Source organism: Acinetobacter minutum (assembly GCF_035916735.1).
Classification (GTDB): Bacteria; Pseudomonadota; Gammaproteobacteria; order Pseudomonadales; family Moraxellaceae; genus Acinetobacter.
The window spans coordinates 57672-115342 of the sequence record NZ_JAQIHG010000003.1 but is presented as its reverse complement, the minus strand read 5'-3'; the positions used below and the strand labels follow the sequence as shown (position 1 = coordinate 115342).

General features: G+C 45.4%; 51 protein-coding genes and 3 tRNA genes (1 of these 54 only partly in view). 26 read left to right on the top strand and 28 right to left on the bottom strand.

Annotated elements, in window-relative coordinates; translation table 11 throughout:
• Positions 1-543 carry the 3' portion of a tRNA (adenosine(37)-N6)-threonylcarbamoyltransferase complex transferase subunit TsaD gene (tsaD, locus tag PAE54_RS02475; RefSeq protein WP_326518296.1) on the top strand. Its footprint begins 474 nt before the window's first position, so only the last 543 of its 1017 coding nucleotides appear in the window; the start codon falls outside the window, past its left edge; it ends in the stop codon at positions 541-543.
• 32 nt (positions 544-575) lie between these two features.
• Here the strand turns inward: tsaD and PAE54_RS02470 are convergent, their stop codons facing one another.
• The gene (locus PAE54_RS02470) at positions 576-1445 is read right to left on the bottom strand and encodes an ATP-binding protein (RefSeq protein ID WP_326518295.1); all 870 of its coding nucleotides are present in this window, start codon (positions 1443-1445) and stop codon (positions 576-578) included.
• A 173-nt stretch (positions 1446-1618) separates the two neighbouring features.
• Here PAE54_RS02470 and PAE54_RS02465 point away from each other — a divergent pair, with 173 nt between their 5' ends.
• From PAE54_RS02465 to PAE54_RS02445, 5 genes are all read left to right on the top strand, one after another.
• A complete protein-coding gene (locus tag PAE54_RS02465) occupies positions 1619-3127 on the top strand; it encodes a DUF3336 domain-containing protein (RefSeq protein WP_326518294.1) in 1509 nt (502 codons plus the stop codon).
• Positions 3114-3941, top strand: coding sequence for a serine/threonine protein kinase (locus PAE54_RS02460; protein ID WP_326518293.1), 828 nt, complete (start codon positions 3114-3116; stop codon positions 3939-3941). The genes PAE54_RS02465 and PAE54_RS02460 overlap by 14 nt, the downstream gene beginning before the upstream one ends.
• 90 nt (positions 3942-4031) lie before the next feature.
• Positions 4032-4116: transfer RNA gene (locus PAE54_RS02455), tRNA-Leu, on the top strand.
• Positions 4117-4157: 41 nt separating this feature from the next.
• Positions 4158-4231, top strand: a tRNA-Trp gene (locus PAE54_RS02450).
• 29 nt (positions 4232-4260) lie between these two features.
• Positions 4261-4345, top strand: a tRNA-Leu gene (locus PAE54_RS02445).
• Between the two features lie 150 nt (positions 4346-4495).
• Here the strand turns inward: PAE54_RS02445 and PAE54_RS02440 are convergent.
• Positions 4496-4699 (bottom strand): hypothetical protein, encoded by a 204-nt coding sequence (locus PAE54_RS02440; RefSeq protein ID WP_000758190.1) that lies wholly within the window; start codon positions 4697-4699, stop codon positions 4496-4498.
• A gap of 668 nt (positions 4700-5367) precedes the next feature.
• Here PAE54_RS02440 and PAE54_RS02435 point away from each other — a divergent pair.
• Positions 5368-5757 (top strand): hypothetical protein, encoded by a 390-nt coding sequence (locus PAE54_RS02435; RefSeq protein ID WP_326518292.1) that lies wholly within the window; start codon positions 5368-5370, stop codon positions 5755-5757.
• 34 nt (positions 5758-5791) lie between these two features.
• Entirely contained in the window at positions 5792-6076 is a 285-nt protein-coding gene (locus tag PAE54_RS02430; RefSeq protein ID WP_273776830.1) for a hypothetical protein, read from the top strand.
• Here PAE54_RS02430 and gloB read toward each other — a convergent pair.
• From gloB to PAE54_RS02395, 7 genes are all read right to left on the bottom strand, one after another.
• Positions 6073-6804, bottom strand: a complete 732-nt coding sequence (gene gloB, locus PAE54_RS02425) for a hydroxyacylglutathione hydrolase (RefSeq protein WP_326518291.1) — start codon at positions 6802-6804, stop codon at positions 6073-6075. The genes PAE54_RS02430 and gloB overlap by 4 nt on opposite strands.
• 123 nt (positions 6805-6927) lie before the next feature.
• Positions 6928-8214, bottom strand: a complete 1287-nt coding sequence (gene purD / locus PAE54_RS02420; protein ID WP_326518290.1) for a phosphoribosylamine--glycine ligase — start codon at positions 8212-8214, stop codon at positions 6928-6930.
• A 113-nt stretch (positions 8215-8327) separates the two neighbouring features.
• The gene (gene purH / locus PAE54_RS02415; RefSeq protein WP_326518289.1) at positions 8328-9902 is read right to left on the bottom strand and encodes a bifunctional phosphoribosylaminoimidazolecarboxamide formyltransferase/IMP cyclohydrolase; all 1575 of its coding nucleotides are present in this window, start codon (positions 9900-9902) and stop codon (positions 8328-8330) included.
• Between the two features lie 73 nt (positions 9903-9975).
• Entirely contained in the window at positions 9976-10245 is a 270-nt protein-coding gene (gene fis, locus PAE54_RS02410) for a DNA-binding transcriptional regulator Fis (protein ID WP_005014868.1), read from the bottom strand.
• Positions 10246-10612: 367 nt separating this feature from the next.
• A complete protein-coding gene (locus tag PAE54_RS02405) occupies positions 10613-11464 on the bottom strand; it encodes an MJ0042-type zinc finger domain-containing protein (protein WP_326518288.1) in 852 nt (283 codons plus the stop codon).
• Positions 11465-11481: 17 nt separating this feature from the next.
• Complete coding sequence (gene prmA / locus PAE54_RS02400; RefSeq protein ID WP_326518287.1) at positions 11482-12384, bottom strand: 50S ribosomal protein L11 methyltransferase; 903 nt, start codon at positions 12382-12384, stop codon at positions 11482-11484.
• 235 nt (positions 12385-12619) lie between these two features.
• On the bottom strand, positions 12620-12964 hold the full coding sequence (locus tag PAE54_RS02395) for a hypothetical protein (RefSeq protein WP_326518286.1): 345 nt from the start codon (positions 12962-12964) through the stop codon (positions 12620-12622).
• 255 nt (positions 12965-13219) lie between these two features.
• On the opposite strand from PAE54_RS02395, the gene mnmG reads away from it, so the two are divergent.
• Both mnmG and mhpT read left to right on the top strand, forming a co-directional pair.
• Positions 13220-15100, top strand: a complete 1881-nt coding sequence (mnmG, locus tag PAE54_RS02390; protein ID WP_326518285.1) for a tRNA uridine-5-carboxymethylaminomethyl(34) synthesis enzyme MnmG — start codon at positions 13220-13222, stop codon at positions 15098-15100.
• Between the two features lie 320 nt (positions 15101-15420).
• Positions 15421-16632: a 3-(3-hydroxy-phenyl)propionate transporter MhpT gene (gene mhpT / locus PAE54_RS02385; protein ID WP_326518284.1), complete on the top strand. Its 1212-nt coding sequence runs from the start codon at positions 15421-15423 to the stop codon at positions 16630-16632.
• Between the two features lie 385 nt (positions 16633-17017).
• On the opposite strand, the gene PAE54_RS02380 is transcribed toward mhpT, so the two are convergent.
• A complete protein-coding gene (locus tag PAE54_RS02380) occupies positions 17018-18034 on the bottom strand; it encodes a helix-turn-helix transcriptional regulator (protein ID WP_326518283.1) in 1017 nt (338 codons plus the stop codon).
• 250 nt (positions 18035-18284) lie between these two features.
• Between PAE54_RS02380 and PAE54_RS02375 the strand changes: the two genes are divergently transcribed.
• The 4 genes from PAE54_RS02375 to PAE54_RS02360 are packed head-to-tail and all read left to right on the top strand — an operon-like array spanning position 18285 to position 21986.
• Positions 18285-19832 carry a circularly permuted type 2 ATP-grasp protein gene (locus PAE54_RS02375; protein ID WP_326518282.1) on the top strand — a complete coding sequence of 516 codons (1548 nt, stop codon included), beginning with the start codon at positions 18285-18287 and terminating at the stop codon, positions 19830-19832.
• Between the two features lie 24 nt (positions 19833-19856).
• Positions 19857-20459 carry an alpha-E domain-containing protein gene (locus PAE54_RS02370; RefSeq protein WP_326518281.1) on the top strand — a complete coding sequence of 201 codons (603 nt, stop codon included), beginning with the start codon at positions 19857-19859 and terminating at the stop codon, positions 20457-20459.
• Positions 20456-21235 carry a transglutaminase family protein gene (locus PAE54_RS02365; RefSeq protein WP_326518280.1) on the top strand — a complete coding sequence of 260 codons (780 nt, stop codon included), beginning with the start codon at positions 20456-20458 and terminating at the stop codon, positions 21233-21235. The genes PAE54_RS02370 and PAE54_RS02365 overlap by 4 nt, the downstream gene beginning before the upstream one ends.
• 16 nt (positions 21236-21251) lie before the next feature.
• Positions 21252-21986 carry a proteasome-type protease gene (locus PAE54_RS02360; RefSeq protein ID WP_326518279.1) on the top strand — a complete coding sequence of 245 codons (735 nt, stop codon included), beginning with the start codon at positions 21252-21254 and terminating at the stop codon, positions 21984-21986.
• Between the two features lie 60 nt (positions 21987-22046).
• Here the strand turns inward: PAE54_RS02360 and alr are convergent, their stop codons facing one another.
• From alr to ppsA, 12 genes are all read right to left on the bottom strand, one after another.
• The gene (gene alr / locus PAE54_RS02355; RefSeq protein ID WP_326518278.1) at positions 22047-23117 is read right to left on the bottom strand and encodes an alanine racemase; all 1071 of its coding nucleotides are present in this window, start codon (positions 23115-23117) and stop codon (positions 22047-22049) included.
• Between the two features lie 206 nt (positions 23118-23323).
• Positions 23324-24772, bottom strand: coding sequence for a replicative DNA helicase (gene dnaB, locus PAE54_RS02350; RefSeq protein WP_326518277.1), 1449 nt, complete (start codon positions 24770-24772; stop codon positions 23324-23326).
• Positions 24773-24982: 210 nt separating this feature from the next.
• On the bottom strand, positions 24983-25429 hold the full coding sequence (gene rplI / locus PAE54_RS02345; protein WP_273776814.1) for a 50S ribosomal protein L9: 447 nt from the start codon (positions 25427-25429) through the stop codon (positions 24983-24985).
• A gap of 8 nt (positions 25430-25437) precedes the next feature.
• Positions 25438-25665, bottom strand: coding sequence for a 30S ribosomal protein S18 (rpsR, locus tag PAE54_RS02340; RefSeq protein ID WP_004928375.1), 228 nt, complete (start codon positions 25663-25665; stop codon positions 25438-25440).
• 12 nt (positions 25666-25677) lie between these two features.
• Complete coding sequence (gene rpsF, locus PAE54_RS02335) at positions 25678-26064, bottom strand: 30S ribosomal protein S6 (protein WP_273776813.1); 387 nt, start codon at positions 26062-26064, stop codon at positions 25678-25680.
• Between the two features lie 243 nt (positions 26065-26307).
• Positions 26308-27186, bottom strand: coding sequence for a heme o synthase (gene cyoE / locus PAE54_RS02330; protein WP_326518276.1), 879 nt, complete (start codon positions 27184-27186; stop codon positions 26308-26310).
• A 10-nt stretch (positions 27187-27196) separates the two neighbouring features.
• The gene (locus PAE54_RS02325) at positions 27197-27523 is read right to left on the bottom strand and encodes a cytochrome o ubiquinol oxidase subunit IV (protein ID WP_273776811.1); all 327 of its coding nucleotides are present in this window, start codon (positions 27521-27523) and stop codon (positions 27197-27199) included.
• The gene (gene cyoC, locus PAE54_RS02320) at positions 27523-28143 is read right to left on the bottom strand and encodes a cytochrome o ubiquinol oxidase subunit III (RefSeq protein WP_326518275.1); all 621 of its coding nucleotides are present in this window, start codon (positions 28141-28143) and stop codon (positions 27523-27525) included. Before cyoC ends, PAE54_RS02325 begins: the two co-directional genes overlap by 1 nt.
• 4 nt (positions 28144-28147) lie before the next feature.
• A complete protein-coding gene (gene cyoB, locus PAE54_RS02315; protein ID WP_273776809.1) occupies positions 28148-30139 on the bottom strand; it encodes a cytochrome o ubiquinol oxidase subunit I in 1992 nt (663 codons plus the stop codon).
• Positions 30140-30142: 3 nt separating this feature from the next.
• The gene (gene cyoA / locus PAE54_RS02310; RefSeq protein ID WP_273776808.1) at positions 30143-31207 is read right to left on the bottom strand and encodes a ubiquinol oxidase subunit II; all 1065 of its coding nucleotides are present in this window, start codon (positions 31205-31207) and stop codon (positions 30143-30145) included.
• Between the two features lie 295 nt (positions 31208-31502).
• Positions 31503-32249 carry an RDD family protein gene (locus PAE54_RS02305; protein ID WP_326518274.1) on the bottom strand — a complete coding sequence of 249 codons (747 nt, stop codon included), beginning with the start codon at positions 32247-32249 and terminating at the stop codon, positions 31503-31505.
• Between the two features lie 73 nt (positions 32250-32322).
• Entirely contained in the window at positions 32323-34701 is a 2379-nt protein-coding gene (gene ppsA, locus PAE54_RS02300; protein WP_326518273.1) for a phosphoenolpyruvate synthase, read from the bottom strand.
• Between the two features lie 154 nt (positions 34702-34855).
• On the opposite strand from ppsA, the gene ppsR reads away from it, so the two are divergent.
• Positions 34856-35692: a posphoenolpyruvate synthetase regulatory kinase/phosphorylase PpsR gene (gene ppsR / locus PAE54_RS02295; protein ID WP_273776805.1), complete on the top strand. Its 837-nt coding sequence runs from the start codon at positions 34856-34858 to the stop codon at positions 35690-35692.
• Between the two features lie 105 nt (positions 35693-35797).
• Here ppsR and PAE54_RS02290 read toward each other — a convergent pair whose 3' ends face one another.
• Together PAE54_RS02290 and PAE54_RS02285 are read right to left on the bottom strand one after the other, a co-directional pair.
• Entirely contained in the window at positions 35798-36802 is a 1005-nt protein-coding gene (locus tag PAE54_RS02290) for an LLM class flavin-dependent oxidoreductase (RefSeq protein ID WP_326518272.1), read from the bottom strand.
• A 148-nt stretch (positions 36803-36950) separates the two neighbouring features.
• Positions 36951-37376: a glycine zipper domain-containing protein gene (locus PAE54_RS02285; RefSeq protein ID WP_326518271.1), complete on the bottom strand. Its 426-nt coding sequence runs from the start codon at positions 37374-37376 to the stop codon at positions 36951-36953.
• A gap of 356 nt (positions 37377-37732) precedes the next feature.
• Here PAE54_RS02285 and prfA point away from each other — a divergent pair, with 356 nt between their 5' ends.
• Together prfA and prmC are read left to right on the top strand one after the other, a co-directional pair.
• Positions 37733-38821, top strand: a complete 1089-nt coding sequence (gene prfA / locus PAE54_RS02280) for a peptide chain release factor 1 (RefSeq protein WP_326518270.1) — start codon at positions 37733-37735, stop codon at positions 38819-38821.
• A complete protein-coding gene (gene prmC, locus PAE54_RS02275) occupies positions 38821-39636 on the top strand; it encodes a peptide chain release factor N(5)-glutamine methyltransferase (RefSeq protein WP_326518269.1) in 816 nt (271 codons plus the stop codon). Before prfA ends, prmC begins: the two co-directional genes overlap by 1 nt.
• Before the next feature lie 12 nt (positions 39637-39648).
• On the opposite strand, the gene PAE54_RS02270 is transcribed toward prmC, so the two are convergent.
• Positions 39649-40683 carry an AraC family transcriptional regulator gene (locus tag PAE54_RS02270; protein WP_326518268.1) on the bottom strand — a complete coding sequence of 345 codons (1035 nt, stop codon included), beginning with the start codon at positions 40681-40683 and terminating at the stop codon, positions 39649-39651.
• 169 nt (positions 40684-40852) lie between these two features.
• On the opposite strand from PAE54_RS02270, the gene PAE54_RS02265 reads away from it, so the two are divergent.
• From PAE54_RS02265 to PAE54_RS02235, 7 genes are all read left to right on the top strand, one after another.
• Positions 40853-41623, top strand: coding sequence for a 3-hydroxyacyl-CoA dehydrogenase (locus PAE54_RS02265; RefSeq protein WP_326518267.1), 771 nt, complete (start codon positions 40853-40855; stop codon positions 41621-41623).
• Positions 41624-41655: 32 nt separating this feature from the next.
• Positions 41656-42792: an acyl-CoA dehydrogenase family protein gene (locus tag PAE54_RS02260; protein ID WP_326518266.1), complete on the top strand. Its 1137-nt coding sequence runs from the start codon at positions 41656-41658 to the stop codon at positions 42790-42792.
• A gap of 185 nt (positions 42793-42977) precedes the next feature.
• On the top strand, positions 42978-44630 hold the full coding sequence (locus PAE54_RS02255) for an AMP-binding protein (RefSeq protein WP_326518265.1): 1653 nt from the start codon (positions 42978-42980) through the stop codon (positions 44628-44630).
• 351 nt (positions 44631-44981) lie between these two features.
• Complete coding sequence (locus PAE54_RS02250; RefSeq protein ID WP_326518335.1) at positions 44982-45722, top strand: HesA/MoeB/ThiF family protein; 741 nt, start codon at positions 44982-44984, stop codon at positions 45720-45722.
• A 47-nt stretch (positions 45723-45769) separates the two neighbouring features.
• The gene (locus PAE54_RS02245; RefSeq protein ID WP_326518334.1) at positions 45770-47059 is read left to right on the top strand and encodes an ABC1 kinase family protein; all 1290 of its coding nucleotides are present in this window, start codon (positions 45770-45772) and stop codon (positions 47057-47059) included.
• Between the two features lie 32 nt (positions 47060-47091).
• On the top strand, positions 47092-47472 hold the full coding sequence (gene folB, locus PAE54_RS02240) for a dihydroneopterin aldolase (RefSeq protein ID WP_326518333.1): 381 nt from the start codon (positions 47092-47094) through the stop codon (positions 47470-47472).
• On the top strand, positions 47429-47860 hold the full coding sequence (locus tag PAE54_RS02235) for a 2-amino-4-hydroxy-6-hydroxymethyldihydropteridine diphosphokinase (RefSeq protein WP_326518264.1): 432 nt from the start codon (positions 47429-47431) through the stop codon (positions 47858-47860). Before folB ends, PAE54_RS02235 begins: the two co-directional genes overlap by 44 nt.
• A gap of 62 nt (positions 47861-47922) precedes the next feature.
• Here the strand turns inward: PAE54_RS02235 and coq7 are convergent, their stop codons facing one another.
• Positions 47923-48558 carry a 2-polyprenyl-3-methyl-6-methoxy-1,4-benzoquinone monooxygenase gene (coq7, locus tag PAE54_RS02230; RefSeq protein WP_326518263.1) on the bottom strand — a complete coding sequence of 212 codons (636 nt, stop codon included), beginning with the start codon at positions 48556-48558 and terminating at the stop codon, positions 47923-47925.
• 4 nt (positions 48559-48562) lie between these two features.
• A complete protein-coding gene (locus PAE54_RS02225; RefSeq protein WP_326518262.1) occupies positions 48563-49882 on the bottom strand; it encodes an MFS transporter in 1320 nt (439 codons plus the stop codon).
• A 177-nt stretch (positions 49883-50059) separates the two neighbouring features.
• Between PAE54_RS02225 and PAE54_RS02220 the strand changes: the two genes are divergently transcribed.
• Both PAE54_RS02220 and PAE54_RS02215 read left to right on the top strand, forming a co-directional pair.
• On the top strand, positions 50060-52738 hold the full coding sequence (locus tag PAE54_RS02220) for an autotransporter assembly complex protein TamA (RefSeq protein ID WP_326518261.1): 2679 nt from the start codon (positions 50060-50062) through the stop codon (positions 52736-52738).
• A gap of 24 nt (positions 52739-52762) precedes the next feature.
• Complete coding sequence (locus tag PAE54_RS02215; RefSeq protein ID WP_326518260.1) at positions 52763-57268, top strand: translocation/assembly module TamB domain-containing protein; 4506 nt, start codon at positions 52763-52765, stop codon at positions 57266-57268.
• A 57-nt stretch (positions 57269-57325) separates the two neighbouring features.
• Here PAE54_RS02215 and PAE54_RS02210 read toward each other — a convergent pair whose 3' ends face one another.
• The gene (locus PAE54_RS02210; RefSeq protein ID WP_326518259.1) at positions 57326-57652 is read right to left on the bottom strand and encodes a metalloregulator ArsR/SmtB family transcription factor; all 327 of its coding nucleotides are present in this window, start codon (positions 57650-57652) and stop codon (positions 57326-57328) included.
• Positions 57653-57671 lie beyond the last annotated feature (19 nt).

Sequence of the window (57671 nt, the reverse complement as noted above, 5' to 3'; positions counted from 1 at the left end):
GATGATGCGGCAGGTGAGGCGTTTGATAAGGTTGCCAAAATGATGGGCTTGCCGTATCCAGGTGGGCCAAACATTGCCAAACTGGCAGAGCAGGGCGATCCAACGGCGTTTGATTTTCCACGTCCGATGTTGCGTCAAGGTTTAGAGTTTTCTTTCAGTGGCTTGAAGACGGCTGTTTCAGTACAAATGAAAAAACTGGGCGATGAAAACCGAGATGCGGATATTGCCGCCAGTTTCCAGGAAGCCATTGTGGATACCTTGGTGAAGAAATCAGTCAAAGCCTTAAAACAAACCGGTCTGAAACGTTTAGTGATTGCGGGTGGGGTGAGTGCCAATCAACGCTTGCGTCAGCGTCTTGAAACAGATTTAGCCAAAATCAAAGCCAGTGTCTACTATGCTGAGCCTGCGCTATGTACCGACAATGGGGCCATGATTGCGTTTGCAGGTTATCAACGATTACAAGCAGGGCAATGCGATGGATTGTCGGTCACTACAACACCGCGTTGGCCGATGACTGAACTGCAGCGCCCAGGTGAAGTTTAAAAAAGAGGCGAAAGCCTCTTTTTTATGCAAACTTAGCGCTTGAGCTGCTGCGACCCTACCCAATGCTTGGAAAATTGATAGGCGGAACGCCCCGAACGTTGTCCGCGTGACTGACACCAGCGTAAGCTTTCTGCACGGGCTTCTGTGCTAAAGGGCATCTGTGCTTTTGCTAAATAGTGCTCGACAATTTCCAGATACAGATTTTGATCCATAGGATAAAAAGACAACCATAGGCCAAAACGGTCGGATAGAGAAATCTTCTCTTCGATAGCTTCCTGTGGATGTAATTCAACATATTGCGGAACATCGACCTTGGTGACCGGAGTATTTTCATGCATAAATTCAGGTAACAGGTGACGTCGGTTACTGGTCGCATAAATAATAAAATTGCTAGAGCCGGACTGTAGCGAACCATCAAGTACACTTTTCAGGCTACGGTAGTTTTCATCTTCCGCGTTAAATGCTAAATCGTCGCAATACACAATAAATTTCTCAGGACGCTCTGCAATCAGTTTTTGAATTTCGGGTAAATCCTTGAGATCGTCACGTTCAATTTCAATCAGACGCAAGCCTTGATCCTGAAAGGCAGTCAATAGTGCACGAACAATCGAAGATTTTCCGGTACCGCGTGAACCTGTCAATAAAACATCATTGGCTGGCAAACCCTGCAAAAACTGCAAGGTATTTTGGATGACTTTTTCTTTTTGTTTTTCGATGCCTTTTAAATCGTCAAGATAAACGGCTTTGGGTTGCTGAATCGCTTTGAGCTGGTGGTCTTGCCATTTAAAGGCGGGTGCAGAAAAATCGGTGGCCTGTTTGGGCTCAGGTAGTACCTGTTGTAATTGTTGCAATACCGTCGCCAACGCACCGAGAATGTTTTCAGGTAAATCAAGAGTAGCCATAATTGATGTATATTGTTGAACCCTGCACGGATAGTAGCATTGCCGTAAAAAATGTAACAGCATACCGTGTAACTTGGCGTAAATTTAAAAGTTTTTGCACTTGATTGAGGGAATATTACTGCGCATAGTGGACACAGTACCGGACGTGTGATCGCAAAACATAGAGGCAGGTCATGTTTAAAAACTTTACCAGTGAGCTTAACCCGCATCAGGCCTATCGAATGAAAAAATTAAAACGGCAATTAGAACGGGCGGAAAGCTATGAAGAATGGAAAAGTATTGCTTTAAAACTCGATGAAGAAAGTGGCGCGCAAGAATGGAAATATGACAATACCTCCGAGTACTTTGATGCCGAGCTGATTTCTCATCGTCTGAATCTACTGAAAAAATACCGCACTCAAGACCGCATCGTCGATCTGATCTATATCCTGCGTGAAGGTCTGACTTATGATATTGCCAATATCGGTCATCCCATGCTGTTTACCGCGAGTTACGTCGGGACAAAAAAAATTATTGAAGACTACGTTGAAGAAGTGAGCCATAGTCTGTATTACCTGGTTTCATCTAACTGCAATGGCATGTCTGTGCAGGAAAGAATCGAATTTTTTGAAAACTGCCAACGTGCTTATGGACAGCCTGCTTTGATGTTTTCAGGCGGAGCCACATTAGGCCTGTTCCATAGCGGTGTTTGTAAGGCACTGATGGAACAAGATCTTATGCCTAAAGTACTGTCAGGTTCTAGTGCCGGTGCCATTATGGCTGCGATGATGGGCACTGCAGCGCACGGTGAAGCCATGAATATTTTACAAGGCGATCACTTTTTTAGTGATGCTTTCCATTTCCGTACCCTGAGTGAGATGCTCAAAGGCAATGGAGGCATTGCGGATGTCAAATACCTAAAAAAATTTCTGGTAGAAAATCTGGGCGATCTGAGTTTTGAGGAAGCCTATAAACGTTCCGGTTTGCATGTGAATATTGCCGTTGCTCCTTATGATTCTGTTCATGATGCACGGATCCTGAATAAATTTACTTCTCCGAATCTGCTGGTGTGGAGTGCTGTATTGGCCTCCTGTGCGGTGCCGATTCTATTTCCACCGGTACGTTTAACCAGTAAACGCTATGATGGGGTGCATACGCCTTATATGGCGAATACACGTTGGGTGGATGGCAGTGTGCGCAGTGATTTTCCGCAGGAAAAAATGGCTCGTCTGTACAATATCAATTACACCATTGCCAGTCAGGTGAATCCGCACGTCGTCCCGTTTATGCAAACGGATGAAGAGCGTTATCGTAAGGATGTCTTGAGTATGCCTGAACGAATCGTTCGTCATCAAAGCAAAGTCATGGCGATGGAACTGATGGATTTCACCCGTGAACGTATGGGCCGAATTCCACCGATTCGCCGCTTGCTTGATCACGGCTATGGCATTATTGACCAGCGTTACTATGGGGATGTGAATATCGTGGGGAAATATAGCTGGAGACACTACAGCTATATGCTGCAAAACCCGCGCCCGCATTTATTCCGATTGTTGCAGCGTGAAGGTGAACGCGCCACCTGGCCAAAAATCTCCACTATTGAAACGCATGCTCGTATTGGTAAGACAATTCAGCACTGTTTAGATTTATTACGTTTTCACCAGAAATATGCGGTAAAAGAAACCCCTGATGTTACGATTTGATCCGAGTCAGCCGGTTCGCCAAGTCAACTTACTGACCAAGGAAAACAGCAGGGCACTAGGACGCCGACTTTATTGTTTGCAGCAGGGTGACAAAAGTTATTGGCTGAAACTCCATGTGCCGGATGGCAATGCTGAGTGCGCACAATCTTTTCAGCAGGAATTGGCGTTCTATCAGAGATTTGGCGCATTGCTTGCTGATTTTCTGATGCCTTTTCAGCTGTTAAGTCCTGCAGATTTAGCATGGCTATCCGATAGGACTTCAAGTCCGCTGTTGCTACTGCCTCATGCTCAATCTTACTGGTTAAACCCTGCAGAATTAAGTGTACAACAAATTGCAGCGATGATCCGTGAATGTCTTGATAGTCTTGAAGCATTACATCAAGTAGGCTGGATTCATGGGGATCTTAAAGCTGAGCATTTTGTGGATTATCAGGGACAGCTGAAACTACTGGATTTTGAGCAAGCTCACTCTCTGGATGGTCGTCCTATCTATGCTGCGTTGAGTGCAACACCGCGGTATATGGCACCGGAGCTTTTCCATGCACAGCCAAAATCACAACAATCGGATTTGTATGCGCTCGGCATCATTCTTTATGAATGGCTCACCCAGCAACGTTTTGCTGCACGTTCTTATCAGCAATGGGCGGTATTGCACTGCCAGCGTTTAAAAGTTGAACTGCCATTGGCATTCAGAGCTTTTGAACCTGTTTTACAAGGATTGGTGGCAAAGTCTTTGCAGCAACGTTTTACTCATGTAGGGCAGGTAAAACAGGTACTTACAGGTATAAATTTGCTAAAAAATGATCATAACTGATTGTTTTGATTGTTATTTAATCATCTGTATGGTTTTTTGATAAAAAGTTCTTGTCATGTTGGAGTGATCTCTATAATATACACAGCCATCGGGGGCGTGGCGAAATTGGTAGACGCACTGGATTTAGGTTCCAGCGCCGCAAGGTGTAAGAGTTCGAGTCTCTTCGCCCCCACCACTTTAAACTAAGTAGCACACTAAAGCTTGGTGTAAAGTCGTAGAGGATTGGTGTAATGGTAGCATGACGGTCTCCAAAACCGTTCGTCAAGGTTCGAATCCTTGATCCTCTGCCAAATATCCTACCGAAGGATATAAAAAAATCGGGGGCGTGGCGAAATTGGTAGACGCACTGGATTTAGGTTCCAGCGCCGCAAGGTGTAAGAGTTCGAGTCTCTTCGCCCCCACCATATTAAAAAAAACCAGATGTGAAATATCTGGTTTTTTTATGTCTAAATTTTTATATGATGATAAAAACAATAAAAAGCATCTATTTCCGTATAGATGCCTTTTGAGTTTCTTGTGCTTTCAGTGAGATAAGCTAGAAGCTGTTATGATCATTAAGCTTTTAAATGGTCTTCGAATTCTTCCCCGAGTTGCATCGCGAGTGCATTACCGGCTAAATCACAGGTAACCAAACCATATTCTTTTTTAAAGCTAAAGGTGAAACCTTTACCGTCAGCCAAATTTTTAACTGAGTAACCCAACTTTTCTAACCAAATTCTAAAGGCGATCAAGTTCTTTGCTTTAACCACTTTTTTCACGAGCAAACTCCTTATTAATCTCTAGATTCTTTAATAGGGATATCGATTGATTTTTTAAAGGGCAAAATTGTGGAGATTTAAGTTATAGATGAGTTTTTGATGAATTTCTAGCCAATATTCGCATTTTAGGTGATGGCTTGAGAGTGCACTCTTTGAGTTTGCTTTGGGATTTTGATTTATTTGTTTTGATTGATTTAGTTAGAAACTGAATATAAATAAAGAGCTTATTTAAGATCTAGGGTGATTTATATGGGAAATTTTAAAAATCTACAAGAATATTTAATCGCATATTTTGGAAACGATTTGTCATAAATTTGACTTGAGAGTATGTTAATTGACATGTAACAATTTGTAATAAATATAAAATTTATTGTGATATATTTGGCAAAAATTCATAAAAGTATAATCCAGTACATTTTTAAAGTTAATTCTGTGGTTTTATTGTATTTTTTTGTAATGATAAAATAATATCACTATAAGGAAATAATGCGTGAAAAATGTTTAATAAGTTTTTAGGGGCTGGGGTAACCATACTATCTCTGATTTTATCTCATTCAGTTTTTGCTGCTAATAAATCTTACTACTCTGATGATCGTCTTGCTGATTTGATTCGGGTAGTTGAATACTCAAAAAATCATGAAGAAATTAGTCAGTTGGAAAATCGAATAGTGGCACGTTCAAGCTGGAACGTTCGCTGTTGGGTTAAGGTGTTTGATCAGGCGAAGATTTGTACTTTGCAAAAAGACAATATTACTGTAATCCGTTTGAACCATGACTATAGTGTGGTCATTGGTAATCAACCGAGTAAAAGTCCTAAAACAGCTTTGCGTGTAGATCAACATCCTGTGATATATACTCAAGATGGCTCATTTCGTAATGCTTTGCAGTTAATTGAGCAGTTTAAGCGCGGTTATTATGTCTATACGCGTTTCCAGCAAACCCATCAATTTGAAGATATTGATCAGCAAGTTTCTCTGATGGGTTTTCAAGATGCTTTTCGGCAGATGGAAAAGCAATTTGCGCAATTAGAGCAACAGAAAACCAAAAATAGTCTGTAAAATGACAAAAAGGGCTATCTAGTAGGGTGAGATCATGCAGCAACTGGCGATTGCAACTTTAGTACAGCAACAGCTTCAGCAACTTCAGCAGCAAGGGTTGGAAGCGGTTGCTGTGTTGATGGGGCATGAAGATTGGCTTGAGTTTTCCAGTCAAAGTGAGGTGTGTTACACCCCATTTGGTAGTGCGCGTTTGCATCAACCTGCTTTAAACCATTTACAATTGGTTCGGGTTGACCAGACGCGCTATTTACAGGTGGTGACAGCTGAGCAACTCGAAGAATATCAACGTCAATGTCAAGATCAGGGTGATTCGCTTTAAAAGTTATCTTTCAAGAGACGGATTCTAGCAAACTCAGCTGCATTTTCTGCACGTAGAAAAGGGTTTGTTGCTAATTCTAATTCAATACTGGAAGGTAGGGTGATCTGGTCTTTGGCACGTAATTGTTTTACCTGCTGCATACGCTGTTGCAGCTCAATATTGTCTGGCTCAATCGTGAGCGCAAACTCCGCGTTTGCTAGCGTGTATTCGTGTGTGCAATACACACGGGTGCGTGGTGGGAGTGCTGCAAGTCGGTTGAGAGAGTGATACATTTGTTCTGCTGTGCCTTCAAACAAGCGACCACAACCCATAGCAAACAAAGTATCCCCACAAAATAAGGCATCTACGGCATCAATAAAATAACAAATATGGCCTAAGGTATGTCCTGGTGTGGCAATCACATCAATTTCAAGTTGGTTAAAATGGAATTGGTCCTCATGCTGTAAGGCATGACTAATAAATGGGATTTTACTGAGTTCTTCACGTGGACCATATACCGGAATGTTTTGTTCTACAATTAAAGCTGGAATACCGCCAACATGATCCTTATGCCAGTGAGTGATCCAGATCTGTTTTAATTGTAAATGATGTTGTTGGCAGAAATCGGTGACCAGTGCTGCTTCTGTGGGGTCAATCACCACAGCTTCTTGGGTGTGTGTATCTTCAATCAGCCAGATGTAGTTTTGTTGGTTATTTTTGACATCAATCACATGCACTTGATAGGTCATACGAATTCCTTATTCAGTTCATTTCGTCTTTATCTTAACAGTAATTTAAAGTATCGAGTGGTGGGATGTGAAATGGTGGTAACCATAAAAAACCCTCCGAAGAGGGTTCTTTATTCAGCTTGATTAGGCTTGCTGTTCGCGTGCAATCGCACGGTAACCGATGTCTTTGCGGTATTGCATGCCATCAAACGTCACTTTTTGACATAACTCCAAAGCTTTGGCTTGTGCTTCACCAATGCTATTGCCAAGTGCAGTCACACAGAGTACGCGACCACCCGCAGTGATGACTTCACCATTTGCGTTGGTTGTTGTGCCTGCATGAAACACTTTTGCATCGGTCATTGCTGTGTCTAAACCAGAGATCACATCACCTTTGCGTGCCGTTTCTGGGTAGCCTTCAGAGGCAAGTACAATGCCCACAGTTTTGCGCTCATCCCATTCAGCTTGTGCTGGTAGATTGCCTGCAATACCGGCTTCAACCAGATCGACTAGTGATGATTTGAGACGCATCATGATTGGCTGGGTTTCCGGATCACCAAAACGGCAGTTGAATTCGATGACGCGTGGTTGACCTTTTTCATCAATCATCAGGCCTGCATAAAGGAAGCCGGTGTAAACGTGGCCATCAGCTGCCATACCGTCTACAGTTGGACGCATCACTTCAGCCATCACGCGTTCAAATACGTCAGGTGTTACCACAGGTGCAGGGGAGTAGGCACCCATACCACCGGTATTCGGACCTTGGTCGCCTTCAAAAATACGTTTGTGATCTTGAGAAGTTGCCATTGGCAGGATATTTTTGCCATCAATCATACAAATGAAAGAGGCTTCTTCACCTGCCAAGAATTGCTCGATCACCACACGTGAACCTGCATCACCAAACTTGTTGCCAGCGAGCATGTCATCAATCGCATCGAAGGCTTCCTGATTGGTCATCGCCACGATCACGCCTTTACCCGCTGCAAGGCCATCTGCCTTGATCACAATCGGTGCGCCATTTTGTTCAACATAGGCTTTTGCTGCATCAACTTCAGTAAACACGTCATAAAATGCAGTTGGAATGTTGTGGCGCTTCAAGAAGTGCTTAGCAAACGCTTTCGAGCCTTCAAGCTGTGCGGCATACTGAGTTGGGCCCCAAATTTTTAAGCCTGCAGCACGTCCTGCATCAACTACACCATTAACCAGTGGAGCTTCTGGGCCGACCACAACCAAATCCACGTTATTGGCTTTGGCAAAAGCAATAATCGCTGGGTTATCCAGAATATCAAGATCAACATTTTCACATTTGGCTTCAGTTGCTGTACCGGCATTGCCTGGTGCAACGAAAACCTTGCTCACTTTGTCATCTTGCGCGATTTTCCATGCCAAAGCATGTTCACGGCCGCCACTACCCAAAACTAAAATATTCATCGGTTCATACTCCATGAATCGAAAATGACATAAAGTCCTCAAGCTTTGGGCAGAGGACTTTATGCAAGATTTAGAAATCTATATTGAATAAAGCAGGATGCTTCATATCAGTCTTAGTGACGGAAATGACGCATACCCGTGAACACCATTGCGATACCATGTTCATCGGCTGCCGCGATCACTTCTTCATCACGCATCGAGCCACCTGGCTGGATAATGCATTTGATACCTGCTTTGGCTGCGTTATCAATACCATCACGGAATGGGAAGAATGCATCCGATGCCATTACTGCACCTTCAACGACCAAACCTGCATGTTCGGCTTTAATCGCAGCAATACGTGCAGAGTTCACGCGGCTCATTTGGCCTGCGCCGACACCAATGGTTTGACGGTTTTTCGCATACACAATCGCGTTTGACTTCACATATTTTGCCACTTTCCAGGCAAAGATCAGGTCGTCAATTTCCTGTTCAGTTGGTGTAATTTTAGTCACCACTTTGAGGTCATCTTTGCTGATCATGCCCAAGTCTTGGTCTTGTACCAATAGGCCGCCGTTCACGCGTTTGTAGTCAAGTTGTGCAGCACGTGCATCAATCGCTGGAAGTTCACCACAAACCAGTACGCGTACGTTTTTCTTCGCACCAGTCACTTCTAGAACGCCTTCAGCAATGCTTGGTGCAATGATCACTTCAACGAATTGACGATCAACAATCGCTTGTGCAGTCGCAACGTCAAGTTCACGGTTGAATGCAATGATGCCACCGAATGCAGATTCAGGATCTGTTGCATACGCCAAGTCATAAGCGGCTTGGATGCCCTCAAGAGAAACTGCAACACCACATGGGTTGGCATGTTTAACAATCACACAAGCCGGTTTTGCGAATGATTTGACACATTCAAGTGCTGCATCGGTGTCTGCGATGTTGTTATAAGACAATTCTTTGCCTTGTAACTGTTTTGCTGTTGAAACAGAAGCTTCTTTTGCTGCTGGATCAACATAGAAAGCGGCTGCTTGGTGTGGGTTTTCACCGTAACGCAAGTCTTGTGCTTTATTCAGTTGGGTGTTGAAAGTACGCGCGAATTTGTCGGCTTCACCTTCAGCTTTGCCTACACGTGCACCGAGGTAAGAAGCAATCATACCGTCGTATTGTGCCGTGTGTTCAAATGCTTTTACTGCCAAGTCAAAACGGGTTTCATACGACAAACCACCATTCGCTTTCAGTTCAGCAATCACGGTGTCGTAATCCGATGCATTCACCACGATACCTACAGACGCGTGGTTTTTCGCAGCAGCACGTACCATGGTTGGACCGCCGATGTCGATATTTTCAATCGCATCTGCAAGGGAGCAGTTTGGCTTGGCAACTGTGGCTGCAAATGGGTAAAGGTTTACAACTACGAGATCAATCGGATCAATGTTGTGTTCTTGCATGACCGCTTCGTCTAGACCGCGACGAGCCAGGATGCCACCATGAATTTTCGGATGAAGTGTTTTTACACGGCCGTCCATCATTTCTGGAAAGCCAGTATGTTCAGAAACTTCTACTACGGCGATATTGTTGTCTTTGAGCAACTTGTAAGTACCACCAGTAGAAAGAAGTTCTACCCCCAAATTCGCCAGATTTTGAGCAAATTCAACGATTCCAGTTTTGTCTGAAACAGAGATCAGAGCGCGCTTAATAGTCATGATTTTGAAGTCTACAGATTAAAAAACAAATAGGCATAAAAAATGCCCACGAAGACGTGAGCATTTTAGCATCTTACTCACTCATTAAACCGTGAGCTTTTAACTTTTTACGCAAAGTACCACGGTTGAGTCCAAGGATTTCAGCTGCGCGAGTCTGGTTGCCGCGAGTGTATTCTAAGACCACAGATAAAAGAGGTTTCTCCATTTCTGCTAGCACCATGTCATAAACCTGAGATGGTTGTTCACCTTGCAATGACGCAAAATAATGGCGAACCGCGCGATCCACGTGGATACGAAGCGCAACATCAGATTGTGCAGTAAAAATAGGAGATTTGCTATTCATGCGAGTTAATCCGAAAATCAAATATCACTTGAGTAAAATGATATGTACATATGGTCTAAAAGGGTCGAGCTCCGTTTTAGATCCTAAAACGGCGGGCTCTAAAACTAGAACAATTAGCTTGCCACAACTCTTCAATTTGAGCGAAAAATAAGCGTAACAATAATTTAACTTTTGTTACAGCCTAAACTTCAAAAACAAAGATTAGCCTGATGCGCATTACGTGAATAAAGCACATGATCAAGGACTATATTTGTTTTGGATGAATGTGAGGAGTTTGCAGCACTAAGCTTTTCGTGGCGCGTATGATACCATTGTCTAAGAAAAAGTGAGCAATTAAACTGCATTTTTTTTCACTTTTTTTTAGACGTTACGGAGCTACAATTTCTAGGCTGTAATTGTCAAAGCTTTTTCGTTCAACCGGCAAGGTAAATTCAAATTTGAACGGGCGATCATGTGGAATACGCTGGATGCCTTGCAAACTCTTGATGAGATATTCACGTGAGTTCAATGTATAGATGGCAACTTCTTCGCCATCGGCATGCAGGGTGATTTTTACGTTCGGGAGTAATAGACTTGACTCGTGCTGATTGAGTAGCACACCACTAAATTGGGTTTTATCCTTGCCGGTACGTTTGACTTTTAGCTTATTAATAGCGATTAGGTTGTATTCCTGCTGCAAGGTATTACATTTTAGTGCCTGACAGACAGGGCTAAACAACGAACTGAGCATCGGACTGTTGTTGAGTAATTTAGGATTAAACCACAGCACCTGAAACATCAGGACAAAAAGCAGCACGATATTGACGCTGCCCCAAAGAACATAATATCCCCAGCCACGCGGTTTGTCCTGTTCATGACTAATGACACGTTCCGTATTGGAGAGGTTCAAGCCAGAGAATGTGCTTAGTGGTTCACTGGTGAAATAGTTCAGGTTGTTTAAATAGGTTTGTAAATCGATATTCGAGTTTTCGATTTTGCGGTTAAAAATATCGAGCAGGCGAGACTGTGAGGGATTGGTATTGAAACCGGCAAGTGCTGCTGCCACGGGCGTGTTACTTGCCAAAATTTCAGCTGTATCATGCTGAACCAGATGGGTTAGGGCATTAAAATTTTGTGAGCATTTGGGACAACAAACCATACCCTGCGCAGCAGTGAGCTGGGTCAACGTGACGTTATAGACGGTTGAACACTTCGGGCAGCGGGTTTGTTTGTCACTCATAGGATCTTTTTACTCGTTTAATTCGACTGGCGCTTTCCTGAAATGCGGCACCAGTTTTCTTCACGTTTTTCGATCTCTAATATATCAAAAAATTCTGAATAAACACGAGAAACTTCAGTAACTTGCTCTTCAATTACACCGGCAAGTGCGAACTCTCCGGCAGATTTAATTAAAGTTGAGAACTCTGGCGCAAGTGCCATTAGTGGGCCTGCCAAAATGTTGGCAACCAGAATGTCTGCTTGCTGACCTTGGAAAGCGGTATTGAATTCTTCAGGTAGCCCAACAAACAAGCGATCGTTGACTCCGTTCAGTTCGGCATTTTGTTGAGTCGCGAGAACGGCTTGTGGATCGATGTCGGTGGCATAGACTTTTTTAGCACCTAATAAAAGTGCCGCTACGCCCAAAATTCCCGAACCACAGCCATAATCGATGACGATTTTATCTTTCAGGTCTGTTTTACCTAGCCATTGTAGACAAAGGAAGGTGCTGGCATGGTTGCCGGTACCAAAAGCCAAACCTGGATCCAGTTTGATATTGATGGCATCGGCTTCAGGTGGTTCGAGCCATTCCGGCACAATCCAGAATTTTTCTGAAATCTGGATGGGTTCATAATAATCCATCCATGCACGTTCCCAAGCCTGATCTTCGAGTTCTTCAGAGCGAATCGGTGCATCTGGCATTTGTGCGCGAATAAACGCCTCAAGCTTGGTGGCATCAATCGGATCGTTTTCATCATCCTGGTAGATGCCAGTCACAATCACTTTATTCCATAATGGAGTTTCACCTGGAAGTGGTTCGAGCAAGGCCTGATCTTCTGCGTCATCAAGCGTCACACTGACGGCACCTAAAGACAGCAGTAAGGTTTCAGTAAAATCGACTTGTTCTTGATCAACAGTAATATGAATTTGTAACCACTTCACGGCATTAACCTAATTCGTTTTCGTAAAGACAGTATTGTAACGGATTCCGTTTAGCTGCCTACCAGAAAATGAGTTTTTATCTGGAATGTTTTCTGGCCGATGGAATTTGTAGGTCAATCTAAGAGTGAACACCATTTTGAGATGAGGTGATCATTCTGAATAAAATAACCTACGCCAAATGAAAAGAGCCACATACGTGGCTCTTTGGTGGAGATAAAGTTAAGTCAATCAGAGATTACTTGGGGTGTGGGGGAGTAAAACCTAAAGCACATTTTCCTCGTACTTCAGCACCGTTGATATTGGCACTCATCGCGCTATGTGTACCCGCACAGGTGGTAAAGAGCTCAGGCTCATTGCCCATAATGTTTTGGCTTTGTTTAGGAAAAAACTGCGGTTCACAGGTGCCATTCCAGATGATGCCACGATGAGCAAAGCTAACTTCAGTGCCTTGAGACTTGCCTTTACATACCTTTTGATAGAGCTGAGCATCATAGATTTTTTCAACTTTATCATTCGCTTGTACTAAAGGACTGAGACAAAAACCGCAGAAAAGCACTGAGAGGAGGAGTTTCTTATTCATCGTTGTTTCCTTATTTTGTTATTTACATCAATCTCAGCATAAAAAATAATCAGAATAAGACAGTGTTAATCACGTAAGTTATGCGGCGGTTTGGTGTCTTTTTGCTGTTGATCTGCAAAAAATAGTTATTTTTATCTCTAACGCACAGGCGCGCGTAGCGCTAGGCTATAACAAGAAAATCGACTCAATTTGTCAACTTAAAGGCAAATTTTGCTATAATACTCAGTCATCCTTTTTTATCTCTCAATTACCACTATGCATTATCCTAAAGTTTACGATGTCATTGTGATCGGTGGCGGTCACGCGGGTACGGAAGCAGCGCTCGCTGCGGCGCGTATGGGGCGACAGACGTTACTTCTTACGCACAATATTGAGACTTTAGGGCAGATGAGCTGTAACCCGGCGATTGGTGGTATTGGTAAGTCGCATCTGGTTCGTGAAATTGATGCCTTGGGTGGTGCGATGGCACTGGCAGCCGATAAAGGCGGGATTCAGTTCCGTATTCTCAACTCGCGTAAAGGTGCGGCAGTTCGTGCAACACGTGCCCAAGCCGACCGCGTTCGTTATAAAGCAGCGATTCGATATACGCTAGAGAATCAGGCCAATCTGGATATTTTCCAGCAAGCGGCCGATGACCTGATTGTAGAAGGGGATACCGTTAAAGGCGTTGTGACCCAGATGGGCATCCGTTTTGATGCCAAGACCGTGGTTTTAACTGCGGGAACCTTCTTGGGTGGCGTGATTCATATTGGTTTGCAAAATGCTTCCGGTGGTCGTGCGGGTGATCCACCGTCGATTGCTTTGGCGCACCGCTTACGCGAATTGCAATTACCCGTCGGTCGTTTAAAAACCGGTACACCACCACGTATCGATGCACGCAGCGTTGATTTTTCGGTGATGACCGCACAACCGGGAGATTTTCCTTCTCCAGTAATGTCATTTATGGGCGATGTGTCGATGCATCCTGAGCAGGTCAACTGCTACATCACCCATACCAATGAAAAAACGCATGACATCATTCGTGCGGGGCTGGATCGTTCCCCAATGTATACTGGTGTGATTGAAGGTGTAGGGCCTCGCTATTGTCCTTCGATTGAAGACAAAATTCACCGTTTTGCCGATAAAGACTCACATCAGGTGTTTTTGGAACCGGAAGGTCTGGATACCCATGAGCTGTATCCGAACGGGATTTCAACCTCGTTACCTTTTGATGTGCAATTTGAACTGGTTCGTTCGATTCGCGGAATGGAAAATGCGCACATTTTGCGTCCGGGTTATGCTATTGAATATGACTACTTTAACCCACAGTCCTTGAAATATACCCTGGAAACGAAAGCCATTAATAACCTGTATTTTGCCGGACAGATTAATGGGACAACCGGTTATGAAGAAGCCGGTGCACAAGGCCTGCTTGCAGGTTTGAATGCTGCACGTCGTGCCTGGGATCAGTCAGAATGGACACCAAAACGCGATGAAGCTTACATCGGGGTGCTGGTGGATGACCTGATCACGTTGGGTACTAAAGAACCGTATCGTATGTTTACCTCACGTGCAGAATATCGTTTGATGTTGCGTGAAGACAATGCGGACCAACGTTTGACGCCAATTGGCCGTGAACTAGGTCTGGTGGATGATGTGCGTTGGGCAGCGTATTGTGAAAAAATGGAAGCAGTAGAGCGTGAAACGGCGCGTTTGAAAGATCTATGGGCAGCACCGAACAACCCAATGGGCAAAAAGTTTGTGGAAATGACCGGCGCAGATTTATCGAAAGAGTGCTCTGCAATTGATCTATTAAAGCGTCCAAATATCAACTTCCAGCAAATTGCTGAGCTAACCGGTTCAGAGGTTTCTGCACAGGTGGGTGACCAGATCGAGATAGCTGTGAAATATGAAGGTTATATTAACCGTCAGCATGAAGATGTAGCCCAAATGAAACGACTGGAAGAGACCAAAATTCCTGTCGATTTTGATTATGATGCGGTTTCCGGTTTATCACGTGAAATTACTCAAAAGCTGAAAACGGTACGTCCCGATACGCTGGCACAAGCGGGCCGTATCCCGGGTGTGACACCGGCAGCAGTGCAGTTGGTGTTAATCACCATTCGTAAAAATGCTGGCACACGCAAATCAGCTTGATACTTTCAGCTAATGAAATAACAAAGCCCGCTTCAGCGGGCTTTTTTATTGAATTTTTTCAAGGGCATAGTTTATATCTATGGTTTGATCATAAAAATATTGTCAAAATTTTTATCTTGAAAATTGACCTAAGTAAATGAATTAAGAATAAAAAACGATTTATGATTTAACTTTTAGGTATTAATTGGAGGCTGCTGGATACATCCGCTGCAAATAAACCCGACCATTGTAGTGCTATTTCATCTGCATGATCCATCACAGAATAATTCGCTCAATAGGCGATGGAACGACGCTTTGCATCGTATGGATGGAGATTAGAGATGTTACAGACACAAACAGGTGGCTTACAAAAGAAGCTCACCATCTTTTTATGCTTTCTTGTGGCCTTTTTTGAAGGTTTTGATTTACAGGCACCGGGGATTGCCGCGAAAGGAATTGCTGCCACTTTTGGCTTGGATCAGCTGCAAATGGGCTACGTCTTTAGCCTGGGAGTATTTGGTATGCTCTTCGGTGCCTTCTTTGGGGGGCGTGTCGCCGACTACCTGGGACAGAAAAAAGTCCTGATGCTGGCCGTGGCAATTTTTGGTGTTTTTTTTAGTATTTCCGCGCTTGCCCCTAATCTTGAAGTTTTATATGTTGCACGCTTTTTAACGGGTGTGGGTTTGGGGGCTGCCATGCCGACGATGATTTCGGTCGTGGGGGATGAAGCAACCGAAGCTAATCGTGGCAAGTTAAACAGTCTGATGTACTGTGGTCTTCCGGTTGGTGCGATTTGTGTGGCAGGTTTAGGGATGTTTTTCCCGCAGATTTCTTGGCACACCCTGTTTCTGATTGGTGGTTTGGCGCCGTTACTGTTGTTACCCTTCATGGCTTTGATCTTAAAAGACAAGAAAAAGCAGCAACAGGCTCAGGTGCAGCCAGAAGCTGTGCCTGCGATGAGTGAAATTCTGTTTAAGAATAAAAAATATGCCCATACTCTGCCGCTGTGGGTGAGCTTTTTCTTTACCTTGATGGTGAACTATATCCTGATCAGCTGGTTACCGAATCTGCTTATGGAACAAGGTTTGGAAAAGAAACAAGCATTTCTGGTGATGCTGGTGTTCCAGGTGGGTGCAGTGATTGGCACCTTGGCCTTGGGTTACCTGCTTGATCGTCTTAAATTGTGGCAAATGTCCGTGATCATTTATTCTGGTTTGTTGATCGCGGTATTTATTTTGTTCACTACAACTTCGGTTCCTTTGTTGATTTTTGCCGGAGTAATCGGTGGTATTTTCTCAACTGGCGGCCAATCGATCTTATATGGGATTTCTCCGATTTTTTACTCACCTGCAGGGAAAGTCACCGGCGTGGGTAGTGCCATCTCCTTGGGACGTTTGGGTGCGATGACCGGTCCATTGTTAACCGGTAAAATTTTGGCACTGGGGTTGGGAACGACAGGCATTTTGATTGCAAGTGCACCTGGGATCGTGCTTTCTGCGGTTGCAGTTACGGCCTTATCCCGTTACAAAGATGCCCAGAAAAAACAAGTGTAATCCACTTTAAATCAGACTGCAGTTCAGGGTTACCTGGACTGCTTTGTGCTTTTCAATATAAATAATTCACAATAAATCTTTAATAGAAATAGCGTATTAAGTCGAAGATCTTCTGATTTCTCATGTCGAAATCATCACGTTATAGTGATTGCATGTTCAACGAATGAAGGAGAAGCGATGACAAAGAAAATGATTCGCTATAATCGCAATGATCTGGCTTGCTAAAGCTTGCGCGATGATGCACTCAAACGTGTGCAAATTCACAAGAGGCGTGGGGCTGAAAGGTGAATTTGTGCTGTCGTCCACACAACAATAATAACAAGTTTATTTTTACAAAAATGATAATAATAAATCTAAGAGAGCTTTCGACCAGAAGCTCTCTTTTTTATTCAGGTTTTGCAGATGCCTCTTCTGATTCATAGACAGCATGTGCGACTTCATCTGGTCGAATAGAGATTATTTTCTTACCAAAGCTGCGCAACCACCAGACCAGTTGTGAGGTAAAAGGCACGGTCGCGATCACTTCGACCTGATTCTCATGGTAAGGCTGAATGATCTGATCTTTGCTCAACTGACTTTCATAAAAATAGCTGGCATCATTTTCATGCATCACTAAATGCAGTTGAACCTGGTGAGTGGGGATATTGAAATCTACACGGAAACCTAAAGCGCCAGACTCAATGTATTCGTCAATGTTGAAATCAACAGGATGTAAAGCGCGTGAATTGAGCACAGTGGCTGACTTAAAACGGTGCAGAGCAAAGGTTTGCACATCACTTTTATCATGTCGGGTGCAGACCAGATAAATAATAGCGCCTTTTTGCACTAACCCTAAAGGGTTTAGCGTATAACGACGGTCTTCACCTTGGGCGGCACGGCTGCGGTAAAGACACTCGATCTGTTTATCCTGCAGCAGTCCTTCATAAATGGCTTGCTGTGCTTGTCGTTCAACCACAGGAGGAATCAAGGGTTGAGTCGCTGGGACAATCCTGACCCGGTTCACCCATTGCCTTACGTTATTTTGTGTGGAAAGACTGCGCCGAGCCAGGTCAAACCAAGGATTCATTTCTTCGATCAGGCTCGGTGGCAGTAAATGCTTGAGATGCTCCTCAACCATCATAAAGGTTACTGCCTGTGAGCTGGTCATATGCGGCAAACTTTGGATTGGGGCATCTGAACGCCAGCGCCAGCCCTGAGGCACGGTTTTATTACTTTCAATGGGAAAACGTTGCGAAATCTGGTTCAAATCACGTTGGATGGTGCGCAAGCTGATGTCGATGCCTTCACGTTGTAAAATTTCCTGCAGTTCACGTGTTCCCATCCATTTTCCGGTTGAAAGGCGGGACAGGATTTGCCATTGGCGATACAGGCTGTTTGATGTTTCTTTTTCTTGTGAAGACATAATAGAAGAATAAATCAGGTTAAGAAGAGAAAAATACCGCGCGATTCAACGCACGTTGGCAAACACAATAAAAAAACTTATCTATTTTGGCAAGTATTGCTGAAGCTGCTGTTTATATTCAGTCACAGATTATCGCAAAACTCTGCTTGAACTCAGTAGTTCATTCGAGAATAAATAGAAAGAACAGGGATAGTGGCATCAAATTTGCATTTTTTTGGCAAATAGAAGAGAAAAACACAGAGGAACCATAATGTTAAAAGAAAATAATGAGTTTGCCGGATTACCTACAGAAAATTATAGTGGTGAGTCGAACTTGCCGCCGGTTCTTGCTCGTGTTGAGGAGATGGCACCGACCACAGCACATATCTTTGATCAGTTAAAGTCGAGATTTTTTAATGAAATGCTCGATGATGCTTCGATGCATGGCGAAGCCTCGAAAAAAATCGAGCAGTGGTTGTGCCAACATACATTGGAGCAATTGGATGAGCTGAACCAGCAAGCCAAACAGCATCTCTTATATCAGGATATAACCTTTGCGCTGTATGGTGATCAGGCAGATTTACAACGCACGATTCCTTTTGATCTGATTCCGCGCGTGATTGCAAAAAAGCAATGGGACAAAATTGCTGAAGGTTGTACCCAACGTGTTCGTGCACTGAACCATTTTTTACAGGATATTTACCATCAGCAAGACATCTTGCAGGCAGGACTGATTCCTGAACAGCAGATCTTTACCCATGAAGCATTTCAACCACATATGCTCAAGCATCAGTTGAAAGGCAATATTTATGCGCATATTAGCGGGATTGATATTGTCCGTGACGGTAAAGGTGAGTTTTATGTGCTCGAAGATAACCTGCGGACGCCTTCTGGGGTCTCCTATATGCTGGAAAGTCGCAAGATTAGCCAGCAATTGATGCCAGATTTATGCCAGTCCAATCCACTCTATGCCATTGAACAGTATCCGGCCTTACTTCGGGAGATCTTGAGCGAAAATGCCGAGGTGGATCAGCCTTTTATCGTCGTGTTGACTCCTGGACGTTTTAACAGCGCCTATTATGAACATGCCTTCCTTGCACGAGAAATGGATGTGCCATTAGTCACTGGGCAGGACCTTTTTGTGGAGCAAGATAAAGTCTATGTGAAAACGATTCGTGGTCGGCAACGTGTTGATGTCATTTATCGCCGTGTGGATGATGCATTTCTCGATCCGTTGATGTTCCGTCCAGACAGTTGTCTGGGGGTGCCGGGTTTGATGTCAGCCTACTTGCAGCATAATGTGGTGATTGCCAATGCACCGGGCACCGGGATTGCAGATGACAAGTCGATTTATCCCTATGTGGATCAGATGATCGAGTTCTATCTGGGGGAGAAACCCATTCTCAACAATGTTCCGACCTATCAGTGCCGTAATGCGCAAGACTTAGACTATGTCATGCAGCATATCGATCAACTGGTTGTAAAAGAAGCGCAAGGTTCAGGCGGTTATGGCATGTTGGTGGGGCCACAGGCTTCGGCTGCTGAGATTGCTCAGTTTAAGGATAAATTACGGCTTCAGCCTCATCTGTATATCGCGCAACCAACACTGGATTTGTCCGTAGCACCAACCCTGACCGAAAAAGGACTGGCTGAGAGACATATTGATTTGCGTCCTTTCATTTTAAGTTCACCTTACCGCACTGAAATTGTGCCGGGCGGCTTAACTCGGGTTGCGATGCAAGAAGGATCTTTGGTGGTGAACTCCTCGCAGGGAGGAGGCATCAAAGATACTTGGGTAATTGATCAGCTACATTCCTGAAGCCGGAAGAGGGAAATAATTATCATGATTTTATTAAAGTCGAACGCCCATAGTATTTATTGGTTAGCGCGTTATTTGACCCGCATTCAACAGTTATGTGGGCATCTGCCATTTGAACAGGATCAACACGCACATGCCTTTGCTCAAGGCTTTGGTCTGGATATTGATGGTGCAGCCTCGCTGAATGCACTGATACAGAATTCTGTACAGTCCTTATCATTGACGCAGCAGTTACAGCAGGTTCAGGCCAATCTTCAGGATTTACGTGGTGTGTTGTCAGCCAAAGTCTATGCTGAACTCAATCAACTGGTGCGTGCTGCAAGCCAGCAACCCGTTACAATCTGTCGTGTAATCAGTCATTGTATTTCGTTACTTGAGGCCGAGTTGCCAGAAGTATGGACATTTTTTGCGTTGGGCCAGCAGCTGGAATTACTGGACTGGCAGATCCGCTTACAGCAACCGACAGCGCAACATATTCATAAATTAGCACAGTGGCTGGATGCCTTGGATGTGATGGGGTGGCATACGATCAATGCAGCTTGGCATGATTTTAAAAAGCAGCCCGAGTTAATCCAACTGTATGCGTTAACGCAACAGTTACAGATTGAATTCGAGGCGGCAGCATGAAGTTGATGGTGAATCACCAGACTCATTATCACTATAGTGAATGGTCATTAAACAGTGTGCAGTACATCAAAATGACACCGCAAAGCAGTGCACATCAGCAGGTGCTGGACTGGAATATTCAGGTTCCTGGTGTATCGGTAACGAAACGCGATGCTTTTGATAATATTTGGATCAGCAGTCAACAGCGCTATACTTACCAGCGGTTGAGTATTATGGCACAAGGGATCATTGTCATTAATCCTGATGCAGAAATAGGAGTAGCCAGCCGGATTCAGCCTCAGATTTTTTTACAGCCTACCATGCTCACACAATGTAATGCAGCGATGCTGGAGTTTGCACGGCATTACGTGACCCAGCCGAGTCGCAATTGTCTGATCGAACTCGCACAAGCACTTTTGGCTCATATCCCCTATGTGCCAAATATCACCACCGTACATACCTCTGCAATTGATGCTTTTATGCATCGACAAGGGGTATGTCAGGATCATAGTCATGTCTTTATCGCCATGTGCCGTGCCTTGGGTTTGCCGGCGCGTTATGTCTCCGGCTATCTGTATGTACCGGAAACGCTGCATCTTGCCAGTCACGCATGGGCAGAAGTGTTTTTAGACCATTCATGGTATTGTTTTGATGTCAGTAATCAGTTGTTCACCCCAGGTTCGCATATTTATGTGGCCTTAGGCCGGGATTATTTTGATGTTGCCCCCATTCGCGGGGTGCGTGAGAAAGGTGGAATCGAGCAGATGGATTCCACAGTACAGGTTTTACGTTGTTAGAAAAGGGATATTGAAAATGACATACTGTTGCGCGATGCGGTTAAAAGATGGTTTGGTCTTTGTCAGTGATACCCGTACCAATGCTGGCGTCGATCATATCTCGGTTTTCCGAAAACTGTTTACCTTCGGCATTAAGGGAGATCGTTTTATCACGATCCAAACGTCTGGCAATTTGGCCACCACTCAGGCCGTGATTGGCCATCTGGAAAATCATCTGACCTTAAAACAGGAACCCCATCTCTATAGTGTCAATACCATGTTCGAAGTGGCGGAACTGGTCGGACACACCTTAAAAAAAGTGATTGAGGAAGTCACCACCGATAAGCATGAACAGAGCAATTACTACTGTAATATTATTGTCGGTGGACAGATTCGGGGTGGTGAGATGCAACTGTATCACATTTATCCGCAGGGGAATTTTATCTGTGCGACCAGTGATACGCCGTATTTCCAGATTGGAGAAAGTAAATATGGCAAACCGATTTTGGATCGTGCGCTGCACTATACCATGCCCCTCGATGAGGCTTTTCGCTGCTGTTTGATTTCTTTTGACTCAACCTTGCGTTCCAATGTTTCGGTGGGGATGCCCTTGGATGCGGTGATTTATCAAAAAGATAGTCTCAATGTGCCCTGTAGCAAGCGTATTTATGAACAAGATCCGTATTTTGAGAGTATCAGCCGGCAGTGGTCTGAAACCTTGCGAAAAGGGCTGCAGGCGATGCCGAAACCTGATCCTGATTATTGCAAATAGGATCAGATTATTCTGGCTATAAATGAACGTATGATCAGCTTGATCCAAGCCAGCTAAATTTTACAATAAATGACGACGCGGACGTGTGGTCATTCGGCACAGCAGTTCATAGCCAATCGTACCATTTGCTGTTGCCACATCATCCACTAAACGATGTTTGCCCCAGAGTTCAACTTCACTGTCTAACGTTGCGTCTAATCCTGTGACATCAATTGCGATCATATCCATGCTGACTCGTCCAATCACGGGCGTAAGCTGACCTTGAACAGCGACAAAATTTGGCTGTAGATAGGCACGTGGATAGCCATCACCGTAACCAATCGAGACAATCGCAATCGTCATGGTCTGTTCAGCGGTAAACGTTGAACCATAACCGACCTGTTCACCGGCCTGAATGGTATTCAGGGCAATAATCTGTGCGGTGAAAGACATTACGGGTTTTAAATCTAAAGCATGCACATTTTGATCGGCAAATGGACTTGCACCGTACAACATAATACCAGGACGAACATAGTCAAAATGCAGTTCTGGCCATTTAAAAATAGCAGCTGAATTACAGCAAGAGGCGAGAATGGGATCACATGCTGCTTTTACTTGTAAAAACTGGCTTTTTTGCTGTTCATTTAAGGGATGATCCGCATCTGCGTTGGCAAAATGCATGGCCAATACACAAGTAAAACCTTCATTTTTAAGGAGTTGAATGACATCAATAATTTCAGGTAGCTTAAATCCTAAACGGTTCATGCCACTATTGAGCTTGACCCAAACTTTCAGACCCTGTGCAATATAGGCTGTTTTATGTGCACGTAACCAGTCCAGTTGCTGCTGATGATGGATGATGCACTCAATACTATGCTCAATGACACTCGGCATTTCATCGGCACTAAATACCCCTTCAATCAGGGTAATGTCATTTTGATAGCCCAATGTACGAATTTCCAGTGCTTCTTCGAGACAGGCTACACCAAACGCGTCAGACTCAGCCAAGGCCGCTAAACAGTGCTCCACTCCATGTCCATAGGCATTCGCTTTGACCATACTGACAATCTTGGCGGTTGGAGCAAGTTGTTTGACACGGTTAAAATTATATTGCAGTGCTGTACTGTCAATACAAATGGTAGCTTGACGCACCCTGGAACTCCTTGGGGGAAGTAAAAGGCTGTTTAACAATGAAAACAGACAGCCTGAATCAAAAGAAAAGGCAAAAGTTGCAAATGGTATAGGGCTTTTGCGCTGCTTGAGCCGTATTGTAGACCTGTCAGTTAAAAAAACTAGGCTGTATCTATTATTCTCATTAAATCCTCTGTTTTATAGAAGATTTAAAACAGTTTAGCTTTTTATTCGTCATCATCAAACTGGTTGTAATATTCCGGAGATAAATTACTAAAGCGGGTATATTGGCCTTCAAAAGCCAAACGCACTGTACCAATCGGGCCGTTACGCTGCTTGCCAATGATAATTTCCGCAGTACCGGCTTCTTTTGATTCCTTGTTATAGACTTCATCACGGTAAATAAACATGATCAAGTCAGCATCCTGCTCGATTGCACCGGATTCACGTAGATCCGACATGACTGGACGTTTATTCGGGCGGTTTTCCAGAGAACGATTCAGCTGAGACAAGGCAATCACCGGACATTGCATTTCTTTGGCCAGTGCTTTCAAACTACGCGAAATTTCAGAAATCTCGCCGACACGGTTATCACCCATACCTGGAACTTTCATCAATTGCAGGTAATCGACCATAATACAACCCAGTTTTCCTCCGTGCTGTTTGGCAATCCGGCGTGCACGGGCACGTAACTCAGTCGGTGGCAGGGCAGAAGAGTCATCAATATACAGATGCTTTTCCTGTAATTGCAAAATGGTACCAGTGACTTTGGACCATTCTTCACCATCGAGTTTACCAGAACGTAAATGCCCCTGATGCACTTTGCCATAAGAAGAAATCAAACGCATGGCAATCGAGTCTGCAGGCATTTCCATCGAGTAGACCAGCGCAGGTAAATTACAGTTAAACAAAACACTTTCAACCAGATTCATGGCAAAAGTGGTTTTACCCATCGATGGACGTGCCGCGACAATAATCAGATCGCCGGCCTGCATGCCAGAGGTTTTATTGTCGAGTTCCATAAAGCCGGTGGATAAACCGGTGATATTGCCATCGAGTTGGGAAAGTTCGTTTAATTTATCAAATACGTCGGCAACGACTGATGTAATCGGTTTTGGACCGCTATCTTTCTTATTGTTGTTATGCTGTTCCGCTAGCGAGAAAATATTGGTTTCTGCCAAGTCCAGAATTTCACTCACGCTGCGACCCTTCGTGTCATAAGCATTCTGCAAAATTTCGCTACTTACTTTGATCATATTTCTTAAGGTGGCGAATTCGCGAATCTTGTTGGCGTAGGTTTCCAAGTTATAAAAACTTGAAGGGGAGTCCGCCATCAGTTGCATTAGATATTCTTCACCACCTGCAGCTTCGAGCAGGTTTTGTTTGATCAGCCAGTCATTGACCAGTACGGCATCATAAGGTGAGTTTTCCTGTGCCAATTTTTCGATCGCACGGAAAATATATTTGTGTCGGGTGGCGTAAAAATCACTTTCCTTGAGAATATCACTGACTTGTTCAAACGATTCAGCCACTGTCATCAATGCGGCTAACACGGCCTGTTCAATGGACAGGTTGTGTGGAGGGGTACGGAACTCTTTGAGCTGGCCTGAATCTGCAGATTTTTTATTGTCAGCATTGACCGTAGGAAATGGCGTAGTGACGCTTGCCTGAGACATAAAGAGCCCTGTAGATATTCAGCAAAAAATGGAGAGTAAAGACGGAAAATTTGTACTCTATCTTAAAACAATTTTTTCTAAAGTTAAGCTATTAGTTGATTGATAATTTCATGCAATCCGGATGGGTTAATGCATAAAAAGAGGCCAGTTCCTCCAATTTTTTAGAAAAAAAAAGAGCATGCAAAAGCATGCCCTTTTTTAACTGCGAAATTATTCAGCAACGATAGTTACTAGAACTTCTGCAGTTACATCGTGATGCAATTGAATCGCGATGTTGAATTCACCAGTGTTGCGAAGCGCACCATTTGGCAAACGAACTTCTGCACGGTCAACTTCAAGACCAGCATTTGTCAACGCGTCAGCGATGTCACGAGTACCGATTGAACCGAAAAGTTTACCTTCGTCACCAGCTTTCGCAGTGATCACGATGTTTACTTCGTTCAATTGGTCAGCACGTGCTTGAGCAGCAGCCAAGATATCAGCTTCTTGCTTCTCAAGTTCTGCACGACGAGCTTCAAAAGCAGCAGTGTTTGCTTCAGTTGCAGCAACTGCTTTACCTTGAGGGATAAGGAAGTTACGGCCGTAACCAGCTTTCACTGAAACTTTATCACCTAGTTTGCCAAGGTTTTTAATGCGTTGTAATAAGATAACGTCCACAGATCACCTCACTTATGGTTGTCAGTGTAAGGGATCAAAGCCAAGTAACGAGCTTGTTTGATAGCAAGCGCTAATTGACGTTGATAACGAGCCTTAGTACCAGTGATACGGCTAGGAACGATCTTGCCGTTTTCAGTGATGTACTGTTTTAAAGTGTCGATATCTTTGTAGTCGATGTACGCAACATTCTCAGCTGTAAAGCGGCAGAACTTGCGACGACGGTAGAAACGTGCCATTGATAGTTCTCCTTAAGCTTCAGCAGAATCTTGAGCTTGTTGTGCTTCTTCACGTTGAGCTTTACGCGCACGTTTTTCTTCAGCACTCTTAGCCAATAAAGATTCTTCAGTAATTGCGTTTTCACGACGGATGATCAAGTTACGAATGATTGCATCGTTATAACGGAACAATTCTTCTAACTCATCAAGAGTCGTTTGACCACATTCAACGTTCATCAAAATGTAGTGCGCTTTGTGAATCTTGTTGATTGGGTAAGCCAATTGACGGCGGCCCCAGTCTTCTAAACGGTGAATTTGACCGTTTGCTTCTTTGATGTGAGAGATATAGCGTTCAACCATACCTACCACTTGATCGCTTTGGTCTGGATGTACCAAAAGTACGATTTCGTAGTGACGCATTGTCAGCTCCTTACGGTTTATACAGCCCCTAAATTAAAATCTAGAAGCAAGGAGTCACAACCAGGATAGGTTGTGTCGCGAATAGCGAAGGCTGAATTATAGAGAAGATCACATCCGAAAACAAATACTTTTCCGGTTTAGCAGTAAAAATAGCCAAATCAGGACAGTATCAAAGAATAAAATGTGGCGAAGAGAATTCGATAAGAAAAAGAGTGGTTATAGAGGTGATAACCACTCAATGCATTAAAAAAGTGGAATGTGGGGTGCCGGGGAGAGGGTTGTGAAACTAAAGCTTAAACTGATCACGGTAATTAGAATGACCGAGAACAAGAAAAAGCGTTTGGCCCAAAGCTGATCATTTTCTGCTTTAAAACCAATAATGCCCAAATAGATCCAGTAAAAGCTGAGCACATTCAGAAGGATAAAATAGACCCAGTTGGTATAGCCATAAAAAAACAGGCCGTTCATGGCAATCACAAACAAAACCACATAAATCAATGATTCTATCTTTGTGCGCAACACAGAGCGTGCTACAGGCAGAATTGGAATCCCTGCATTTTTATAGTCATCAAAACGGTAGATTGCAATAGCCCAAGAGTGTGGCATTTGCCATAGTGCATAACCCAAAAAAATCAGTAGCGCGGCCAGATCAAATTCATGGCTGACAGCGGTATAGCCGATTACAGGTGGGCTAGCGCCTGAGATACTGCCAATTACGGTTTGATGAATGGTTGTGCGTTTGCTCCACAAGCTGTAGAAACCGACATAAACCACAAAACCAATGACTGCAAACAAGAAGGCATAGGCATTAATGGCAAACCAAATAATGCTAAAACCGATCAAACCGAGCACCAGCGCATAGCTCAGCGCGACAGTCGGGGAAACCGTTTTTTTTACTAACGCACGGTTTTGGGTGCGCTGCATTTTTTGGTCAATGTCCTGGTCAATAACATTATTGACAACACAGCCTGAGGCAACAACAAGCGTTGTACCTAGAAGAGTGAGAAGGAGTAAAAGGAAATCTACAGAACCTTGGGCGGCTAAGAGGTAGCCGCCCAAAGTGGTAACGAAGTTACCGAAGAGAATTCCTGGCTTGGTCAGGAATAAATACTTTTTCAGCATGACAACCAGTTTAGATCATCATGTTGGAGTGAAGGTAGTTCATGATCCATACAGAACCAACCAAAAGGATGGCAATCGTTAAGATTGTATAGACGAATGCAATCACGTTCCAACGTTGCTCTGAAGAGGTATTCATGTGCAAGAAGAAAACTAATTGTACAAGTACCTGAGCAACAGCAGTAATTGCAATTGCAGTGATCAGTACGCCACGGTCAAATCCACCGCCCATCACCATCCCGAAAGGGATGATGGTGAGAACTACAGAAAGGATGAAACCAATGGTGTACTGTTTAAAGTTACCGTGCGATGCACCAGCAGCGTTATGATCGTGACCCATTAGAGAACTCCCATTAAGTAAACTACGCTGAATACACAGATCCAAACGATGTCAAGGAAGTGCCAGAACAAGCTTAGGCAAGCAAGACGACGAGTGTTCGCAAGCGTCAAACCATATTTCTTGATTTGAACCATTAACACGATCATCCATACCAAACCTGAAGTTACGTGAATACCGTGCGTACCTACAAGGGTAAAGAACGCAGATAAGAACGCACTTGTGCTTGGACCATGACCGGCATGAACTAAATGATTGAACTCATAAAGTTCCATACCGATGAACGCTGCACCGAATAACCAAGTAATTGCGAGCCAAGTGATGACCTGACCAACATTTTTCTTGTATGAAGCAAGTACGGCAAAACCAAATGTTACTGAAGAAATCAAAAGAGCAAATGTTTCAGTAAGTACGAAACTTAAAGATTCACCAAAAAGTTCTTTTGCACTTGGCGTGCCAACAGGAACATGACTGCTTAATACAGCGAACGCGATGAAAAGCGTACCGAAAAGAATCAAGTCGCTCATCAAGTAGGACCAGAAACCAAAGACAGTGATGTCAGTATCATCGTGGTGATGATGTTCATCGTGTCCGTGGTTGTCGTGATGAAGTACTTCAGCCATATCCTTAGTCCTTCTTCAAGTGTTTTTCAAGTAGGGCATAGCGTTCATTTTCAATGCGCTCAACTTCAGCAGCAGGAACATAGTAGTCCACTTTCTTGGTGAAAGAGCTGTTGATGAAGGAAATGATTGCGCCAATGAAAGTAACAACTACTAACCACCAGATGTGCCAGATTAATGCAAAGCCCATAACAGTGATGAACATCGCAATAACAAAACCTGCAGCACGGTTGGTTGGCATGTGAACGTCTTCATACTTCGCTGGACGTGCATACGCTACACCATTTTCTTTGTCATTCCAGAAGCGGTCGATACCGTCAGCTTGTGGCAAGTGAGCAAAGTTATAGAATGGAGCAGGAGAAGAAGTAGACCATTCAAGTGTACGAGCATCCCATGGGTCGCCAGTAAGGTCGAGGTTTTGGTTGCGTTGCAAGAAACCAACAACGATTTGCAATACAAAGCAGATCAAACCGATCATTACAAGCACAGAACCGAAGAACGCAATTGTTACGTATGGATCCCATTCTGGGTTGTCATATGTATTCAAACGACGAGTCATACCCATGAAACCAAGGATATAAAGTGGCATGAATGCAAAGTAGAAACCGAAGAACCAGAACCAGAACGCCGCTTTACCCCAAGTTTCGTTGAGTTTCCAACCAAACATTTTTGGCCAGTAGTAGATGATACCCGCGAACATTGCGAATACAACACCACCGATAATCACGTTATGGAAGTGAGCGATCAAGAACAATGAGTTGTGTACTAGGAAGTCCGCTGGTGGAACCGCCATCAATACACCTGTTAAACCACCGATACCGAAAGTCACAAGGAAGCCAAGTGTCCATAGCATTGGGGTAGTGTAAGTGATGCGACCTTTGTACATGGTGAACAACCAAGAGAAGATTTTCACACCAGTAGGGATCGCAATAATCATGGTCATGATACCGAAGAACGCATTCACGTTACCGCCGGCACCCATGGTAAAGAAGTGGTGAACCCAAACAACCAGTGACAAGACACCAATTGCTACGGTTGCGTACACCATTGATTTGTAACCGAACAATGTTTTGCGGCAGAAGGTTGCCACAACTTCTGAGTAAATACCAAAAGCTGGTAATACCAAGATGTATACTTCTGGGTGACCCCATGTCCAAATCAAGTTCACGTACAACATTGGACTACCGCCCAACTCGTTAGTGAAGAAGTGGAAGCCGAAGTAACGGTCAAGAGAAAGCATCGCGATAGTTGCAGTCAACACTGGGAAGGTTGCAACGATCAATACAGAAGTAACTAATGCAGTCCAAGTGAAAATTGGCATGTCCATCAGTTTCATGCCAGGCGCACGCATTTTAATGATGGTAACAAAGAAGTTAACACCGGTTAAGAGCGTACCTAGACCAGACACCTGTAGCGCCCAGATATAGTAATCCACACCTACGCCAGGAGAGTATTCGATACCTGATAGAGGAGGATAAGCCATCCAACCTGTAGCAGCGAACTCACCAAGAGCAAGAGATGCCATCATCAAGCCTGCAGCGCCAGTGAAGAGCCAGAAGCTGAGAGAGTTTAATAGTGGGAATGCAACGTCACGAGCACCAATCTGTAAAGGTACAGAGATGTTCATTAAGCCAACCACTAGACCCATTGCTACGAAGAAGATCATGATTACACCGTGTGCGGTGAAGATCTGGTCGTAGTGTTCAGGGTGCAGGTAACCTTCGCCGCCACCGCGTGCAAGGAACTGCTGAAGACGCATCATGATTGCATCGGCAAAGCCACGCACCAGCATGACGATCGACACAAAGATATACATGATACCAATTTTTTTATGGTCTACCGATGTGAACCATTCGTTCCACAGGTAGCCCCATTTTTTGAAGTAGGTAATACCAACAACAGCTGCAATACCACCCAAGATCATCAATCCAACTGTGACGAGTACAATTGGATCATACGGAATAGCATCCGGACCTAACTTGCCTAATAAGAAGCTCATGTCTTATTCCCCTACAACTGAAGAAGCGGGTTCAACAGCGGCATGTGCATCAGAAGCAGCAGCCTCATGAGCGCCAGCAGTAGCTGCATGACTACCACCATGGTAGTTGCTCATGTATTTGTTGATCACTGATTCAAACAAGCCTTGCTCTACAGAAGAGTAATAAGTCACAGGATGTGGCTTAGTTGGGTAAGGCTTCATTGCTTCAGCAGCAGCCTTCTCTTCAGGAGTTTGTGCTTTAGAAATCAAAGCTTCAATTTGGTGTTTACCACGGTTACCGTCACGCAAGGTTGCAAATTCAGCTTGGTCTAAAACACCTTTTTGAATTGCTGCAGGGTTAATTGTATTACCCTTACCTGCTTTCACCGCTGCAACCCACTCGGCAAACTGAGCTTCAGTCACAGAATGAGCTTTGAAACGCATTTGTGAGAAACCATAACCTGAGTAGTTAGAAGAGAAACCACGGTATACACCAGTTTCATTTGCTAATACATTCAGGTGAGTCTGCATGCCGGCCATCGCATAGATCTGACCCGCTAACTGTGGAATGAAGAATGAGTTCATTGTGAAGTTAGAGGTGATGCGGAAGCTTACCGGTGTTTGCTCTGGGAAGCGTACTTCATTCACTGTCGCAATTTGTTGCTCAGGATAGATGAAGATCCATTTAAATTGTTCAGCAATAACTTGAACAGTTAATGGTGCTTTATCAGATTCTAACGGACGGTATGGGTCATACTTGTGTGAACCCACCCAAGTTAACCAAGCTAAAATACCAATAATAATGACTGGAATACCCCAAACTACAATTTCAATTGCAGTTGAGTGTGCCCAGGTAGGCTTATAGTCTGCATCTTTATTTGACGCGCGATATTTCCAACCAAACCATAGTGCCATGATGATCGATGGGATCACCACAAGCAACATTAAATAGATCGCAGTCATCATGAGGCCGCTTAGACCTTCCGCAACTGGACCTTTAGAGTTTAGAAGTACCATATCACCACCACACCCAGTGAGGAGTGCAGCAAGCGTTGATAAAGACAATACAGCTAAAATTGTTTGTCTCATTTTACAACCTCGGTGAAGAGTCCCATTCCCTAATAAATATGGGATAGCGATTCAAGTGTCGCATGATTGAGCGTTATTAATTTCTTACAAAAAAATAGCGCTCAATAGTACGGCACCGCTACGTTGTAGGGCATTATGCCTGATATCGTTCAACTAAGCTATACATAAAATTGGTTAAAATACCTTTAAAAAATAACCAATTTCTTTGCTCGGATTTTATTTTTAATGTGTGAAAAGTGAACAAATAACAGGCATTTGCGGGAAAGGAATAGGGGGATAATTTCCCCCTATTTTACTAGGATTTTGCGCGGCGGATGACTTTTGTTTTGGCGAGTTTGTCGTGTAGAGTTTGACGGCTTTTACTGAACGCAAAACCATAGTCCAAAATAGTAATAAAAGGCATAAACAGGAAGTTCAATATAATAAACAGGAAACTGCGCAGCCAGAAACCACGAATCATATTGACCTGTGCACCACTGTCCTGATCAACAATCTGAATATTGGTGAGTCGTTTGCCGATACTTTGCCCAGTTTTAGCGATTAATATCGACTGGATAATCAGCATGACCGCAATATAAAGCCCCATCATTTGCCAGCTTTCTGGGGAAATAAGTGCCAAAATCTGGCTTTGTGTATCTGGTGTAATCGACTTCTGCTGTAATTGCATCAGTTTATTGGCCGACTCTTCCGTCATGGTTAAAGAGGGAATCGCAAAGGCCGGTAGCCAGAGTAATAAATCAATAATCTTTGCCAATGCACGTGAATTGTAAGACGCGAGTGTCTCTAAATTTTGCTTTGGACTGCGAACACTTTGTGTGAAGCTATCCTGAAAGGGTGTAGCTTGAGGTCTAGGAGGGACATAACCCGCAGGTTCATATACAAGTTTACCCTGAGTCAGTTCACCTAGTGCTTTCCATTCCGTCATGCCTTCATGCCAGGCAAGATCAGTAAGAAGCACTTGCTGGCTGGCAAGCATTTCGTTGACTTGTTCTAGGCTGTAAGGGCCCGCTTGCTGGTTATTTCTGGCCAAGTAAATTTGCATAAATACCAAATCCCAAAATAATGAAGATTAAAGGACAAAAAGACCCACGAGGGGCCTTTTTGTAAGTCAAGCATTATGCTTGCTTGATTTTTTCTTCAGCAAGGAAGAACCACGTATCCAATACTGAGTCTGGGTTAAGTGAAACAGACTCAATGCCTTGTTCCATCAACCATTTTGCCAAATCAGGGTGATCTGATGGGCCTTGACCACAGATACCGACATATTTACCTGCTTTGCGACATGCATGAATAGCCATAGAAAGCAGGGCTTTTACTGCAGGATCACGTTCGTCAAACAATTGTGAAACGATGCCTGAGTCACGATCAAGACCAAGGGTTAGCTGAGTCAAGTCGTTTGAACCGATTGAGAAACCATCGAAGTTTTCAAGGAACTGTTCAGCCAAGAGCGCATTGGTTGGCAATTCACACATCATGATGACTTTCAGGCCGTTCTCACCACGTTTCAAACCGTTTTGCGCCAAAAGTTCAATGACACGTTTTGCTTCATTCACGGTACGTACAAATGGAATCATGATTTGAATGTTAGTCAGACCCATTTCGTCACGTACTTTCTTCAACGCACGGCATTCAAGTTCGAAACAGTCGCGGAAGTTTTCAGAAACGTAGCGGCTCGCACCACGGAAGCCCAACATTGGGTTTTCTTCTTCTGGCTCGTATAACTTACCACCGATCAAGTTAGCGTATTCGTTTGACTTGAAGTCAGACATACGTACGATCACTGGTTTGTCAGCGAAAGCCGCAGCAAGCGTAGAAATGCCTTCAACCAGTTTTTCAACGTAGAACTCGATTGGTGAAGAATAGCCCGCAGTACGTGCCATCACTGCAGCACGAGTTTCGCGTGGCAGACTGTCAATGTTTAACAGGGCTTTAGGGTGTACGCCAATCATACGGTTGATGATGAATTCAAGACGCGCCAAGCCAATACCTTCGTTTGGAATTTGCGCGAAGTCAAATGCACGATCCGGGTTGCCGACGTTCATCATGATTTTGAACGGAAGTTGAGGCATAGATTCAATCGAGTTGCGTTGAACTTCAAAATCAAGCGCACCTTCGTAAATAAAGCCCGTATCACCTTCGGCACAAGAAACAGTGACCTCTTGACCATCCACTAACACTTCTGTGGCGTTACCACAACCAACAATTGCAGGAACACCAAGCTCACGCGCGATAATCGCTGCGTGGCAAGTACGGCCACCACGGTTGGTGACAATTGCCGCCGCACGTTTCATGACTGGTTCCCAGTCTGGATCGGTCATGTCAGAAACAAGCACGTCACCGTCTTGGACTTTATCCATTTCTTTAATTGAAGTGACGATGCGGACTTTACCCGAACCGATACGTTGACCAATTGAACGACCTTCGCACAATACCGTACCTTTTTGTTTGAGTAGGTAGCGTTCCATGGTGCCGACATTCTGACGGCTTTTTACGGTTTCAGGACGAGCTTGAACGATATAGATCTGGCCATCATCGCCATCTTTTGCCCACTCGATGTCCATCGGTGCACCGTAGTGTTGTTCAATGATCAAGGCTTGTTTCGCAAGCTCATGCAATTCATGATCATTCAACGCAAACTGTTGACGCTCTTGTTTGTCAACATCAACAACAACAACTGATTTACCTGCAGTACCTTCATCACCGTAAATCATTTTCTGGTGTTTAGAACCGAGATTACGGCGAAGTACAGCGTGTTTGCCGTTGTTCAATAATGGCTTGGAAAGATAGAACTCGTCCGGGTTAACGGCACCTTGTACCACCATTTCACCCAAGCCATAAGAAGCAGTGATGAATACAACGTCACGGAAACCAGATTCGGTATCCAGGGTAAACATGACACCTGAAGCACCCGTTTCAGAGCGAACCATACGTTGAACACCAGCGGAAAGCGCGACTAAGCTGTGTTCAAAACCTTGGTGTACACGGTAAGCAATGGCGCGGTCATTAAATAGGGAAGCAAAAACTTCTTTGATCGCGATTAGAACATTATCGATACCGCGAATGTTCAGGAAGGTTTCTTGCTGACCCGCAAAAGATGCATCTGGCAAGTCTTCAGCAGTCGCAGATGAACGAACGGCAACCGCGATGTCTGGGTTGCCGTTAGAGAGTTCAGCAAAGGCCGCACGAACTTCTTTTTCTAGCTCAGCTGTAAGAGGAGTCTCAACAATCCATTGACGGATTTTAGCACCGGTCGCAGCGAGGGCGTTGACATCATCGACATTCAGTTGAGCAAGTTCAGCCTGAATTTTGGCATTAAGACCGCTTTGCTCGAGAAATTCACGATATGCATCAGCAGTAGTTGCAAAACCGCCCGGAACAGATACACCTGCATTGGATAAGTGGCTGATCATCTCGCCCAGTGATGAGTTTTTCCCACCAACGAGTTCGACGTCATGCTTTCCTAATTTTTCGAGACCGATTACGCGCGCTTCCAAAGTTTTTACTCCACTGTTGCAGTATTAATCACTATATTGGCATGAAATATAGAAAAGCCGCTTAGCTTTTTGATTTTACTAAGCGACAGTTTTTAAAGTTCGGTTTACTATAAAGATTATAAGGCACTAAGACAAATGTTTAAGGAGAATTTTAATGTCAGATGGTAAACAAATTAAGCGGAGTGTATTTTTTATATCTGATGGCACCGCAATTACCGCCGAAACGCTTGGACACTCGTTACTCGCACAGTTTCCAAACGTCGATTTTGACATTCATATTATTCCTTATATCACCACTGAAGAAGCAGCGATGAATGTGGTGACTGAAATCAACAATTGTCAGACCCGTGACGGTAATTTACCGTTGGTGTTCGATACGCTGGTAGATCAGCATGTGCGTGACATTATTAATACCGCCAATGCCGTGAACCTGGATGTCTTTGAAGGCTTGATCAGCAAACTCTCTGAAGAGTTGGGTACCCCACCGACCACGCTGGTGGGGCAGACGCATGCAGTAACCGATTCGGAATCTTATAAGGCACGTATTGATGCAGTGCACTTTGCACTCGACAATGATGATGGTGCCCGTACCCGCCATTATGATAAGGCGGAGTTGATTTTAATTGGTGTCTCACGTTCAGGTAAAACACCGACTTCAATTTACCTATCGTTACAATTCGGTATTCGTGTAGCGAACTATCCATTAACCGAAGAAGATCTTGATGACAACCGTTTACCGGCGGTGCTTCGTCCACATAAACATAAATTGTTTGGTTTGATGATTGATGCCGAGCGTCTGGTGGCGATTCGTACTGAACGCAAAGCGAATAGCCGTTATGCCAGCTTTAACCAATGTCAAATGGAACTGCGCGCGATAGAGGGAATTTATATTTCTGAAGGCATTAAATACTTGAATGTGTCTGAAATGTCGATTGAAGAAATTTCAACCCGTATCTTGCAAATGACCGGTTTAAAACGTCGCATTGGCTAAGAGTCACCATTGATATCCTTAAGTTAAAACTCTTTTCAATATACGAGTGCCTGCCTGTAAAGCATGCAATTAAAAAACCGACCACATAGGGTCGGTTTTTTGTCTTTAACCCGATTGCTTGATGTCCATCAGTAAACTGAAATTTTCGAGACGTTTCGCGGTGTCATAAATGTCACAGGTGAAAATAAACTCATCGACTTGTGTTTTGTCCAGAAGATCCTGTAAACCTCGTTTAACCGTTTCCGGTGACCCAATCTGCGCCATGGCATAAAAATTCTGCACGGAAAGTTGCTCCATCGGTGACCATAAACCTTGCATAGTTTCAACCGGTGGTTTCAGCTTCAGGCTCTGGCCACTCATCAGACCCAGCACCCGTTGATAACCACTGGTTGCAAGATATTGGGCTTCTGCATCAGTTGCCGCAACAATCGTTGGTACACCCATCGAGACATACGGTTGAGACAAATACTCAGAAGGCTGGAAGTTTTCACGATAGAGCGTAATGGCTTGATGCAGCATGCGCGGTGCAAAATGTGAAGCAAATGAGTAGGGTAGGCCAAGCTTCGCTGCAAGCTGGGCACTAAACAGGCTAGAACCAAGTAACCAGACCGGAATGTGGGTGCTTTGCCCCGGGGTGGCAACGATGCGTTGTTGTGGTTGTGGATCTTTAAAATATTGCAAGATTTCCAACACATCCTGCGGGAATTGATCTTCAGTTTCCTGACGACCACGACGCAAGGCACGCATGGTCATTTGGTCGGTGCCCGGTGCACGGCCTAGTCCCAATTCAATCCGGTTCGGGTACAGTGTAGCGAGTGTACCGAACTGTTCGGCAACCACCAACGGTGCATGGTTGGGTAGCATAATGCCGCCAGAACCCAGGCGTAAGGTACGCGTATTTGCTGCAATAAAACCAAGTAACACCGCGGTTGCCGAACTGGCAATCCCATCCATATTATGATGTTCTGCCAGCCAGAGACGGTCATAGCCAAGCATTTCGGCGTGTTGTGCAAGCTCCAGCGCATGCCGTAAAGAAAATTCGATGCTGTGATTTTCGCGTACAGGTGCCAATTCTAAAATGGAAAATTTGGTTTCTGATAAAGTTGCCATCCACAACACTCACAATTTTGCCTATGAGCCGATCATACGTCGGTTCTTTGCATTTGTATATCGATTATTATCGATATAAACCAAATGAACACAAAACGATCCGAAATAAAAAAAGCACCTGAAGGTGCTTAATTAAGATTAGGTCAGATCAACGATAGTAACCGTATTTGCTCCAGCGGCGTTCCTGGTATTTGTCATATTCACGGTCTTTAGAGATTTTATTACCGAGTGCGGCACCGCCTGCAGCACCTAAAGCCGCACCGATATAACCGCCATTGGTTCCACTCATATTTTTACCAACGGTATAGCCGGCACCAGCACCCAAAGCGCCTCCCACGGCAGATTCGGTACGATGACGTTTATTGCTGGCAACTGCCGCACCACCAGCTCCACCTAAAGCTGCACCAATCGTTGCTCCTGTATTTCCTCCCATATTCTTGCCGACCGCTGTGCCGACGACACTGCCTAAAGCACTTGCGGCGGCAACATGGGTTGCGCTGTCAGCATGTGTATTCATGGCAATCATTGAACTGGTGGCCAGCGTGGCGGATAACAATACGGCATTTAATTTCATGGTTCACTCCAGTGTTTCGCAGTATTACAGTGTCATTGTTGCGATGGACACAAATTAGCAAACCCATGAAGTTGAAATGTGGAGAGGAACTTCGAGATTGCTGTGCTTTGGTTATCCGTTTGTAGGATTTGTATTAAATTTGCTGAATAAAAGATCATTTAATTATGGAAAGAGGATTTTAGTACGCTTAGAGACAGGTAGGGATTGAGAGCCGGCAAAAATAGAAAGTCCTAAAATCTACCCGCAGCAATAGATATGTCATTTAAAGGCCAGAATCGTTACACTATGCGCAATTTGATGATTTTGCTTGGCCTGCACATACTTGTGTAAGCTGTTGATTTGAGATATTTCCAATTATGAAAGAATCACTACGTTTACGATTAGATCAGTTGTCTGACCGTCATGAAGAGCTGAATGCGTTATTGGCAGATGCCGAAGTGATTTCAGACAACAAACGTTTTCGCCAATTGTCGCGTGAGCATAGTGATTTAAGCGAAATTACCGAAGTCTGGACGAAATACCGTCAGGCAGAAGAAGATATTGAAACCGCGGAGATGATGAAAACTGATCCCGATTTCAAGGATATGGCCGAAGAAGAAATTAAAGCAAACAAAGCCTTGATTGAGGAACTCGAAGGTCAATTAAATATTCTGATGATTCCGAAAGACCCGAATGATTCGAATGCAGCCTATCTGGAAGTGCGTGCCGGGACGGGCGGGGATGAAGCGGCAATTTTCTCGGGTGACCTGTTCCGCATGTACAGCAAATATGCGGAATCTCAAGGCTGGCGGATTGAAATCCTTTCTGAAAATGAAGGTGAGCATGGGGGCTATAAAGAGATCATTTGCCGTGTCGATGGTGAGGGCGTGTATGGCCGCCTGAAATTCGAAAGTGGTGCACACCGCGTACAACGTGTGCCAGCCACAGAATCACAGGGACGCGTGCACACCTCGGCCTGTACTGTCGCGATTTTGCCGGAAGTTGATGTGGATACCACGGTCGAGATTAACCCGGCGGATTTGCGGATTGATACCTACCGAGCTTCGGGTGCCGGTGGTCAGCACATCAACAAAACTGACTCCGCTGTGCGGATCACGCATATTCCAACTGGAACCGTGGTGGAATGTCAGGACGAACGTTCACAGCATAAAAACAAGGCCAAGGCGATGGCATTGCTGGTGTCACGTCTGGAAAATGCCAAACGTGCCGCACAGGAAACAGCAACCTCGGAAATGCGCCGTGACCTCGTTGGTTCGGGTGACCGTTCAGAACGGATCCGGACCTACAACTATCCGCAAGGCCGCATGACCGATCACCGTATCAATTTAACCTTGTACAAACTTGATGCCATCATGGAAGGTGATTTGACTGAATTGCTGGACAGTCTGCACCGTGAATATCAGGCCGATCAGTTGGCGATGCTGGCACAGGAAAATGGTGGCTAATGAACATTGGCCAAGCACTTGCCATTCGTGGTGAGCCGGAAAGCTATGAACGGCAAGAAAATAGCTGGCTGCTGGAACATTTTTTAAATCTGTCCGGGCTGGAGCTGAAATTCCGTCAGGCACAGGAACTGACAGTCGAACAGGAACAGCAGTATCTAATTGCACTGGCACGGATCGCAGCGGGTGAGCCTTTGGCCTATGTGCTGGGTTCTCAGCCGTTCTGGACACTGGATTTAAAAGTCACGTCAGACACCTTGGTGCCGCGTCCGGATACCGAAATTCTGGTGGAAACGGTACTGGCTTTGGACTTGCCGCAAGCAGCAAATGTGGTGGATTTAGGGACGGGAACCGGGGCAATTGCGCTGTCACTCGCCTCTGAACGGCCAGACTGGTCAGTCACGGCGACCGATATTTACGCCCCTACCTTGGCTGTGGCTCAGGAAAATGCAGTCAAACACGGGTTGCATCAGGTCAAGTTTGCTTGTGGTGTGTGGTATGCAGCTTTAGAGCCACAGAAATTTGATCTGATCGTATCCAATCCGCCGTATATCGATGCTGATGATGAGCATATGACCAAACTGGCTGCCGAGCCGGAACGAGCTTTAGTAGCGGCCAAGCAGGGACTGGCAGATATTGAAATCATCATTCAGCAGGGCAGAGACTGGCTGAACCCGCAGGGATGGGTTGCACTGGAGCATGGCTATGATCAGGCAATGGCAGTGCAACAGATTTTCCAGCAGGCCGGTTTTCAGCAGATTCGTACCGTTAAGGATTACGGTGGCAATGATCGTGTGACTCTGGCCCAATATGTCTAAAGGGCTGATTAATTAATCTGGGGTTTGCTGTAACTGGCGGTAAGCACCCGGACTGACGCCCGTCCATTTTTTAAAGGCACGATGAAAGGCGCTCGGGTCATGGAAACTCAAGGCATCACTGATGTCCTGAATGGAATCCTGGCTTTTGCTCAGCCGTTCAATGGCGATATCGCGCCGGATGTCATTTTTAAGCTGCTGATAACTGGTATTTTCATGCTTGAGACGCCGTTGTAGCGTGGCTTCCGACATATGCTGCTGTTCGGCAATTTCACCCAATTCGGGCCATTCAGCCGGTGAACACTCTAGCAGCTGGCGGCGGAGTTGCAAACTCAGTGAATTCGGGTTTTTGTAGCGTACCAATAGGTTATGGGGTGTTTGCTGCAAAAACTCATACAGCGATTTTTTATCTTTTTTGATTTTTAGCTGCAGATACTGGGCATCAAAGGTAATCCGGTTCTCTGCCGCATTAAACTGGATGTTCTGACAAAAACGCACACGGTAATCTTCAATATCTTTCGGCTGTTCACAGCGCACGCTCATCTGATTGAGCACGACCCGTTGTTCCGTCAGCCAGCACATCAAGCCGTGAACCAGCATGACATAGGTGGCATAACTGAACATGCGCTTTGGGCCTTGCCGATCATGCAGAATCAGATAGGCCTGTTCATCGGCGATACTTAATTCTGCCTGTATATCATCCAGAATCAGGTTCATAAAACGGCAGCAATCCTGCAGGGCTTTTTGCAGGTTTTCACTTTGTGTTAATAATTTGGCGAGTAACTTGTAGCTGCCGCGTCGCATGGGATGACTGTCCATGCCAAAAAATTCATCATTTATGGCATCGGCCAGTGCAATCCAGAGTTCCGCATACATGGAAACGGGCAAACGGGCTTTAGCCGATTGCAACAGTTCACTGGAAATGCCGGCCTGCTGCAAAATGGCAGTGGTGTTTAAGCCCTGACTATAGGCGGCCATCAGTGCCTCATGTACCAGATCAATTGAAATGGTGCCTTTGGGATAAATTTGTTCGGCTTCGTGGCGATCCATGTCCATTCCATTTTTTTAATCATGCCGCAGCATTTTGCTAGAACTGGCCAGATGCTGCAAGTGAACTGCAGGGTTTGGAAATTGTATTCAGCTACAAGTGCTTTTACTCTGCCAGCAGCAGAGGGAAGAATCTGGCAAAGATTCAACAGTGTTTGAGGAAGATAGAATAGTGAAAATTGAAGGGAAAGTTTTTCTGGTGACGGGAGCCGCTTCGGGGCTAGGAGCGGTGACAGCCAGTCACTTAGTCGCACACGGCGCCCGGATGATTTTGGTCGATATGAACCAACAACTCGGGGAAGAATCTGCTGCGTCATTAGGAGAAAATGCACGTTTTGTCCAGTTGGATGTCACTGATGAGCAGGCAGCACAACAATGCTTTGCCCAGATCCAAGCGCAAGAAGGCTGTTTGCATGGTTTGGTAAACTGTGCGGGCATTGCCCCTTCAGCCAAAGTGCTCGGACGTGAAGGGCCACATGATCTGGCATCATTTTCCCGGACTTTAAATATCAATGTGGTGGGTACGTTCAATATGCTGCGTCTGGCCAGCGAACTGATGGCACAAAATTCGCTGGACAATACTGAAGAAGAGCGAGGAATCATTATTAATACGGCTTCGGTGGCTGCCTTCGATGGCCAAATTGGTCAGGCAGCCTATTCGGCTTCTAAAGGTGCGGTTGCTGCAATGACCTTGCCGATTGCCCGTGAACTGGCACAACATGCCATCCGCGTAATGACGATAGCCCCTGGCATTATGGCAACGCCAATGTTGCAGGCCATGCCGGAAAAAGTACAGCAGGCGTTGGGCGAGATGGTGCCTTTTCCAAAACGTATGGGTAAACCTGAAGAGTTTGCAGCCTTGGTCAGACATATTGTGGAAAATCCTTATTTGAATGGCGAAGTGATCCGCTTTGATGGCGCCATCCGTATGGCAGCAAAGTAAAGACAGAATAAAAAGGCAGGCAGGAGGCCCCGATGATTTTAACAGCTGAACAGATGATGGTTCGCGACATGATGCGTGCCTACGCCGATGAAAAACTCAAACCGAGTGCAGGCATGCGGGATAAAACCCACCAGTTTCCGGCACAAGAATTAAAAGAACTGGCGCAATTGGGCGCTTTTGGTATCGCGATTCCCACTGAATGGGGCGGTGCCGGGCTGGATTATGTATCGCTGGTTTTGGCCCTCGAAGAAATTGCCGCCGGAGATGGAGCCATTTCTACCATTATCAGCGTACAGAACTCATTACCGTGTGGCATCACGCTGGCCTATGGCACTGAAGCACAAAAACAGCAGTATCTGACCCGTTTTGCTTCGGGGGAGTGGTTGGGCTGTTTCTGTCTGACCGAACCGCATGTCGGTTCAGATGCCAGTGCCATCAGTTGCCGTGCCGAACGGGATGGTGATGAATGGATTTTGAATGGAACCAAACAGTTTATTACCTCGGGTAAACATGCCCAGGTGGCGTTGGTCTTTGCTGTGACCGATAAAGCGGCTGGCAAAAAAGGCATTTCCTGTTTTCTGGTGCCTACCGATACGCCGGGATATATCGTGGCCAGTCTGGAAGACAAAATGGGCCAACATGCATCCGATACGGCCACCATCATTTTTGAAAACTGCCGGATTCCAGCGGATCATATTTTAGGTCAGGAAGGAGAGGGTTACAAAATTGCCCTGTCTAATCTGGAAGCGGGCCGTATTGGCATTGCTGCCCAGTCGGTGGGGATGGCACGTGCGGCTTTGGATGCTGCGGTGCAATATGCCAATCAGCGTAAAGCTTTTGGTGTGGAAATTGTACAGCATCAGGCTGTGGCGTTTCGCTTGGCGGATATGGCTACCCAAATCGAAGCGGCACGTCAGCTAGTCTTCCATGCGGCAAGCCTGAAGGATGCAGGACAGCCGTGTTTAAAAGAAGCCTCCATGGCCAAGCTGTTTGCATCAACCATGGCGGAGCGGGTCTGTTCCGATGCGATCCAGATTCATGGTGGCTATGGTTATGTCAGTGATTTTCCGGTGGAGCGCATTTATCGGGATGTCCGTGTCAGCCAGATTTATGAGGGCGCTTCAGATATCCAGCGTTTAGTGATTGCACGTGAAGTTTGCAAAGTTTAACTGTTGCTGAACCATTCAGCATGAGGATGCTGCCGTTTAATTTAAATAGGTAGTTGATTGAAATAACAAGAATGATGTCATCCAGAGGATTGGATCAGCGATGACATAGATGGATGAATAAATAAAACAATTACCCAGTCAGGCCATAGCAGGACCTGACCTCAAGGAATATAGAGGTTGTCGCGATGAAGACATTAGAACAAGCGTATCAGGAATTTGATTTAAACCGGTTGATTGAACAGCAGTTGGTCGGTACGCCAGAAGCGCTGAATGCGTATGAGGAGTGCTGCGGCCGTTATGTTGGCCAGCAAAAAATTGCGCTGTACTGGCATGGAAAAAATGGAGAAACGGCGAGTTATACCTTTGAGCAGCTGGATCAAGCCGCAGCACAACTGGCCAATTATCTGACTGCACTTGGATTGCAGGCGGGCGATCGTATCGCCGGATTATTACCGCGTACACCCGAGCTGGTCATCACCATTTTGGCCACCTGGCGGATCGGTGCCGTGTATCAGCCGTTATTTACTGCATTTGAATCGAAAGCGATTGAGCACCGGATTGCAACTGCACAAACCCAACTGGTGGTCACCAATGATGAACAACGTCCCAAGCTCAATGGCTTGGCAATTCCGCACATTATCACGGTGCACCATAAGGGAAGTTTGGCGGATGGAGATGTGGATTTCTGGCAGGCACTGTCTGAACAGTCGGATGAATGTCCCGCTGTGATGCGCTGTTTTGATGATGATTTTTTGATGATGTTTACCTCTGGAACCACCGGTTTGGCCAAATCGGTTCCTGTACCTTTAAAAGCTTTGCTGGCCTTTAAAGGCTATATGCAACACGCGCTGGATTTGCAGCAACAGGATGTATTCTGGAATCTGGCCGATCCTGGCTGGGCCTATGGGTTGTATTATGGGATTACCGCACCGCTGAGTCTGGGCCACAGCACCATTATGGATGAGCGACCTTTTGCAGTAGAGCATGCGCTGGAAACCATTCAACGCTATCGCGTGACCAATCTGGCGGGTTCACCCACTGCTTTTCGTATGCTGTTTGGCTTTAAGGAGAGGGTCGATCCATCCATTCGGGAGCATTTGCGTGTGGTCAGCAGTGCCGGGGAACCTTTAACGCCAGAAGTCATTCACTGGTTTAAACAGGATTTGGGGGTTAATATTTTTGATCAGTATGGCCAGACCGAACTGGGTATGGTGATTGCCAATCATCATGCCTTACAGCATGAGAAAAAAGTGGGTTCAGCGGGCTACGCGATTCCGGGACATCGTTTTGCCGTATTGAATGCACAACATCAGGAAGTGGCTACAGGTGAGGTCGGAACCTTGGCACTCGACTGTGAACAGTCACCAATGATGTGGTTTAAAGGCTATGATGGACATAACCGTAAATCATTTGTCGGGCCTTATTACCTGACAGGTGATACGGTGCGGCTCAATGAAAATCAGGGAATTGATTTTATTGGTCGTGCTGATGATGTCATCACAACGTCAGGCTATCGGGTGGGACCATTTGATGTAGAGAGTACCTTGCTGGAATGTGAAGAAGTGCTGGAATCGGCTGTGGTGGGTAAACCGGATGCGGAGCGTACAGAAATCGTTAAAGCCTTTGTGGTACTCAAACCTCAGTATGCTGCTTCAGAAGAACTGATGGGCAAGCTGCAGAATTATGTACGTTCACGCTTATCCAAACATGCCTATCCACGAGAAATCGAGTTTATTGTTCAGTTGCCGAAAACTTCAAGCGGCAAAATTCAGCGTAATTTACTCAAACAACAGGAAATCGAGAAAGAACAGCAACATATTATGCAAAAAGTAGGTTGAGTGCTTTCTTCGTCTATTGATTACAGTTCCATGCTCTTGCACCCGAAAGGGTGCTTTTTTCTTGAGTGAACTGAGGTGCTATGGATCAATCTTACTTTATCATCTTGATCGTATCGGTCTCAAAATATGGCTGATAAAGTGCAATCTCATCTGAAAAAATAGATACCGTATTTTAATGTTAGCCATTAAAAAATGATTACATGCTCATAAAAAACTGCTTAGCTTAGTATCAGCTGCTGAACAGCAGAATTTGCTCTATAATCCAGTCAGGTTTTTAATTTTTTAAAATATCAACAGGATCAGCACGTGGCCAGCCAGCTCGAGAATGACTTCACACTCAGCGATGAAGAAATGCATTTATACAGTCGTCAGATCTTGCTGGATGGCTGGGATATCGATGCCCAGGAAAAGCTCAAGTTGGCCAATGTGTTGATCGTCGGTGCGGGTGGCATCGGCTGTAGCTCGGCCGAGCTGTTGGCGCGCGCAGGTGTCGGTAAGTTAACCATCATTGATGCCGACAGCATCGAAATGAGCAATTTGCAGCGACAGATTGCCTTTACTCAGGCAGACTTTGGCTTTTTTAAAGCCGAAACACTGGCTAAACGTCTGCAAAGTATTAATCCCCATATTGAGGTGGATTATCTCAACCAGAAACTGGATCTTCACAACGCCAAAGACCTGATTTCTGCTCAGGATTTGGTTCTCGATGGCTGTGATAACTTTAGTACGCGCTATTTGGTGAATCAGGTCTGTGTAGAGCAGAATGTTCCTCTGCTCAGTGCCTCAGCCATTGGCTTGCAAGGTCAACTGTTTATGGTGGAAGGGGATTCCGCTTGTTATGAATGCCTGTTCCCCAAAGCGCAGCACAGTAATGAAAGTTTGCGCTGCGCTGACTCTGGCGTATTGGCCACCACGCCTGTGGTGATGGCTGCTTTACAGGCCCATCACGCTTTGTTGTATTTAGGTTTAAATCGTACACCATTACGCAATAAATTGTTGCTGTGGGACGGCTTAACCATGAAACAGCGGCTACTTGGTTTTGAAAAAGATACAAATTGTCCCATCTGTCAGGCAAGATTTTCCTTAAGCTAAGGGAACTTTGCTAGAATCTGCCACAATCAAGAAGTGTTTATAACATGATGAAAAAAAATATCTGGTGGGATGGATTACGTTCCGTGGGCCGTATGGGTGAAACAGCCGTGGTGGTTGCCAAAGCCGGCATTAAATACGCAACAGAAAAACCAAGCAATGCCAAACTGATGCGAGAGACCTTTGAATCTCTCGGTTCGACCTATATTAAACTCGGACAATTTATTGCCAGTACCCCATCGCTCTTTCCGCGTGAATACGTTGAAGAATTTCAGGGCTGTCTGGATCAGACGCCAACTTTGCCATTTAGCTATATTCAACAGGTACTGGCTTCGGAATTTGCAGACCGTAACCTGGATGAAATTTTTTCCTGGATTGATGAGCAGCCTTTGGCTTCGGCCTCGATTGCTCAAGTGCATGCTGCACGTCTGGTCAGTGGTGAAGATGTGGTGATCAAGGTGCAAAAGCCGGGTGTCGAAACCATTCTCTATACCGATCTGAATGTCTTGCACTGGGCGACCAAATTGCTGGAAAAAGCGGTGCCTAAAGTCAAATTCGCGTCGTTGGCGGATATTGTGGAAGAAATTAAAGACCGTATGGTGCGTGAAGTCGACTTTATTGAAGAGGCACGTAACCTGGATGACTTTATCCAATATCTGAACCAGACGCACAATCAGGCGGCGACTGCACCGAAAGTCTATCATCAGTTTTCCACACGCCGTGTCCTGACCATGCAGCGTTTATATGGTGTACCACTGACTGATTTTGAAGTAGTGAAAAAATACGCCAAAGACCCATCGCAAGTGTTGATTACTGCCATGAATACCTGGTTTGGCAGTCTGATGATGTGTAACAGTTTCCATGCTGACTTGCATGCAGGTAACCTGATGTTGCTAGAAGATGGCCGTATCGGGTTTATCGATTTTGGCATTGTCGGACAGCTGAAACCGGAAGTTTGGACGGCTTGTATCAGCTTTATGGATGCGCTACAAAAAACCGATTATCCTGCCATGGCCGAAAATATGCTGAAAATGGGCATGACCGACAGCCAAATTGATCCGCAGGTGTTAGCACAGGATCTGGAGCGTTTATTTAGTGGCGTGATGCTGGCTGATCCGCAGGAATTGCTGCATACCAATCCGGCAGATCTGAATGACATTATGATGGATATGGTGGCGGTGGGTGAGCGACATGGTATCCGTTTCCCACGCGATTTTGCCTTGCTGTTCAAGCAAATGCTGTATTTCGACCGTTTTATGCGCGTGCTGGCACCGTATACGGACATCTATGCCGACCAGCGTTTGCAAATGATCCAGAATCTGCATCCGCAGCACAGTTAATTTGACACCCCAACCCAGCCAAGAGAATCATGATGGATGCAATTGTTATTGAAGGTTTAAAGGTCGAGACCGTGGTCGGTTGTTTTGACTGGGAACGGCAAATCCTACAACCTTTATTGCTGGATTTAACCATTCATCATGATTTATCACAGGCGGCACAGTCCGATGAACTGCAAGATACCGTCAATTATGCGCAAATCTGTGAAATTGCCACGCAGGTGATCCAGCAGGCACAGCCGAAACTGATTGAACATGCCGCAAAACTGGTGCTTGATGCGCTTTTCACTACCTTTCCGGGTATTGAATCGATTATGATTATGATCCGGAAGCCTGCCATTATCGCGCAAGCCAATTCTGTAGGAATTCGTCTTGAACGCCACCGTAAAGATTTTTGCTCTCGCCCTGGCGAGTAACTTTCAGCCTCAACAACAGCTTGCAACAGCCTTTGCAAAAATCGCCCAGTGGGGAGATGTTGAATTCTCCCCGATTTATGAAATTCCCTGTCGTGATGGTGTCGGTGCTGATTACTGGAACTGCGCCTGTCTGTTAAGAAGCACCATCAATGCTGAACAGCTGATGGAACAGCTGAAACAGCTTGAGCAGGAAGCAGGGCGGATCCGTCCTTCGCATCAGATTTCACTGGATGTGGATTTGATTGCTTGGGGAGAGGATTTGCAGGACATGCAATTTAATCCAAAAAAATTGCCGTTAGCCTTAGATGTCAAAATCCCATTATATGAACTCTGGCCACATCCAGATTTTTTGACCTTTTCACAACATTTTCCAGTGATTCAGGTTTAGGCAATATTCTAAATAAAAAGGCGATGATCTTAGCAGATCATCGCCTTTTTCTGATTTGTAATTTAAATATAGTAACTGGTTTTGGTCATCAGTTTGGAAATCGCGGTCATGGTAATGCGTACTGGATAGGGTAAATCTACACCGCCGGCTTTTAAGGCTGTATCGCGATGATGCAGTTCATCTTCATTCATCTGTTGCAGAATCTTGCGTGAACGTTGATCTTCAGCAGGCAACTGGTTGATATGATCCTGTAAATGCAGACTGACTTGACGCTCAGTTTCCGCCACAAAACCCAAGCTGTATTGATCACCGGCAATCCCGGCAATCGCACCCATACCAAAAGATAATCCGTACCAGACCGGATTGAGCAGGCTTGGATAACTCTCGAGTTCTTTCAGTCGGTCTTCACACCAGGCCAGGTGGTCCTGTTCTTCAAGTGCAGCCTGTTCCATTTCCCGACGTACATTGGGTAAACGCGCGGTGAGTGCCTGACCATGATACAGGGCTTGTGCACAGACTTCACCCGTGTGGTTCACCCGCATCAGACCGGCGACATGTCGAGCATCACTGACGCTGAGCGGTGCTTCACTCTGTTGTGCCGGATTGGTACGCTGCGCAGCTGTCGCGCCTGGAACCAGACTTCTTAGGGCTTGGTCAAAGGAATGGATGAGTCGATCAAGACCGGTATAGTGACGCATGTAGTTAATCCTCCAAACAGCCTGGTGTATTTTTTAGCATAGGCTTGATTTTGAACAGCAACCATAGGGTAAAGATGGCGCTGAGCACTGCGGTAATCACGAACAATATTTTAATATCAATTTGCAGGATGCTTAAAATGAAAATTGAAAAAATCGCCGATGAAACCATAAAAATAGCATTCAGTATGTTATTCGCTGCCACGACACGGGCACGGTGTGAGCGCGGCGAATAGGCCTGCATCAGGGTATATAACGGAACGATATAAAAACCGCCACTAATGCCCAAGAATGTGACAGCTAACATCACGTGATAATAGACCCAGCCTCGGGTGAACATATCATGCACACCGAGCAAAGTTCCGCTTGGTTCAGGAACAAACATCAGGCTGGCAGCGAGATATAAGGCGAAAACCGTCAGGCCCACAGCACCGAATGGCACCATTTTGATACTTACCGAGGCACCGCCCCATTTACGGCAAAGCATTGAACCCACCCCAATGCCGACAGAAAACAAGGTTAATAAAAGGCTCACCACATTTTCTGACGCATGCAGGTTCTGTTGGGTGAGCTGAGGAATCTGGGTCAAATAGGTGGCCCCATAAAACCAGTACCAGGAATTTCCGAGCAAGACACAGAAAATGATCGGTAAACTTTTCGCATATTTTAAGGTCTGCCAGCTGGTGCGGAAAAAATTCCAATCCACCTTAATATGTGGCGCGGCGATATTTTGTTTGGAAATAAACCGGCTTGAAAAATAGCCTAAGCATGCAATTCCTACAACGGTAAAACTGATCCAGAACATATTGCCTTGTGAGGCAGAGATGACCGATCCCCCTAAAATCATCCCAAATAAAATGGCAAGTGAGGTACCCGACTGGAACAGGGCATTTCCGGAGACCAGTTCATTGGGTTTGAGAATCTCTGGTAAAATCGCATACTTGATTGGGCCAAAAAAGGTGGAATGCGTCCCCATTAAGAACAGTGCAATAAACAGCAGCCCTAAATTACCGAGCAGGAAACCGGCTGAACCCAGTAGCATGATTACGATTTCAAGCAGTTTAATTCCACGGATGAGCCGGGCACGTTCATATTTGTCAGCTAGCTGACCTGCCGTCGCCGAAAAAATAAAATACGGCAGAATAAATAATAAGCCAGCCAGATTATTCAGGGTGCTGACAGCCATATTCTGTTGACTGATCCATCCATAGGTAATGACCAATAACAGCGCTTGTTTATAAATATTGTCATTCAGCGCGCCAAAGAACTGGGTGAGGAACATCGGCAGAAAACGGCGTGTTTGTAACAGATGGGGATGTTTTTGCATAAGCACACTGCTTTTTAAACTTTTATAGAGAAATGTGATGAATTGGTAAATGAGCAAACAAAATCATGTATGATATTTTCAGCTTTTTATCCGGTAAAATTCAAATAGATTTGAGTTGTTAAAAGTTGCTCATTACACCATACCCATTACTAAAAATAATTTACTTTTGAGTCATGTATGCCTGCAAAAATGAATTTTAAGAAATCAATGCTTGCACAGTCACTGCATCCGATGTCGAACATGCATGATATCAATAAACGCTTAGGTGTAAGTATTTTCTTTGCAGTGCTGGCAACCCACACTATGGCGCAAGAGCCGGAAACGACTGCAGAACCGCTCAGCAATACGGCTACGCCAGAAGTCATACTGGATACGGGTCATAGCAGTACAGTCAGTAGCCCTCCAGAAATACAACCGGATAGCCTGATTTTGTTACAGCAGCAAGAACAGGCACCTGAACAGATCGCTGAATTTCAACCCATCGAATTTGATGATCTGGACGATTTGCCAGTTGCCACGATTGATCCCAATCTGGCAGAAGAAATTTTTCGTGTTGCTGAACAGGCGAAAACGGAAGCACAAAATTATCGTGCGGGTCTGACCACCTTGCCCGAAGTAGTGGTTGCAGAAGCGACACAGCAGGAACTGGCAGAAATTAATCAAGCGCCTATCAATATTGACCAGTTGATGCAAAGCATTCAGGCAGACAGCCAGATTATTGTGGAAGCCAATGATGGCGGACGCAGTCTGGCTGAACTAGGACTCAGTGCAGCTGAAACCCGGCCTGAAAATGATCAGCCTCCTGGATTACTCAAACGTCTATGGTACAAAGTCCGTCCGCCGCGTGAATTGAATACTGCCAATGTGCCACGCATTAGTGCTGAAGTGCAGGGTGCGCCTGCTGAACTGGCTGCCAATATCCGGGGCAAGCTTTCCACAGTAACTCAGGAAGCGTTTGAAGATTTTAATCTGGTGGTGCCGCAATTACGTAGTATTTCCAATCAGGCCGCTCAAGCTGTGGGCTATTACAATGCCAGTTTCAAATTTGAACGTATCAGTGCAAACCGTGTGCGGGTCTTGGTCACGCCGAATGAGCCTGTTCGAATTGAGCAGCAGAATGTTGAGTTTACCGGTCCAGGTCAGAATCATCCGCAATTCCAGGTGATTCGCGTACTTCCGGATCAGGATGTCGGGGATATTTTTCACCACGGTTTATATGAGCAGACCAAAACTCGGATTAATGATGCGGCATCCGATAACGGCTTTTTCGATGCCTATTGGCGTCTACATGATGTCAAGGTGGCCCAACCGCAAAATACCGCTGAAATCAATTTACGTTATGAGACGGGTGAGCGTTATGCGGTGGGTCCTGCCGAGTTCCGTATGAGTGATCCTTCAAAACCTTTGCCGCTGGATATGGACATCTTGCAACAGATGGTGCCCTGGAAAGATGGGGATGATTATACCTTCTGGCGTGTCAATTCATTGGCCAACAACCTGACTAACTCACGTTATTTTAACTACACCTTGGTTGATGCCATCCGTCCGGATCCTGTTGAGCGTAACCTGGAATTGCCACCCGACATCCAGGCTCTGATTGAGCAGAACAAGCTGGCAGAAAATGATTTACGGGTCCAGGATCAAAAACGTATCGCGTCTTCACAGGAAGTCACCCAGAATGTGGTGGATGAAGAGCAGTTTGCTGGCAATGAAGAAACGCTTCAAAATCAGACGCTGCAACAGTTACAAGCTCAGCAACAGGAAAAACAGTCGGAAACTGAACGGTTAAAAGTGCAGGCACGCGCTGAGCAGAAAATTCCGGTTATTGTGACTTTAAATGCAGACAAACTGAATAGTCTGGAGACTGGTGCAGGTTATGGCTCCGATACGGGTCCACGTGTGCGAGCCCAGTATCGCCGTGCGATTGTGAACAAGCGCGGCCATGCCTTTGATGCCAACATGGAAGTATCGAGTATCCGTCAATCTATCGATGGTAGTTACAGCATTCCTTATCATCATCCACTGAATGATTATCTGAGTCTGGTTGGCGGTTATGAACGTGAGGAACGTGATGATATCGCGTCAGGCTATGGACTCATGATCGAATCCGCTGTTGTGGGTGCAGATCGGATTATTAAAAACCCATTAGGCAGCTGGCAGCATACTTATGGTATGCGTTACCGACTGGATCGCTTAACCCAACAGGGTGTCGTTGTTGATACCAAACAGATTCCGGATGCCTTTATGGCACCAGGTTCCGATACACAACAGCAGTCTTTATTGCTAGGTTATCAGATTTCACGTACAGACAGCGATAAACCCGTGAATCCATCAAAAGGTTTTAAACAGACTTATAAGCTTGAGTTGGGAAGTGAAAGCCTACTCAGTGATGCGGATATGGCCATCGTCAATGCAGGTTGGCGTTTCATTTACTCACTGGGGGAAAATGATGATCACCAATTTGTCGGCCGTGCTGATCTGGGGTATATCTATGCGCAGGATTTTCAGAAAGTTCCGTATAACTTGCGCTACTTTACTGGTGGTGACCAGAGTATCCGAGGTTTTGACTATAAAAGTCTGACCCCAACCGAGTATGGCTACAAGGTCGGTGGACAAGCCTTGGCTGTCGGCTCTCTAGAATATAATTACCAGTTTAAAGAAGGTTGGCGTGCGGCGTTATTTACCGACTTCGGTAATGCCTATGATCAGAATTTTAATACGCCGACAGCTTATAGCGTCGGTTTAGGTGTACGTTGGGCTTCGCCGATTGGGCCGATTCGTCTGGACGTCGCTTCCGGGATCTCGGATGAGGGTCATCCGATCCGCTTACACTTTTTTATTGGTTCACAACTCTAATTTATCGACTTCAGCAGGATTTGTATGTCTGACGTAGAACAGCAAGAAACCACCACAACGCCGTTGGTCAAAAAACGGCGTATGGGACGCAGTATTGTATTAACACTCGGGATCGTGGTGTTACTGCTGGTTTCAGCTGTGCTCGTGATGTTTTCTACAGACCGTGGCAGTAAATTTTTGCTGGATCGGGTGCTGGAACAGCAGAAAATTATCTCCTATCAGTATGAAAGTGGCAATTTACTGCACGGTATTATCCTAAAAAACATCTGGGTGAATTTAAAAGCAGTTGACGTCAAGATAGATCGTGCCGATGTCACCTTGGGTTGGCGTGCCGTGATCCACAAAGAAATCCATCTGCATACCGCGGATGTGAAAAACTTACAGATCATTTATAAAAAACCACCGAGCAATAAAGAATTCCAGTTTGCACCGATTCGTTTACCGTTCGCCTTGTATGTTGATCGTGCAGATTTTGATCATTTGCTGATTAAAACCAGTAAAGCGGCCGTCGATTTTTATGACATCCAGCTGAATGAGGCCTCATGGCTGGGGAGTGAACTGAAATTTATCGATAGTCGGATGGATATGGGCTATCTGGCTGTGCGGAATGCCAGCGGGATGATCCGATTTGATGGAAAATATCCCCTCCATGCCGTGGGCGATGTCAATCTGCCTGCGCTGCGCAATCTGAATATCCATGATATCCGTGTGGTAGCGAAAGGCTCATTAGATACCATTGCTGCAGGCGTGGAAACTTATACACCAGATCTGTTGACAGGTTGGATTGTTTTGCATCCGGTGCGTCAAGGTGTTCCGATGTTTGGTCAAGTCAAGTTTAAGGACTATGAATGGCCGTTGTTGCTCGAACAGAAGCTGTTCACTAAAAACGGTCTAGCCAAGTTTCAGGCGAATACACGTGGTATGGATATTCAGGTGCAGAGTGACCTGAGTGGCAAATATATCCCACAAGGTCAATATCAGGCACAAATGCACACGGATTATGTGCGTCAACTGGATGTGCAGTCCCTCACGGGGCAGGTCATGTCCGGAACTGTCAAGCTGGCTGGCATTTTAGGCTGGAAAGATGCCGTGACCTGGAAAGCGAATGGTCGGGTCGAGCGGCTTAATCCTAAAGACAAAATTATTCCACAGGTGATCCGCGATTTTCTGCCGCCCATGCTCGATGCCAATATCGCTTCCAGTGGGACTCTGGCGAAAGGATTACAGGTTAAAGGTCAGATCGACTTTGACCGTTATGAAAATTGGTCATTGACGCTGAACCAAGCACAACAAACGACAGCCAAAGCCAAACCGATGTTTTTGGATATTGGCTGGCAAGGGATTGATCGTGCCGTACCTTATATCGGTTGGCTGAGCAGTGATTCAGGGCAGTTAAAAATGACCCTCTTACCTGGCCGTCAGGATATGTTACTGTCCAGTGTGGTGCGTCAACATCAGCAGGGCCGCTTACCGACCGGGCACTATCAGGCACGTTTGAATCTGAACAACAATCGCCTGAACATTCCTGCTTTTACTTTCCAGCAGGAGCAACAACGGGTGACCGGCACGGGCTCAGTCATATTGCCTTCTGAAAAGCGCCAGTTGCAGTGGAATGCAGACTTGCAGGCGAAAGATTTTGATTTGCAAACGGTAGTTGCTCAAGCACCAGTTAATCATCTGAATGGTCGGGTCAAGGTGCATGCTTATGCCAAACCCAACCAGCATATTATTCAGCTCAATGAAATTAATCTGACCGGTCAAGTGGTGCAGACCGCACAACAAGAACAGGTGCAACTGGTCGGGCGTAGCACAATCGCCTTGCTGTTCCAGGACCCTAAAGCTGGTGGTCAGTTCAAGAGTTTCGCCGTGAACTATGATGGCTCACTCAACGGGATACAGCACACCGATGGGCTGCTGAAACTGCAGATTGCGGGTACGCCAAGTTTGATTCAGGTGCGTCAGTTACAGCATAGTGGGGTTGCCGGGAAAATTTATGCGCAGGGGATGGTTAATCTGCAAAATGGCATCGGTTGGGATCTCAATGCCTCTCTGGTGCATTTTAAACCGCAATATTTTGTTGCTTCTTTAACGGGTGACCTGTCAGGCAATATCAGAACCCAGGGCAACTGGGGAGAGCAGCTGAAACGGATTAATATTGAAAAGCTGAATGTGGCGGGGACACTCAACAATAAACCGTTGCGAGGTCGGGGCAACTTGACTTTGTTGCTGGATTCACGACAACAAGGCTTTTTACCGCAGCAGTTTGAGGCACGCAATTTATATCTGGTGTATGCCAATAACCAGCTTCAGGCAACCGGCAACACACAAAGCTTGAAAGTCAAAATCAATGCACCGGCCTTGAATCAACTCTATTCCGGTCTGCGTGGCCGAGCCTATGGCTATCTGGATGTACAATCAGTCCCTCGTTTAAAGGCAACAGCGAACCTCGCAGTTGATAATTTTGGCTTTAACGAACTGTTCAGTGTGAAAAAACTGCGTGTTCAAGGTGAGTTACCCACAGCAGCACAAACGCCAACCCTATTGACCGCCAAACTGGAGCAGTTCCGTAGTGGCAAGCGGAGTTTAGATGGGGCTGAAATTTCTCTCGCTGGAACACGGCAAGCACACTTGGTCCGTATTTCGGCACAGAACCGCCTTTCAAAATTTTATGTACAGCTAGCCGGTGGCTTTAATCCACAAAATGATTGGTTAGGCCAAATCCAGAAAGGTGATTTTGATTCTTACCGGATTCATCTGGTTCAGCAGCAGAATGCACCGTTATTGTATTCCAAAGCCAGAGCTTCGCTGTTTATCGGGCAGCATTGCTGGACCAGTCCACGCAGTCAGATTTGTCTTGATCAATCGATGCGGGTGAGCCGTGCCAATGGCAATGTTTCGCTGGTTTCCCAAAATCTGGATTTACAGGATTTTCAGGCCTTTGTTCCAGAAGGTTTGGCGCTTACAGGTAAATTGAATGGATATGCCAAAGCATCATGGAGCAATGGCAACCGGCCGAAGCTGGATGCACGCTTGGTTACCCGGAAGGGGGAGATAGGTTTAGCACCCGATGATCCACAAGATCCTGCCATGACCATGAATTATGATGAGCTTAGCCTGATCGGAAAAAGTGTGGCTGAAGGCCTGTTATTACGTTTAGATGTAAAAACGCCAAATATCGGGACAGGCTACGCCAATGTGGTGATTGATCCTTATCAAGCGGCCAAGCCAATGCGTGGTGAAGTCGCATTCAGTGAAGTGCAGTTGGCGGTATTCAAGCCATTTATCCGGGATGTACGTTCTATGGGCGGCACCTTGTCTTTTGCAGGTAAGGTAAATGGAACATTGACGAATCCTTTACTCAATGGCGAGATGCGCCTGAAAAATGGTGCCATCAGCATGTTATCGCTGCCTGTCAATCTCAGTAATGTGCAAGTATATTCTTCCATTCGTCAGAACTCCGCGACGATTAAGGGAGCATTTAATAGTGGCCGGGGTGTAGGGTTGTTGAATGGGGAGATTAACTGGCAGGATAAACCTCGGATTCGGTTGAGTCTGAAAGGCGAAAATTTGGTGATGCGTCAGGCTCCCCTCATTACCGCTTCAGTCACGCCAGAACTCAATATGGAAGTTTTACCAGCGGATCGGCGTTTAACTGTGAATGGTAAAATCGACGTTCCACGTGCCTTGATCTCAATGCCACAAGCCTCTGCACCGATTGTCAATGTGTCTTCTGATGTACGAATCATACGTGAAGGCCAAAATCAGTTGGCCATTCTACGTGCAGCCAAACCATGGGATATCCGTGCCGATTTGCAGGTCAATTTGGGTAATCGGGTAATTTTCCAGGGCTTTGACAGTCGTATTCCGTTGATTGGCCGTTTGTATTTGTCTCAACGTGGAACCGAAACAGCCATGCGTGCCAGTGGTGCGATTGGAGTCAGCCAACGTGTCAAAATTGAGGCGTATGGTCAAAGTCTGGATTTGAACCGTGCAATTGCCCGTTTCAATGGTCCGGCCTCCAACCCAACTCTGGATATTGATGCCAATAAAACGGTACAAGGCAGTTTGGTGGGTATTCGGGTGACGGGCACAGCAGCCAGCCCGAATATTCAAGTGTATAACGATGCCGGTCTGTCTGAGCAGGAAGCATTAAATGCCATGATTACGGGACGGATCAATGAAGGTACCAGTGGTTTGAGCCAGACCGAGAGCTTTAAATCAGACGTGAATAATACCATTGCCGCAGCCGGGATTAGCTTGGGCTTGGGAGGTACACGTGCCTTGACCAATCAGATTGGCCGCAGTTTTGGTTTGAGTGGTTTGGCTTTGGACGCACAGGGAACAGGGGATGATACCCAAGTCAGTTTGACGGGTTATCTCACACCCGACCTGTTTATTCGTTATGGGGTGGGGGTATTCACGCCAGTGAACAAACTGACTTTGCGTTATCAAATGAACAAACGACTGTATTTTGAAGCGAGCCAGTCGCTCGAGCGTGCAATTGACTTGTTCTATCATTGGCGTTTCTAAACAAGAGCGGTGCAAACCGCTCTGTTCGTTAAATAAGGGTGTGGAATGTTAGAGGATTTAAGGATTTACTGGCTGATCTACACAATATAAAGCGTATAGAGTTTGCATCAGCTGTAGTACTTTGACATCACAAATCTGATAAAAAATCTGTTTGCCCTCACGGCGTGTCGCAACCATTTCTGCCTTGCGCAGTACGGTGAGCTGTTGGGACAGCGTGGGCTGCTGAATACCCGTTAGCTGTTCAATTTGCTGTACATTTTGTTCACCCTGGCTCAGGCTGCATAAAATCTTCAGACGATCGGGATTAGACAGTGCCTTTAAACAGCTGGTTACGACAGGAACATTACTAAAATCAATGTGTCGGTTTGGATTGAAATTTTCCAAATCAAAATTCCTCACGATA

Bases quoted from the DNA above. Each gene is read 5' to 3' on its own strand.
- PAE54_RS02470 (WP_326518295.1), bottom strand. From the start codon at position 1,445: ATGGCTACTCTTGATTTACCTGAAAACATTCTCGGTGCGTTGGCGACG.
- PAE54_RS02465 (WP_326518294.1), top strand. From the start codon at position 1,619: ATGTTTAAAAACTTTACCAGTGAGCTTAACCCGCATCAGGCCTATCGA.
- PAE54_RS02460 (WP_326518293.1), top strand. From the start codon at position 3,114: ATGTTACGATTTGATCCGAGTCAGCCGGTTCGCCAAGTCAACTTACTG.
- PAE54_RS02430 (WP_273776830.1), top strand. From the start codon at position 5,792: ATGCAGCAACTGGCGATTGCAACTTTAGTACAGCAACAGCTTCAGCAA.
- gloB (WP_326518291.1), bottom strand. From the start codon at position 6,804: ATGACCTATCAAGTGCATGTGATTGATGTCAAAAATAACCAACAAAAC.
- purD (WP_326518290.1), bottom strand. From the start codon at position 8,214: ATGAATATTTTAGTTTTGGGTAGTGGCGGCCGTGAACATGCTTTGGCA.
- purH (WP_326518289.1), bottom strand. From the start codon at position 9,902: ATGACTATTAAGCGCGCTCTGATCTCTGTTTCAGACAAAACTGGAATC.
- fis (WP_005014868.1), bottom strand. From the start codon at position 10,245: ATGAATAGCAAATCTCCTATTTTTACTGCACAATCTGATGTTGCGCTT.
- PAE54_RS02405 (WP_326518288.1), bottom strand. From the start codon at position 11,464: ATGAGTGACAAACAAACCCGCTGCCCGAAGTGTTCAACCGTCTATAAC.
- PAE54_RS02395 (WP_326518286.1), bottom strand. From the start codon at position 12,964: ATGAATAAGAAACTCCTCCTCTCAGTGCTTTTCTGCGGTTTTTGTCTC.
- mnmG (WP_326518285.1), top strand. From the start codon at position 13,220: ATGCATTATCCTAAAGTTTACGATGTCATTGTGATCGGTGGCGGTCAC.
- mhpT (WP_326518284.1), top strand. From the start codon at position 15,421: ATGTTACAGACACAAACAGGTGGCTTACAAAAGAAGCTCACCATCTTT.
- PAE54_RS02380 (WP_326518283.1), bottom strand. From the start codon at position 18,034: ATGTCTTCACAAGAAAAAGAAACATCAAACAGCCTGTATCGCCAATGG.
- PAE54_RS02375 (WP_326518282.1), top strand. From the start codon at position 18,285: ATGTTAAAAGAAAATAATGAGTTTGCCGGATTACCTACAGAAAATTAT.
- PAE54_RS02370 (WP_326518281.1), top strand. From the start codon at position 19,857: ATGATTTTATTAAAGTCGAACGCCCATAGTATTTATTGGTTAGCGCGT.
- PAE54_RS02365 (WP_326518280.1), top strand. From the start codon at position 20,456: ATGAAGTTGATGGTGAATCACCAGACTCATTATCACTATAGTGAATGG.
- PAE54_RS02360 (WP_326518279.1), top strand. From the start codon at position 21,252: ATGACATACTGTTGCGCGATGCGGTTAAAAGATGGTTTGGTCTTTGTC.
- dnaB (WP_326518277.1), bottom strand. From the start codon at position 24,772: ATGTCTCAGGCAAGCGTCACTACGCCATTTCCTACGGTCAATGCTGAC.
- rpsR (WP_004928375.1), bottom strand. From the start codon at position 25,665: ATGGCACGTTTCTACCGTCGTCGCAAGTTCTGCCGCTTTACAGCTGAG.
- rpsF (WP_273776813.1), bottom strand. From the start codon at position 26,064: ATGCGTCACTACGAAATCGTACTTTTGGTACATCCAGACCAAAGCGAT.
- cyoE (WP_326518276.1), bottom strand. From the start codon at position 27,186: ATGCTGAAAAAGTATTTATTCCTGACCAAGCCAGGAATTCTCTTCGGT.
- PAE54_RS02325 (WP_273776811.1), bottom strand. From the start codon at position 27,523: ATGGGTCACGATCATAACGCTGCTGGTGCATCGCACGGTAACTTTAAA.
- cyoC (WP_326518275.1), bottom strand. From the start codon at position 28,143: ATGGCTGAAGTACTTCATCACGACAACCACGGACACGATGAACATCAT.
- cyoB (WP_273776809.1), bottom strand. From the start codon at position 30,139: ATGAGCTTCTTATTAGGCAAGTTAGGTCCGGATGCTATTCCGTATGAT.
- cyoA (WP_273776808.1), bottom strand. From the start codon at position 31,207: ATGAGACAAACAATTTTAGCTGTATTGTCTTTATCAACGCTTGCTGCA.
- PAE54_RS02305 (WP_326518274.1), bottom strand. From the start codon at position 32,249: ATGCAAATTTACTTGGCCAGAAATAACCAGCAAGCGGGCCCTTACAGC.
- ppsR (WP_273776805.1), top strand. From the start codon at position 34,856: ATGTCAGATGGTAAACAAATTAAGCGGAGTGTATTTTTTATATCTGAT.
- PAE54_RS02290 (WP_326518272.1), bottom strand. From the start codon at position 36,802: ATGGCAACTTTATCAGAAACCAAATTTTCCATTTTAGAATTGGCACCT.
- PAE54_RS02285 (WP_326518271.1), bottom strand. From the start codon at position 37,376: ATGAAATTAAATGCCGTATTGTTATCCGCCACGCTGGCCACCAGTTCA.
- prfA (WP_326518270.1), top strand. From the start codon at position 37,733: ATGAAAGAATCACTACGTTTACGATTAGATCAGTTGTCTGACCGTCAT.
- prmC (WP_326518269.1), top strand. From the start codon at position 38,821: ATGAACATTGGCCAAGCACTTGCCATTCGTGGTGAGCCGGAAAGCTAT.
- PAE54_RS02270 (WP_326518268.1), bottom strand. From the start codon at position 40,683: ATGGATCGCCACGAAGCCGAACAAATTTATCCCAAAGGCACCATTTCA.
- PAE54_RS02260 (WP_326518266.1), top strand. From the start codon at position 41,656: ATGATTTTAACAGCTGAACAGATGATGGTTCGCGACATGATGCGTGCC.
- PAE54_RS02255 (WP_326518265.1), top strand. From the start codon at position 42,978: ATGAAGACATTAGAACAAGCGTATCAGGAATTTGATTTAAACCGGTTG.
- PAE54_RS02250 (WP_326518335.1), top strand. From the start codon at position 44,982: ATGCATTTATACAGTCGTCAGATCTTGCTGGATGGCTGGGATATCGAT.
- PAE54_RS02245 (WP_326518334.1), top strand. From the start codon at position 45,770: ATGAAAAAAAATATCTGGTGGGATGGATTACGTTCCGTGGGCCGTATG.
- folB (WP_326518333.1), top strand. From the start codon at position 47,092: ATGGATGCAATTGTTATTGAAGGTTTAAAGGTCGAGACCGTGGTCGGT.
- coq7 (WP_326518263.1), bottom strand. From the start codon at position 48,558: ATGCGTCACTATACCGGTCTTGATCGACTCATCCATTCCTTTGACCAA.
- PAE54_RS02225 (WP_326518262.1), bottom strand. From the start codon at position 49,882: ATGCAAAAACATCCCCATCTGTTACAAACACGCCGTTTTCTGCCGATG.
- PAE54_RS02220 (WP_326518261.1), top strand. From the start codon at position 50,060: ATGCCTGCAAAAATGAATTTTAAGAAATCAATGCTTGCACAGTCACTG.
- PAE54_RS02215 (WP_326518260.1), top strand. From the start codon at position 52,763: ATGTCTGACGTAGAACAGCAAGAAACCACCACAACGCCGTTGGTCAAA.